The 55,731-nt window shown below is 63.4% G+C and carries 54 protein-coding genes and 1 riboswitch (1 of these 55 only partly in view); of the genes, 31 read left to right on the top strand and 23 right to left on the bottom strand.

Going from position 1 to position 55,731, the window contains the following annotated elements; all coding sequences use genetic code 11:
* Positions 1 to 53: 53 nt before the first annotated feature.
* Positions 54 to 155: riboswitch (ZMP/ZTP riboswitch) on the top strand.
* A 168-nt stretch (positions 156 to 323) separates the two neighbouring features.
* The 7 genes from glyA (at position 324) to BWP39_RS13550 (ending at position 4,994) form a co-directional block, all read left to right on the top strand.
* Positions 324 to 1,571 carry a serine hydroxymethyltransferase gene (gene glyA, locus BWP39_RS13580; protein WP_096720927.1) on the top strand — a complete coding sequence of 416 codons (1,248 nt, stop codon included), beginning with the start codon at positions 324 to 326 and terminating at the stop codon, positions 1,569 to 1,571.
* A 6-nt stretch (positions 1,572 to 1,577) separates the two neighbouring features.
* On the top strand, positions 1,578 to 2,069 hold the full coding sequence (gene nrdR, locus BWP39_RS13575) for a transcriptional regulator NrdR (RefSeq protein ID WP_091010103.1): 492 nt from the start codon (positions 1,578 to 1,580) through the stop codon (positions 2,067 to 2,069).
* 170 nt (positions 2,070 to 2,239) lie between these two features.
* Positions 2,240 to 2,806, top strand: a complete 567-nt coding sequence (locus BWP39_RS13570; RefSeq protein ID WP_096720925.1) for a GspH/FimT family pseudopilin — start codon at positions 2,240 to 2,242, stop codon at positions 2,804 to 2,806.
* On the top strand, positions 2,803 to 3,225 hold the full coding sequence (locus BWP39_RS13565; protein WP_096720923.1) for a type IV pilus modification PilV family protein: 423 nt from the start codon (positions 2,803 to 2,805) through the stop codon (positions 3,223 to 3,225). The genes BWP39_RS13570 and BWP39_RS13565 overlap by 4 nt, the downstream gene beginning before the upstream one ends.
* Positions 3,222 to 4,028, top strand: coding sequence for a PilW family protein (locus BWP39_RS13560; RefSeq protein WP_096720921.1), 807 nt, complete (start codon positions 3,222 to 3,224; stop codon positions 4,026 to 4,028). The genes BWP39_RS13565 and BWP39_RS13560 overlap by 4 nt, the downstream gene beginning before the upstream one ends.
* On the top strand, positions 4,025 to 4,549 hold the full coding sequence (locus tag BWP39_RS13555; protein ID WP_207556802.1) for a hypothetical protein: 525 nt from the start codon (positions 4,025 to 4,027) through the stop codon (positions 4,547 to 4,549). Before BWP39_RS13560 ends, BWP39_RS13555 begins: the two co-directional genes overlap by 4 nt.
* A 19-nt stretch (positions 4,550 to 4,568) precedes the next feature.
* On the top strand, positions 4,569 to 4,994 hold the full coding sequence (locus BWP39_RS13550; RefSeq protein ID WP_096720919.1) for a type IV pilin protein: 426 nt from the start codon (positions 4,569 to 4,571) through the stop codon (positions 4,992 to 4,994).
* 19 nt (positions 4,995 to 5,013) lie between these two features.
* Here BWP39_RS13550 and BWP39_RS13545 read toward each other — a convergent pair whose 3' ends face one another.
* The 4 genes from BWP39_RS13545 to BWP39_RS31490 all read right to left on the bottom strand — a co-directional run bounded on the left by BWP39_RS13545 (position 5,014) and on the right by BWP39_RS31490 (position 6,651).
* Entirely contained in the window at positions 5,014 to 5,466 is a 453-nt protein-coding gene (locus tag BWP39_RS13545) for a DUF3318 domain-containing protein (RefSeq protein WP_096720917.1), read from the bottom strand.
* 66 nt (positions 5,467 to 5,532) lie between these two features.
* Positions 5,533 to 5,916: a phage holin family protein gene (locus BWP39_RS13540; protein ID WP_096720915.1), complete on the bottom strand. Its 384-nt coding sequence runs from the start codon at positions 5,914 to 5,916 to the stop codon at positions 5,533 to 5,535.
* Positions 5,917 to 6,043: 127 nt separating this feature from the next.
* Complete coding sequence (locus BWP39_RS13535) at positions 6,044 to 6,346, bottom strand: DUF883 family protein (protein ID WP_091010118.1); 303 nt, start codon at positions 6,344 to 6,346, stop codon at positions 6,044 to 6,046.
* 17 nt (positions 6,347 to 6,363) lie between these two features.
* Complete coding sequence (locus BWP39_RS31490) at positions 6,364 to 6,651, bottom strand: hypothetical protein (protein ID WP_133116871.1); 288 nt, start codon at positions 6,649 to 6,651, stop codon at positions 6,364 to 6,366.
* Between the two features lie 62 nt (positions 6,652 to 6,713).
* Here BWP39_RS31490 and BWP39_RS13530 point away from each other — a divergent pair, with 62 nt between their 5' ends.
* Positions 6,714 to 7,352, top strand: a complete 639-nt coding sequence (locus BWP39_RS13530; protein ID WP_096720913.1) for a peroxiredoxin — start codon at positions 6,714 to 6,716, stop codon at positions 7,350 to 7,352.
* Between the two features lie 106 nt (positions 7,353 to 7,458).
* Here the strand turns inward: BWP39_RS13530 and BWP39_RS13525 are convergent, their stop codons facing one another.
* Positions 7,459 to 8,649, bottom strand: a complete 1,191-nt coding sequence (locus BWP39_RS13525) for an acyl-CoA dehydrogenase (RefSeq protein ID WP_091010121.1) — start codon at positions 8,647 to 8,649, stop codon at positions 7,459 to 7,461.
* Between the two features lie 80 nt (positions 8,650 to 8,729).
* Here BWP39_RS13525 and BWP39_RS13520 point away from each other — a divergent pair, with 80 nt between their 5' ends.
* Positions 8,730 to 9,515, top strand: a complete 786-nt coding sequence (locus BWP39_RS13520) for an IclR family transcriptional regulator (RefSeq protein WP_096720911.1) — start codon at positions 8,730 to 8,732, stop codon at positions 9,513 to 9,515.
* Positions 9,516 to 9,528: 13 nt separating this feature from the next.
* Here the strand turns inward: BWP39_RS13520 and BWP39_RS13515 are convergent, their stop codons facing one another.
* The gene (locus BWP39_RS13515) at positions 9,529 to 10,362 is read right to left on the bottom strand and encodes an EAL domain-containing protein (protein WP_096720909.1); all 834 of its coding nucleotides are present in this window, start codon (positions 10,360 to 10,362) and stop codon (positions 9,529 to 9,531) included.
* 296 nt (positions 10,363 to 10,658) lie between these two features.
* Between BWP39_RS13515 and BWP39_RS13510 the strand changes: the two genes are divergently transcribed.
* The 3 genes from BWP39_RS13510 to fahA are packed head-to-tail and all read left to right on the top strand — an operon-like array spanning position 10,659 to position 14,720.
* Positions 10,659 to 12,014: an MFS transporter gene (locus BWP39_RS13510; RefSeq protein WP_096720907.1), complete on the top strand. Its 1,356-nt coding sequence runs from the start codon at positions 10,659 to 10,661 to the stop codon at positions 12,012 to 12,014.
* Positions 12,015 to 12,045: 31 nt separating this feature from the next.
* Entirely contained in the window at positions 12,046 to 13,401 is a 1,356-nt protein-coding gene (gene hmgA / locus BWP39_RS13505) for a homogentisate 1,2-dioxygenase (RefSeq protein WP_096720905.1), read from the top strand.
* Positions 13,398 to 14,720 carry a fumarylacetoacetase gene (fahA, locus tag BWP39_RS13500; RefSeq protein ID WP_096720903.1) on the top strand — a complete coding sequence of 441 codons (1,323 nt, stop codon included), beginning with the start codon at positions 13,398 to 13,400 and terminating at the stop codon, positions 14,718 to 14,720. Before hmgA ends, fahA begins: the two co-directional genes overlap by 4 nt.
* Positions 14,721 to 14,745: 25 nt before the next feature.
* Here the strand turns inward: fahA and BWP39_RS13495 are convergent, their stop codons facing one another.
* The 3 genes from BWP39_RS13495 to BWP39_RS13485 all read right to left on the bottom strand — a co-directional run bounded on the left by BWP39_RS13495 (position 14,746) and on the right by BWP39_RS13485 (position 18,204).
* Positions 14,746 to 15,903: an MFS transporter gene (locus BWP39_RS13495; RefSeq protein ID WP_096720901.1), complete on the bottom strand. Its 1,158-nt coding sequence runs from the start codon at positions 15,901 to 15,903 to the stop codon at positions 14,746 to 14,748.
* A 117-nt stretch (positions 15,904 to 16,020) separates the two neighbouring features.
* Positions 16,021 to 17,196 carry an MFS transporter gene (locus tag BWP39_RS13490; RefSeq protein WP_096720899.1) on the bottom strand — a complete coding sequence of 392 codons (1,176 nt, stop codon included), beginning with the start codon at positions 17,194 to 17,196 and terminating at the stop codon, positions 16,021 to 16,023.
* A gap of 159 nt (positions 17,197 to 17,355) precedes the next feature.
* Positions 17,356 to 18,204 carry a crotonase/enoyl-CoA hydratase family protein gene (locus BWP39_RS13485; protein WP_096722554.1) on the bottom strand — a complete coding sequence of 283 codons (849 nt, stop codon included), beginning with the start codon at positions 18,202 to 18,204 and terminating at the stop codon, positions 17,356 to 17,358.
* Between the two features lie 272 nt (positions 18,205 to 18,476).
* Here BWP39_RS13485 and BWP39_RS13480 point away from each other — a divergent pair, with 272 nt between their 5' ends.
* On the top strand, positions 18,477 to 19,013 hold the full coding sequence (locus BWP39_RS13480) for a plasmid fertility inhibition factor family protein (RefSeq protein ID WP_096720897.1): 537 nt from the start codon (positions 18,477 to 18,479) through the stop codon (positions 19,011 to 19,013).
* Positions 19,014 to 19,079: 66 nt separating this feature from the next.
* On the opposite strand, the gene BWP39_RS13475 is transcribed toward BWP39_RS13480, so the two are convergent.
* Complete coding sequence (locus BWP39_RS13475) at positions 19,080 to 20,051, bottom strand: LysR family transcriptional regulator (RefSeq protein ID WP_096720895.1); 972 nt, start codon at positions 20,049 to 20,051, stop codon at positions 19,080 to 19,082.
* 720 nt (positions 20,052 to 20,771) lie between these two features.
* Here BWP39_RS13475 and BWP39_RS13470 point away from each other — a divergent pair.
* The gene (locus BWP39_RS13470; RefSeq protein WP_096720893.1) at positions 20,772 to 21,998 is read left to right on the top strand and encodes a pyridoxal-phosphate-dependent aminotransferase family protein; all 1,227 of its coding nucleotides are present in this window, start codon (positions 20,772 to 20,774) and stop codon (positions 21,996 to 21,998) included.
* Here BWP39_RS13470 and BWP39_RS13465 read toward each other — a convergent pair.
* Entirely contained in the window at positions 21,987 to 22,310 is a 324-nt protein-coding gene (locus BWP39_RS13465; RefSeq protein ID WP_096722552.1) for a DUF4148 domain-containing protein, read from the bottom strand. The genes BWP39_RS13470 and BWP39_RS13465 overlap by 12 nt on opposite strands.
* Positions 22,311 to 22,618: 308 nt before the next feature.
* On the opposite strand from BWP39_RS13465, the gene BWP39_RS31485 reads away from it, so the two are divergent.
* The 5 genes from BWP39_RS31485 to BWP39_RS13440 all read left to right on the top strand — a co-directional run bounded on the left by BWP39_RS31485 (position 22,619) and on the right by BWP39_RS13440 (position 27,266).
* The gene (locus tag BWP39_RS31485; RefSeq protein ID WP_133116870.1) at positions 22,619 to 22,825 is read left to right on the top strand and encodes a hypothetical protein; all 207 of its coding nucleotides are present in this window, start codon (positions 22,619 to 22,621) and stop codon (positions 22,823 to 22,825) included.
* Positions 22,826 to 23,093: 268 nt separating this feature from the next.
* Positions 23,094 to 23,771, top strand: a complete 678-nt coding sequence (locus BWP39_RS13455) for a response regulator transcription factor (RefSeq protein ID WP_096722550.1) — start codon at positions 23,094 to 23,096, stop codon at positions 23,769 to 23,771.
* 10 nt (positions 23,772 to 23,781) lie between these two features.
* A complete protein-coding gene (locus BWP39_RS13450) occupies positions 23,782 to 25,185 on the top strand; it encodes a sensor histidine kinase (protein ID WP_207556800.1) in 1,404 nt (467 codons plus the stop codon).
* Between the two features lie 38 nt (positions 25,186 to 25,223).
* Positions 25,224 to 25,916 carry a winged helix-turn-helix transcriptional regulator gene (locus BWP39_RS13445; protein ID WP_096720889.1) on the top strand — a complete coding sequence of 231 codons (693 nt, stop codon included), beginning with the start codon at positions 25,224 to 25,226 and terminating at the stop codon, positions 25,914 to 25,916.
* A 252-nt stretch (positions 25,917 to 26,168) separates the two neighbouring features.
* The gene (locus BWP39_RS13440) at positions 26,169 to 27,266 is read left to right on the top strand and encodes a porin (RefSeq protein ID WP_096720887.1); all 1,098 of its coding nucleotides are present in this window, start codon (positions 26,169 to 26,171) and stop codon (positions 27,264 to 27,266) included.
* A 280-nt stretch (positions 27,267 to 27,546) separates the two neighbouring features.
* On the opposite strand, the gene BWP39_RS13430 is transcribed toward BWP39_RS13440, so the two are convergent.
* Positions 27,547 to 27,822, bottom strand: coding sequence for a DUF4148 domain-containing protein (locus tag BWP39_RS13430; RefSeq protein ID WP_096720883.1), 276 nt, complete (start codon positions 27,820 to 27,822; stop codon positions 27,547 to 27,549).
* A gap of 354 nt (positions 27,823 to 28,176) precedes the next feature.
* On the opposite strand from BWP39_RS13430, the gene BWP39_RS13425 reads away from it, so the two are divergent.
* The 5 genes from BWP39_RS13425 (at position 28,177) to BWP39_RS13405 (ending at position 36,543) form a co-directional block, all read left to right on the top strand.
* Entirely contained in the window at positions 28,177 to 29,361 is a 1,185-nt protein-coding gene (locus BWP39_RS13425) for a porin (protein ID WP_096720881.1), read from the top strand.
* A gap of 334 nt (positions 29,362 to 29,695) precedes the next feature.
* Positions 29,696 to 32,857, top strand: a complete 3,162-nt coding sequence (locus BWP39_RS13420; protein ID WP_096720879.1) for an efflux RND transporter permease subunit — start codon at positions 29,696 to 29,698, stop codon at positions 32,855 to 32,857.
* Positions 32,854 to 34,134 carry an efflux RND transporter periplasmic adaptor subunit gene (locus tag BWP39_RS13415; protein ID WP_207556798.1) on the top strand — a complete coding sequence of 427 codons (1,281 nt, stop codon included), beginning with the start codon at positions 32,854 to 32,856 and terminating at the stop codon, positions 34,132 to 34,134. The genes BWP39_RS13420 and BWP39_RS13415 overlap by 4 nt, the downstream gene beginning before the upstream one ends.
* Positions 34,131 to 35,648 (top strand): efflux transporter outer membrane subunit, encoded by a 1,518-nt coding sequence (locus BWP39_RS13410; RefSeq protein WP_096720875.1) that lies wholly within the window; start codon positions 34,131 to 34,133, stop codon positions 35,646 to 35,648. The genes BWP39_RS13415 and BWP39_RS13410 overlap by 4 nt, the downstream gene beginning before the upstream one ends.
* 22 nt (positions 35,649 to 35,670) lie before the next feature.
* Positions 35,671 to 36,543: a universal stress protein gene (locus BWP39_RS13405; RefSeq protein ID WP_096720873.1), complete on the top strand. Its 873-nt coding sequence runs from the start codon at positions 35,671 to 35,673 to the stop codon at positions 36,541 to 36,543.
* A 131-nt stretch (positions 36,544 to 36,674) separates the two neighbouring features.
* On the opposite strand, the gene BWP39_RS13400 is transcribed toward BWP39_RS13405, so the two are convergent.
* The 4 genes from BWP39_RS13400 to BWP39_RS13385 all read right to left on the bottom strand — a co-directional run bounded on the left by BWP39_RS13400 (position 36,675) and on the right by BWP39_RS13385 (position 40,485).
* Entirely contained in the window at positions 36,675 to 37,349 is a 675-nt protein-coding gene (locus BWP39_RS13400) for a response regulator transcription factor (protein WP_096720871.1), read from the bottom strand.
* A 26-nt stretch (positions 37,350 to 37,375) separates the two neighbouring features.
* Positions 37,376 to 38,299: a LysR family transcriptional regulator gene (locus tag BWP39_RS13395; protein ID WP_096720869.1), complete on the bottom strand. Its 924-nt coding sequence runs from the start codon at positions 38,297 to 38,299 to the stop codon at positions 37,376 to 37,378.
* Positions 38,300 to 38,666: 367 nt separating this feature from the next.
* A complete protein-coding gene (locus BWP39_RS13390) occupies positions 38,667 to 39,041 on the bottom strand; it encodes a hypothetical protein (RefSeq protein WP_096720867.1) in 375 nt (124 codons plus the stop codon).
* A gap of 223 nt (positions 39,042 to 39,264) precedes the next feature.
* Positions 39,265 to 40,485 (bottom strand): MFS transporter, encoded by a 1,221-nt coding sequence (locus BWP39_RS13385; protein WP_096720865.1) that lies wholly within the window; start codon positions 40,483 to 40,485, stop codon positions 39,265 to 39,267.
* A gap of 383 nt (positions 40,486 to 40,868) precedes the next feature.
* On the opposite strand from BWP39_RS13385, the gene xdhA reads away from it, so the two are divergent.
* From xdhA to xdhC, 3 genes are read left to right on the top strand one after another with little or no spacing between them, the layout of a single operon-like run.
* Positions 40,869 to 42,386, top strand: coding sequence for a xanthine dehydrogenase small subunit (gene xdhA / locus BWP39_RS13380; protein WP_096720863.1), 1,518 nt, complete (start codon positions 40,869 to 40,871; stop codon positions 42,384 to 42,386).
* Positions 42,387 to 42,436: 50 nt separating this feature from the next.
* The gene (gene xdhB / locus BWP39_RS13375) at positions 42,437 to 44,815 is read left to right on the top strand and encodes a xanthine dehydrogenase molybdopterin binding subunit (protein ID WP_096720861.1); all 2,379 of its coding nucleotides are present in this window, start codon (positions 42,437 to 42,439) and stop codon (positions 44,813 to 44,815) included.
* A complete protein-coding gene (gene xdhC, locus BWP39_RS13370; protein ID WP_096720859.1) occupies positions 44,812 to 45,441 on the top strand; it encodes a xanthine dehydrogenase accessory protein XdhC in 630 nt (209 codons plus the stop codon). The genes xdhB and xdhC overlap by 4 nt, the downstream gene beginning before the upstream one ends.
* 11 nt (positions 45,442 to 45,452) lie before the next feature.
* Here xdhC and BWP39_RS13365 read toward each other — a convergent pair whose 3' ends face one another.
* From BWP39_RS13365 to BWP39_RS13355, 3 genes are all read right to left on the bottom strand, one after another.
* Complete coding sequence (locus BWP39_RS13365; RefSeq protein ID WP_096720857.1) at positions 45,453 to 46,412, bottom strand: LysR substrate-binding domain-containing protein; 960 nt, start codon at positions 46,410 to 46,412, stop codon at positions 45,453 to 45,455.
* Positions 46,413 to 46,586: 174 nt separating this feature from the next.
* Entirely contained in the window at positions 46,587 to 47,249 is a 663-nt protein-coding gene (locus BWP39_RS13360; protein ID WP_096720855.1) for a 2-hydroxychromene-2-carboxylate isomerase, read from the bottom strand.
* Positions 47,250 to 47,499: 250 nt separating this feature from the next.
* Complete coding sequence (locus tag BWP39_RS13355) at positions 47,500 to 48,972, bottom strand: TAXI family TRAP transporter solute-binding subunit (RefSeq protein ID WP_096720853.1); 1,473 nt, start codon at positions 48,970 to 48,972, stop codon at positions 47,500 to 47,502.
* A 583-nt stretch (positions 48,973 to 49,555) separates the two neighbouring features.
* Here BWP39_RS13355 and BWP39_RS13350 point away from each other — a divergent pair.
* Positions 49,556 to 49,909, top strand: coding sequence for a BON domain-containing protein (locus BWP39_RS13350; protein WP_096720851.1), 354 nt, complete (start codon positions 49,556 to 49,558; stop codon positions 49,907 to 49,909).
* Between the two features lie 230 nt (positions 49,910 to 50,139).
* The gene (locus BWP39_RS13345) at positions 50,140 to 50,391 is read left to right on the top strand and encodes a hypothetical protein (protein ID WP_096722546.1); all 252 of its coding nucleotides are present in this window, start codon (positions 50,140 to 50,142) and stop codon (positions 50,389 to 50,391) included.
* A gap of 25 nt (positions 50,392 to 50,416) precedes the next feature.
* On the opposite strand, the gene BWP39_RS13340 is transcribed toward BWP39_RS13345, so the two are convergent.
* From BWP39_RS13340 to BWP39_RS13325, 4 genes are all read right to left on the bottom strand, one after another.
* Positions 50,417 to 51,205, bottom strand: coding sequence for a sulfite exporter TauE/SafE family protein (locus BWP39_RS13340; RefSeq protein ID WP_096720849.1), 789 nt, complete (start codon positions 51,203 to 51,205; stop codon positions 50,417 to 50,419).
* A 207-nt stretch (positions 51,206 to 51,412) separates the two neighbouring features.
* Positions 51,413 to 52,057 (bottom strand): LysE family translocator, encoded by a 645-nt coding sequence (locus BWP39_RS13335; RefSeq protein WP_096722544.1) that lies wholly within the window; start codon positions 52,055 to 52,057, stop codon positions 51,413 to 51,415.
* A 158-nt stretch (positions 52,058 to 52,215) separates the two neighbouring features.
* Positions 52,216 to 53,109 (bottom strand): SDR family NAD(P)-dependent oxidoreductase, encoded by an 894-nt coding sequence (locus BWP39_RS13330; RefSeq protein WP_096720847.1) that lies wholly within the window; start codon positions 53,107 to 53,109, stop codon positions 52,216 to 52,218.
* 69 nt (positions 53,110 to 53,178) lie between these two features.
* Positions 53,179 to 53,922, bottom strand: a complete 744-nt coding sequence (locus BWP39_RS13325) for an SDR family oxidoreductase (protein WP_096720845.1) — start codon at positions 53,920 to 53,922, stop codon at positions 53,179 to 53,181.
* Positions 53,923 to 54,045: 123 nt separating this feature from the next.
* Here BWP39_RS13325 and BWP39_RS13320 point away from each other — a divergent pair, with 123 nt between their 5' ends.
* Both BWP39_RS13320 and BWP39_RS13315 read left to right on the top strand, forming a co-directional pair.
* Positions 54,046 to 54,948 carry a LysR family transcriptional regulator gene (locus BWP39_RS13320; protein WP_096720843.1) on the top strand — a complete coding sequence of 301 codons (903 nt, stop codon included), beginning with the start codon at positions 54,046 to 54,048 and terminating at the stop codon, positions 54,946 to 54,948.
* A gap of 206 nt (positions 54,949 to 55,154) precedes the next feature.
* Positions 55,155 to 55,731: the beginning of an HAL/PAL/TAL family ammonia-lyase gene (locus BWP39_RS13315; RefSeq protein WP_096720841.1), read on the top strand. The gene runs 1,085 nt beyond the window's last position; the window shows 577 of its 1,662 coding nt (coding positions 1–577); its start codon is at positions 55,155 to 55,157; its stop codon lies beyond the right edge, outside the window.

Here is a 55,731-nt window from a genome sequence, read left to right as displayed (position 1 = left end):
CTGGCGGTCGCCCGCTGTTGCCTATTGGTGCAGGTTCCAATAAACTAACGCGCTCAATCCTGCGTGACTGGCGATAGAACCCTTCTGGGTTCAAAGGTGGAACAACCCACCGTGAAGCGCAGGGTGCCGTTTTGCCGTTCGCCTGGGCAGCCGTGATCCGCGCGTCGTAGTCTGGCGCCGCCGGTGGCTGTCCTGCCTCGCGTGTGCGGCGCTCCTTCTCCGCCATGTCAAGGCTGGCCCAGCCGCCAGCAGCGCTGCGTATCCGCTACGCTTATCCCGCGCAATCCGGTCAACCTGAACTGAACTCACTCAACGGAACCCGTATGTTTGACAGAGCCGAAAGCACTATCGCCAGCGTCGATCCCGAAATCTGGAAGGCGATCGAACAGGAAAACCGCCGTCAGGAAGACCACATCGAACTGATCGCGTCGGAAAACTACACGAGCCCGGCCGTCATGGCCGCCCAGGGCTCGCAGCTCACCAACAAGTACGCCGAAGGCTATCCCGGCAAGCGCTACTACGGCGGCTGCGAATACGTGGACATCGTCGAGCAGCTCGCCATCGATCGCGTGAAGCAGATCTTCGGCGCCGAAGCTGCGAACGTGCAGCCGAACTCGGGCTCGCAGGCCAATCAGGGCGTGTTCTTCGCGATGCTGAAGCCGGGCGACACGATCATGGGCATGAGCCTCGCGCACGGCGGCCATCTGACGCACGGCTCGCCGGTCAACATGTCGGGCAAGTGGTTCAACGTGGTCAGCTACGGTCTGAACGAAGCCGAAGACATCGACTACGACGCCGCGGAAAAACTCGCTCAGGAACACAAGCCGAAGCTGATCGTCGCGGGCGCCTCGGCGTTCTCGCTGCGCATCGACTTCGAACGTCTTGCGAAGATCGCGAAGTCGGTTGGCGCGTACCTGATGGTTGACATGGCGCACTACGCCGGTCTGATCGCTGCGGGCGTCTACCCGAACCCGGTGCCGCACGCCGACTTCGTCACGACCACCACGCACAAGAGCCTGCGCGGTCCGCGCGGCGGCGTGATCCTGATGAAGTCCGAATACGAGAAGCCGATCAACTCGGCGATCTTCCCGGGCATTCAGGGTGGTCCGCTGATGCACGTCATTGCCGCCAAGGCCGTGGCATTCAAGGAAGCACTGTCGCCGGAATTCAAGACGTATCAGCAGGCGGTGCTCGACAACGCACGCGTGCTCGCCGAAACGCTGGTGAAGCGCGGCCTGCGTATCGTGTCCGGTCGCACCGAGAGCCACGTCATGCTGGTCGACCTGCGGGCGAAGCAGATCACCGGTAAAGCGGCGGAAGCGGCGCTCGGCGCGGCGCACATCACGGTCAACAAGAACGCGATCCCGAACGATCCGGAAAAACCGTTCGTCACGAGCGGTGTTCGTCTCGGCTCGCCGGCCATGACGACGCGTGGTTTCGGTGTCGCGGAAGCCGAACAGGTCGGCAACCTGATCGCCGATGTGCTCGACAATCCGGAAGATGCCGCAACGATCGAACGCGTGCGTACCCAGGTCGCCGCCCTCACGAAGCGCTTTCCGGTTTACCGCTAGGCGATCATGCGCTGCCCCTTCTGTCGGCACGACGATACGCAGGTCGTGGATTCCCGCGTGTCGGAAGACGGCGCGGCGATCCGCCGGCGGCGTCGTTGTTCGGCCTGCGACAAGCGTTTTACAACGTACGAGCGGACCGAACTGGCGTTGCCGGCGGTCGTCAAGAAGGATGGCAGCCGCAGGGAGTTCGACCGCCGCAAGATCGTCGCGAGCATGCAGCTCGCGCTGAGAAAGCGGCCGGTCGCCGCCGAGGCAATCGATACGGCCGTCGCCCGCATCGAATATCAACTGCTCGGCAGCGGCGAGCGTGAAGTGCGCAGCGAACGGCTCGGCGAACTCGTGATGAACGAGCTGCGCGCACTCGATACGATTGCGTACGTGCGCTTCGCTTCCGTGTACCGGCGCTTCGAAGACGTGTCCGAGTTCGAGGATGTGATCGAGGAATTCCGTCGCGCTTCGTCGCCGCCCGCGCCCGTCAAGTCTTCGCGCAAGCGCTGAGATTACCTTCTGAGTTGCGTGTTGTGCGTGCGTTGTATCGCACGCGCTTTCACCTGCCTGTTCTGTTTGTTCTGTTCACTTCCCCTCGCGACCTGGCCGTTCGGTCGATTGTCACGTTTCGCATGGGTCGCTAGATTGACTGTGTTCTTCGGACCAGTCAGGAGTGACCCATGGCACCTCATGTTTTGCCGCCGCAAGCGTACGGCGGTTTCACGCTTGCTGAAATGCTCGTCGTGGTCGCGCTGCTTGCCTCGCTTGCGGTTCTGGCCACGCCGTCGTTTGTCGCGTGGCAGGTGCGCGATCAGGTCGACGCCCGGGCGCGCGCGATGCTCTCCACGCTCAGCTACGCACGCAGCGAAGCGCTGCGCCGCGGTGTGCGTGTCACGGTGTGTCGCATCGATAGTGCGCATCGCTGCCTGCCGGCCGGTGAAGCGTGTCGCAGCGGCGTGCAGGACTGGTCGTGCGGCTGGGCCGTGATGGCCGAGCAACCCGGTTCGACGGCGCTGTCTGCGTTGCGTGTGCAGCCGGGTCTCGCTGCAGTGAGTGTGAACGGCACGCTCAGCAATCTCACGTTCACGCCGCCGGCAGGGCAGGTGATCGGCGGCTTTCGCAACTTTGACGTCGCGCCGCGCTCGATGTCGCGCGCCACTCAGGGGAATAACTGGCGGCGTTGTATCAGGATTGCTGCCGGCGGCCGACCGCGCATTTCCGACGGCGCTTGCGGAGCGGCATCATGAGCCGGCGCAAACACGCTGCATGTCGTGGCAACTCACTACTCGAAGTGATGCTGGCGGTTGCCTTGATGGCCGTCACGGTGCTTGGTTTGACGGCCGCGCAATGGTGGACAGCAGGTGAGGCGAAAGCGGTCACGCTGCGCGAGCATGCGGCGATGATCTCGGACGCGGTGGCTGAAACCGCGCGCGCCAACGCGAATGAAGACGCGGCGTTGTCGCAATGGAAGGTGCTCGCCGCGCGTTTGCTCCCACAGGACGAGGTGTCGATTCGCGATCAACGCGCCGGAGCCGCGGTCGCACATGTCACGTGGCTGGCGCCTGCGCCGTCGGTGCGTGGCGAAGTAATCGATATGCCCGAGTCTTGCGGCGGCATGGCGGTACCGCCGCGGACGGCCTGCGTTGCGATCGCGTTCGCCCGATGACCGTAGCCAGGTTCCGCTCGCGCGGTCACACGCTGCTGGAGCTGATGATCGCCGTCGCGCTCGGACTAGTCGTGGTGGCCGGTGCTGTCTCGATGTACCGCTCACAGCGTGCCGCGTTCGTGCGCGCAACCGATGCGCTGCGGATACACGACGCCGGTATGACGGCGCTCGCGCTGATCGCCGCGCAGGTGCGCATGGCCGGCTTCGTGCCCGCCGATATGGCGCCGGCCGATTCGTCCGCGGGGTTGTTCGGTTGCTCGGGCGCACGCACGGTTGGCAGCTTCGAAAATCGTAGTTGCGAGACGGTGAGCACGCATTCGGACGGCATTGCGGTGCGCTATATAGGCGACACGATATCGACGTGGCCATCGTCGACCGGTCGGCCCACCGACTGTCTCGGCCAGAGCGTGACCACCGACGCAGCCGGAAGCGATTCGCAGCGCATACCGATCGTCAACCGCTTCCATGCGAGAACCGGCAGCGCCGGCGAACCCGAACTGTATTGCGACGGCAGCGGCCGGCCGGGCGTGGCGCAACCGCTGGTGGAAGGTGTCGAAGGATTGCGGGTTCGCTACTGGCTGAAGGACGCGCACACCGCGCTCGATGCTTCTGCTGTGGCGCGTGATCAATGGCAACAGATTGTCGCGGTGGATCTGTGCGTGCTGGTGCGTGGCGCACCGCTTGGGCGCCGTACGCGTTATGTCGATTGCGACGGCGTGTCGCTGCTTGCGACCGACACGCGTGTACGGCAGGCGTTCTGGCGGCGCGTCGCCGTTCGCAACCAGCAGCGGAGCGCGTCATGACACGCGCTATTCGAACGCGAGGAGGGCGCCGGGCGCGTAGCCAGGTGCGCGGCGTTGCGCTCCCGGTCGTGCTGATGCTGTCGTCGATGATGCTCGTTACATCGGCGGCGTGGTTCGAGGCTTCTCTTGCGAGCGCACGCGGTACCGCGAATACGCAGGGCCATCTGCAGGCTTTTCATGCTGCCGATGCAGCGCTGGCCTCATGTGCGCAGATGGCACTGGCGAACACCACCACTGCGTTGCCAGACGTCGCGGGAGAACCCGAAGGCTGGCGTCGCGCAGCAACCTTCGAGGCGCGCGCACAGACTCCGGCAACTCAATGGCCCGGGTCGTTGCGACCGCCGCAATGTCTGATCGAAGGATGGCAGCTTGCAACGCGTCCCGATGCACGCGCATGGCTGATCACTGCGCGTGGTTTTGGCACGACGCTGGCATCGCAGGCATGGCTGCAACTGACACTCGTCGTCGAAGACGGGCGCACGGAGCGCCACTGGCGGCAGATCGTCGCGCGTCCCTTTTGAACGGCGAGATAACCTTCGTATGAATTCACGGACCGATGCTTTCACGCTGCTCGAACTGGTCATCGCGCTGGCGATTGCCGCGACGCTCGCGGTCTTCGCAGTGCCGGCGTATCGCAGCCAGATCGCGCGGACGCATCGAACCGATGCCGCAGCCGCGCTGTATCGCGCTGCCCAGTTCGTGGAAACCGATGCGAGCGGTGAACGGAATGTGCTGCCTGTCGGGCTTGATCGCGCACCGCAGTTCGGCACGGTGCTGTATCGGCTTAGCGTGCTGCCGGGCAATGCGACGAACGGTGGCTATACGCTGGAGGCGGTACCTGTGGAGGATGGCCCGATGCAGGGTGATGCATGCGGCACGTTCGTGCTCGACGCGACGGGTGTGCGGGTGAATCGCAGCAGCAACCCGACAGGGCTCGCCGCAGACGAGTGCTGGAATACGCGTTGAACGAGCGTTGCGTGAACGTTCAGCGGCGAGATTTCGCCGCTGGCGCGGTATCGTCGTCGCGCTTCATCTGTTGCCAGATGCGGTACGCCTCCCACGCGGCAAATCCGAGGCCACCCCATTTGAGCAGCGGTTTCGCGCTAGCGAGGAGCGTAGAGCGCAGTGGTTTGGCAAGCAGGATCGATGCAAGCGAACTGATCAGCGGATACTGTTTGAGCAGTGCGCCGATGCCCGCATTCGCACTCTTGCCTGTGCCCCAGCTCATTCCGCGAAAACCTGGCAACAGAAACTTGAGCCAGCTGAAATGCGTGACCGATTGACGCAGCTCAACCGTAGCCTGCGCGAATTCCATCCGTTCGACATCCGCGCGCACGATCAGCAGTTCCTTGCGCAGTGCGCGCAGATGCGGTGCGCTCAGATCTCGCGCACTCGAATGCTGGTTGCGAAAGGCGGTATCGGGACGGGGCTGGCTCATGAGATCTCGGTAACGATAGCGGTAGCGATGGAGAAACTGCGGTAGCGGGTAACGTACCCGCCGGCTTTATTGCTTGCGGAAGATGTCGCGGTCCTTTTCGAATTCCTTCAGCGTGGCTTCGAATACCATCGGCGCGTTGCGCAAGCTGCTGCGCGCGCGCAATGCACAGAACAATGCGGCGAGCGCATAGACCAGCGTGATGCCGGCGAGCGCCTGCCAGCGCCAGGTGTCCCAGAAAGCGATGGCCACCAGTGCAGTCAGTGCGATCAGCGCCATGGTGGCAAGCATCATGGCCGCGAGCCCGAGGAAGAGCACCATCAGCAGACGGTCTTTCTCCTCGCTCAACTCGATGCCGATCAGTTCGAGGCGCGTCTGGATGATGGCGAATACGGAGCCGAGGATGCGGCGCAAGGGCCCATGCTCTGCGCGCGTGTGGGAATCGATCGTCATGGCCTAAGCGCGTTGCGCGTGCAGATGCACCAGAAGGAGTCGACCGGCGCGGGCCGGCCGACCTGTATGTGAGCGGAGCGGCCGCCGGCCGATGAACCCGGCGCGGCCGCTGCACGGTGTCGCGGCCTTATTTGCGGTTGATCAGCAAGCCGACCAGAACGCCGACGCCGGCTGCGATGCCGATCGACGCCCACGGATGTTCGTGTACGTAGTCGTCGGTTGCGCGCGCGGCTTTCTTGCCTTTTTCGACAACGACGACCTGCACGTCGGCGGCTTTTTCCTTTGCCTGCTTCAGACGCGACAGCGCCGTTTCGCGCAGTTCCGACGCGCGCTCGCCCGTTGCGCTTGCGGCCTGCTTCAACAGGTCTTCAGCGTCCGCGAGGACGGCTTTGATATCCGACATCAATCTCTCCTTGTTGACTTCCGACATTGACTGCTCCCTTCGTATCACGCCACGCGTGAATCGTAACCAAAGAAACGTCCGCTGGCGAGTGCGCTGGTCAACGCACTGTCTGGTGGGGTATGCACGAACTGTTCCCGTTGCTGTTTTCTGCGAACGACGGCTGCTAAAAAGCGCCCCGACAGCGTCGTTGCATTGATACGGCGGTTGATCCGCAGCTTGATGGAGTTGATCTGCCCCGTAAAGTTTCCCCCGCGCCGGCGAAAATTACAAAAACTCATAAAGTTCTGACGCGATGTTTGTTCAACAGAACGGTGGCTTCCCGTATGCTTCAACTCTTTGCGAAGCTTGCGGGTACTATCTGCAAATTCGTCCGTTCACTTCAAGGAGCTGCACCATGAGTCTGCGTCTCGGCGACATCGCACCAGATTTCGAACAGGATTCGAGCATCGGCCGCATCAGTTTCCATGAATGGCTCGGCGACAGCTGGGGCGTTTTGTTTTCGCATCCCGCCGACTTCACACCGGTCTGCACGACCGAACTCGGTCTGACGGCGAAGCTCGCGGGCGAATTCGACAAGCGCAATGTGAAGACGATTGCGTTGTCGGTGGACAGCGCGGAATCGCATAAGGAATGGATCAAGGACATCAACGAGACGCAGGCGGCAAGCGTCGGCTTCCCGATTCTCGCGGACGGCGATCGCAAGGTTTCGGAACTCTACGACATGATTCACCCGAATGCGAACGAAACGCTCACGGTGCGCTCGCTGTTCGTGATCGATCCGAAGAAGAAAGTGCGCCTGATCATCACGTATCCGGCCAGCACCGGACGTAACTTCGACGAAGTGTTGCGCGTGATCGATTCGCTGCAGCTCACCGACAACCATAAGGTCGCGACGCCGGGCAACTGGAAGCAGGGCGACGACGTGGTGATCGTTCCGTCGCTGAAGGACGAAGAGGAAATCAAACAGCGGTTTCCGAAGGGCTACAAGGCAATACGCCCGTATCTGCGTCTTACGCCGCAGCCGAACAAGTAACGCGGTTCGCGCGACCTGGCCTGGCCTGGCCGCGCGGCAACCGGTACGAAACAAAAACCCCGCGCATGCGGGGTTTTTGTTTGATGCACTAGCGTGACTGCGCCGCTCAGAAGAACGCCTGAATACCCGTCTGCGCGCGCCCCAGTATCAGCGCGTGAATATCGTGCGTGCCTTCATACGTGTTGACGACCTCGAGGTTCACGAGGTGCCGCGCAATGCCGAACTCGTCCGAGATGCCGTTGCCGCCGAGCATGTCGCGTGCAAGCCGCGCGATGTCGAGCGCCTTGCCGCAGGAATTGCGCTTCATGATCGACGTGATCTCGACGGCGGCAGTGCCTTCGTCTTTCATCCGGCCGAGGCGTAGCACGCCTTGCAGGCCGAGCGTGATCTCGGTTTGCATATCGGCAAGCTTCTTCTGGATCAGCTGGTTTGCAGCGAGCGGGCGACCGAACTGCTTGCGATCGAGCACATACTGCCGCGCGGTATGCCAGCAGGCTTCCGCGGCGCCGAGCGCGCCCCACGCAATGCCGTAGCGCGCCGAATTCAGGCACGTGAACGGACCACGCAGGCCACTCACGTTCGGCATCAGGTTTTCGGCGGGGACGAACACTTCATCGAGCACGATCTCGCCGGTGATCGACGAGCGCAGACCGACCTTGCCGTGGATCGCCGGTGCCGACAGACCTTTCCAGCCCTTCTCGAGGATGAAGCCGCGAATCGCATCCTTGCCGTCCTCCTGGAGCTTGGCCCAGACGACGAACACATCGGCGATCGGTGAGTTGGTGATCCACATCTTCGAGCCCGACAGCGAATAGCCGCCGTCGACCTTCTTCGCGCGCGTCACCATGCTGCCCGGATCCGAGCCGTGGTTCGGCTCGGTCAGGCCGAAGCAGCCGATCCATTCGCCGGTGGCAAGTTTCGGCAGATATTTTTCCTTTTGCGCGTCGGAGCCGAATTCGAAGATCGGCACCATCACGAGCGACGACTGGACCGACATCATCGAGCGATAGCCGGAGTCGATGCGTTCCACTTCACGTGCGATCAGCCCGTAGCTCACGTAGCTCAGACCGGGGCCGCCGTACTGTTCAGGAATGGTCGGGCCGAGCAGGCCGAGTTCGCCCATCTCGCGGAAGATGCTGGCATCGGTCTTCTCGTGACGGAACGCTTCGAGCACACGCGGCGCCAGCTTGTCTTGCGAATACGCTTGTGCGGCGTCGCGCACCATGCGTTCTTCCCCGGTCAACTGCTGATCGAGCAACAGCGGATCTTCCCAATGAAACTGCGCGGCGTCGGCCATGATGCGACTCTCCTGTTCCTTGACTTTAGTTCCGCTATGCGGAACAATGTTTTGCAAATCAGACCCGAGTGTACCATCCGATGACGCCCGCATCCACCCCCGCCATTTCCATCGACGAGCGCAAATTCGTCACCGCCCTGGCTCGTGGGCTGGACCTGCTGCGTGCGTTCCGCCCCGGCGAAACGATGCTCGGCAATCGCGATTTCGTCGAACGGACCGGCCTGCCCAAGGCAACCGTGAACCGGCTCGCGTACACGCTGACGGTGCTCGGTTATCTGCGCTTCGACGAAACGCTCGGCAAGTACGCACTCGATGCCGGTGTGCTGTCGCTTGGGTTCGCACTGCTGTCGGGAACCGACACGCTCGAACTCGCGCGGCCGCACATGCGTACGTTCGCACGCGAAGTGGGCGCGGCTGTGTCACTCGGCTGTCGGGATGGGCTCGACATGATCTATCTCGAGACGATTCGCAGCGAGACCGCACTGACGCTCGGTCTTGCGTCGGGTTCGCGGCTGTCGATGCTCACCAGTTCGATGGGCCGTGCCTACCTCGCGGTGCTGCCCGCCGATGCGCGCGCAGCCTTGCTCGCCGAGCTGAAGAAGGCGGCCGGCGCGGACGGCGCTGCGCTCGTGGCCGATGCGCAGTTCGAGATCGACGCGTTTGCCGAAGCACGCTGCTGCTTCTCGTTTCGCGCGTGGAATGACGATGTCAACGCCGTCGCGGTGCCGTTTCGCGAGACGCGCGATGGACGCTGGCTCGTGCTCAGTTGCAGCGGGCCGGCATCGTCGATGGGGGAGGAGGTGTTTCGCGAGAGCGTCGCGCCGCGGTTGAAGGCGCTTGCTTGCAGGCTTGGTGATACTGCGTAGTTTTGCGGGCCCTTTACGCCGTCCGGTCGTGATCGTGCGCGGCGAAAAGCGGGCCTTGCACGAAGCGCACATCGTATTGCTGCAGCAGATCGAATTGCGCTTCATCGGCGACGCGGTTGAAGATCAACGGAATGCGCAACCGGTTCGCATAACCGACCAGCGGCTTCACCATCGAGTCGCGCAGCGCCGAGCCCGCATCCATCTTGATGAAATCGAGCCGCGCCATGTCCGACACCGAGAGGATCTGTCCGGCATTCGGCAGATTGCCCGCCACCTTGAAACCGTACCGCTGATAACTCCGCGTCAGATAGCCGAGGAAGTTGCGATGTGCAACTGCCGCCGCCGGTAGTTCGATCACGATGCGTGACGGGTTCAATCCAAACGATACGAGCACCGCCGAGAAATGCCGGCCATGGTCGTACTTCACGCTCTTCAGCAACCGTTCGTGAACCCGCAGAAACAGCAGCCCATGCTGCTGCGCGCCGAAGAAATTGATTGCGTGCAGTGCGCGAGACATGCGGTCCAGGGCGACCAGTTCCTGGTCGTCGGCGATGCGCTCGAAGGTGTCTTGCGCATCGAACGGCACGCCGTCGATGCGTTGCGTCACCGCCTGAAAACCGAGCTCGTCGCCGAACCGGTCGGCCCGCTCCGGCGCCGAACCGAGCGACTGCCCATACGCATGCACGCTGATATCGAAGATCGGCTCATACGAGCTGCCGAGTTGAAAACCGTTGAAGCGGGCGATCGCACTGTCGCTGTGCTCGCCCGTTCCGCGTGCCAGATGCTCGCCGAGAAACGGGTGGCTGGCGGCACGCGCGACGAGGTCGGGGATGGTCGGGGGAATCATGAACGGGGCAGGTCGCGCGCAAGCACGCGTCTCTTGTCGGTTGCGGCGCCATGCCGCACTCATTTAACGATGTTAGCAGTCCGCGTAGCGCGCGCATGAACTAAATGGTCATAACGATATCGGTGGGCGCGCGTCAGGTCAGGGTTTACGATATTTTCACTATACGTAATTCGTTTTACTATTCGTAAATTACGCATGTGGCGAGAGCGGAGCCGTGTGTGCCCGGAAAAGTCGTTTCGCGTTCCGAGCCGGTACTGCCGGCAACCCGTTTTGCGCCATAACGATGAGGAGATCCCATGAGCGTCCAGCCGGAGTCGTCGAATGTGATTGAAGTCGAGCGCGTGCTCGGCGAAACGCATCACCCTGCGTTCCAGCTCATGCTGCTCGTGTTGTGCGGACTGTGCCTTGTGATCGACGGCTTCGATGCGCAGGCGATGGGCTATGTCGCACCCAGCGTGATCGCTGAATGGAGCGTATCGAAGGCGGCGCTCGGGCCGGTGTTCAGCGCGAGTCTGTTCGGCATGCTGCTCGGCGCGCTGGGGCTGTCGGTGCTTGCCGACCGGATCGGCCGGCGTCCGGTGCTGATCGGTGCGACGTTTTTCTTCGCTGCTGCGATGATCGCGACGCCGCTTGCGTCGACGGTGCCTGCGCTGATCGCGTTGCGCTTCATAACGGGTCTTGGGCTCGGCTGCATCATGCCGAATGCGATGGCGCTGGTCGGTGAGTTTTCGACGCCCGTGCATCGCGTGAAACGGATGATGCTGGTGTCGTGCGGCTTTACGCTTGGCGCGGCGCTGGGCGGTTTTGTCAGCGCTGCGTTGATCCCGGCGTTCGGCTGGCGTGCGGTGTTTTGGGTCGGTGGTGCGGTGCCGTTGCTGCTCGCGTTTGCGATGCTCGTCGCGCTGCCCGAATCGCTGCAATTCCTTGTACTCAAAGGCCGCATGGAACGCGCCCGGCGCTGGCTCGCAACATTCGATCCAAACCTGCACATCGACGCGCAGACGCGCATCGTCGTGCGCGAAAAAGCCGATGGCGGCGCGCCGGTCGCGGAGCTGTTCCGCGCGGGCCGCACGCCGGTCACGCTGATCCTGTGGGCGATCAGCTTCATGAACCTGATCGATCTGTACTTCCTGTCCAACTGGCTACCGACGGTGATGCGCGATGCGGGCTACACACCGGCGACAGCCGTGATTGTCGGCACCGTGCTGCAAACCGGCGGAGTGGTCGGTACGTTATCGCTCGGCTGGTTTATCGAACGGTTTGGCTTCGTGCGGGTGCTGTTCGTCTGCTTTGCGTGCGCGGCCGGGTTCGTCGGGGCGATCGGCAGTGTCGCGCATGCGCTGCCGTGGCTGCTGGTGGCGGTGTTCGCGGGCGGCTTCTGTGTAGTCGGCGGGCAGCCGGCGGTCAATGCGCTTGCAGGACACTATTACCCGACCAGTCTGCGCTCGACCGGCATCGGCTGGAGCCTCGGTATTGGTCGCATCGGCTCGGTGATCGGGCCGCTCGTCGGTGGGCAGCTGATCGCACTGAACTGGTCGAATGCGGCGCTGTTTCACGCGGCCGCGGTGCCGGTATTGTGCTCGGCGTTGTTCGTGATCGTGCTCGCCGGCGCGACGCGGCATCAGCGGGCTGCGCTGGCGCAAGCCGCCTAGGTACTCATGCCAGGCATTTATGGAGAAACGCATGACTCACGAAACGAACTCCCACTCCGCCCACTCAGGCGATCGCTCTGCGTATCAATCGGGTTTCGCCAACGAGTTCGCCACCGAGGCGCTGCCAGGCGCACTGCCGCAAGGCCGCAACTCACCGCAGCGCGCCGCCTACGGACTCTACGCAGAGCAACTGTCGGGCACGGCATTCACCGCGCCGCGCAGCCATAACCGCCGCTCGTGGCTGTACCGCATTCGCCCGGCGGCGATGCACCGGCCATTCACGCAACTGCCGCCGTTGCCATCGCATCCCGCCGACCGGCTGGTAGCGAACTTCCATGAAGTGCCGCCGACCCCGCCGAACCAGCTCCGCTGGAACCCGCTGCCGATGCCCACCGCGCCGACCGATTTCATCGACGGCTGGGTGACGATGGCGGGCAATGGTTCCGCCGAATCGATGAACGGTTGCGCGATCCATCTCTATGCAGCGAACCGCTCGATGCAGGACCGCTACTTCTACAGCGGCGACGGCGAGCTGCTGATCGTGCCGCAACAGGGCCGTCTCGCGATAGCGACCGAACTCGGCCGGCTCGATATCGAACCGTTCGAGATCGCGGTGATTCCGCGCGGCGTGCGCTTCACGGTGACGCTGCCCGATGGCGAGGCGCGCGGCTATATCTGCGAGAACTTCGGTGCGTTGCTGCGTCTGCCGGATCTCGGGCCGATCGGTTCGAACGGACTTGCCAATCCGCGCGATTTCCTCACACCGCATGCCGCCTACGAAGACCGAGAAGGCGACTTCGAACTCGTCGCGAAGCTGAACGGCCACTTGTGGCGCGCGGACATTGGCCATTCACCGCTCGACGTCGTCGCGTGGCACGGCAACTACGCGCCGTACAAATACGATCTGCGGCACTTCAACACGATCGGCTCGATCAGCTACGACCATCCCGATCCGTCGATCTTCCTCGTCCTGCATTCGCCAAGCGATACACCCGGTGTCGATACGATCGACTTCGTGATCTTCCCGCCGCGCTGGCTTGCAGCCGTTGATACGTTCCGGCCGCCCTGGTTTCACCGCAACGTCGCGAGTGAGTTCATGGGCCTCGTGCACGGCGCTTACGACGCGAAGGCGGAGGGTTTCGTGCCTGGTGGCGCGAGCCTGCACAACTGCATGTCGGGCCATGGCCCCGATGCGGATACCTTCGAGAAGGCATCGCACAGCGATACCTCGAAGCCGCATAAGGTCAGCGACACGATGGCGTTCATGTTCGAAACCCGCACGCTGATCCGCCCGACACGTTTTGCGCTTGAAACGTCGCAGCTGCAGGCCGATTACTTCGAGTGCTGGCAAGGCATCCAGAAACACTTCAACCCGGAGCAGCGATGAGTGTATTGAACGATCTACAGGTGACGCTCGATCCGTCGCGCCGAAGCTGGGTTGAAACGGCGAACGATCCGGCCTGTGACTTTTCGATCCAGAACCTGCCGTTCGGCATCTTTAGCGACTCGCGCGATGCGGTGTGGCGTGCAGGTGTTGCGATCGGCGATCGCATCGTCGATCTGGCTGTGCTGGCGGAAGCAGGCTTGCTTGTTTTGCCGCTGACGTCGGCGGGCGAATTCAGCGCTTCCAGCGTGTTCCGCTCCGATTCGCTTAACCCATTCATCTCGCTGGGTCGCGATGCGTGGCGCAGCGTGCGGATCCAGTTATCCAGCCTGCTCGCGCGCGACACGGCCACGCTGCGCGACGACGCGGCACTGTGCGAACGCGCGCTCGTGTCCGCTGCCGATGCAACGCTGCACTTGCCCGTGCAGATTCCCGGCTACACCGATTTCTATTCGTCGAAAGAACACGCGACGAACGTCGGCTCGATGTTCCGCGATCCGAAGAACGCGCTGCTGCCGAACTGGTCGGAGATGCCGATCGGCTACAACGGACGTGCTTCATCGGTGGTGGTGAGCGGCACGCCGGTGCGGCGGCCCAACGGTCAACTGAAGTTGCCCGATGCGGAGCGCCCGGTGTTCGGCGCGTGCCGCAAGCTCGACATTGAACTGGAAACCGGCTTTATCGTTGGACGCGGCAATGCGCTCGGCGAACCGGTGGCTTGTGCTGAAGCCGAAGCGCATATTTTCGGCATGGTGCTGCTGAACGACTGGAGTGCGCGCGATATCCAGCAGTGGGAGTACGTGCCGCTCGGGCCGTTCAACGCGAAGACCTTCGCGACGACGATCTCACCATGGATCGTCACGCTCGATGCGCTCGAACCGTTTCGCGTCGCGCAGCCGGCGCAGGTGCCGCAGCCGCTCGACTATCTGCGGCACGACGGTGCGCATGCGTTCGATATCGCGCTCGAAGTGCAGTTGCGTCCGCAACGCGCCCGCGAAGCGACGACGATCTCGCGCACGAATTTCCGCCACATGTACTGGACAATGGCGCAACAGTTTGCGCATCACACGGTGTCGGGCTGCAATACGCGGGTGGGCGATCTGATGGGTTCGGGCACGATCAGCGGGCCGACCGCCGATTCATACGGCAGCCTGCTGGAGCTGACCTGGAACGGCAAGCAACCACTCGAACTGAAGGAGGGCGGTACGCGGACGTTTATCGAAGACGGCGATGAATTGACGCTCGCTGGGTGGTGCCAGGGCGAGGGTTATCGCGTGGGCTTTGGAACGTGCAGCGGTGTGATCGTGCCGGCGCACGATTGATTCGCGGTGATTGCGGGCGAGCGGTTTAACGCACCACCCGCACCCCCGCACGCCGCCGCTCCCACAACACCGCCCCACCAAACGCGAGCGCGCCAGCTAGCAGCAAGCCGACCAGCGCATCGTTACCGATACCCTTCATCAACGCACCAGCGATCAGCGGGCCGCCAAAACTCGCGGCACTCCACGACGCTCCGACGAGCGAACTCGCCGACACCAGCGCGGCCCCACGAAAGCGTTCACCGCACGCCACTAGCGAAAGTGTATAGATCGCGCCCGCCGCGGCACCGAGCACATAGAGCAGCGGCCAGCACAGCCACAGCGAGCCGATCGCCCACGGCAGCAGCGGCAACAGCAGCACAACGACGGCCGCACAGCAAAGATGCACACGCTCACGACCAAACCGGTCCGCGAACCAGCCAATCGGAAACTGCATCGTCGTATCGCCGAGCAGCAGCGCCGACGCAAACAGCACGGCGACTTCAACCGCGATGCCATGCGCCATCGCATACAACGGCAGCAACGACAACGCGATCGTATCGAACAGCGCAAAGAACGCGGTGCCGATCACGATGGCCGGCATGCGCGGCAGCACATGGCGCCAGCTGTCGTGCGCTTCGGGTTCGCCGGCGGTGTGCGGGGTGGCGCGGATCGTCGCGAGCGTCGGCAGCGCGAGCAGGAAGATCGCGCCGCACAGCAGAAAGCGTCCGCTATTGAATCCAGCGATCTGGCTCACGAGCACCGGCCCGGCCATCTGGAACAACGTAAAGGTCGTCGCATAGATGGCGATGACGCGGCCGCGTGTCGCGTCGTCGGCGAGCTGGTTGACCCATGCCTCGCCGATCGTGAAGAGCAGCATCAATGCCGCGCCGCAAGCGATGCGCAACACAGCCCAGACGTACAGGTTCGTCGTGAGCTGCATGCCCGCGGTCGCGATGGCGACGACCAGTACCGAGCCCGCAATCACCTGACGGCCGCCGAAGCGCGCAGCGACCCAGCCGGCGAGTGGCACGACGACGAGGCCGCCGCCCGCCTGCGCAGCGGTTAGTAGACCGACGACATCGGTGCCGTAGCCAGCCTGGGTCAACGCGAGCGCCGTGAGCGGCAGCGTGGCGCCACTGCCCAGGCCGACTACGGCGACGCTCAGAATGAGGGCGAGGAAATCGCGGGTGAAGATGACTTTCATCGGCGGGAATGCTACACCGGCGCGTTGTCGCGCATCGGCGTCGACCCGTGTTGCAGTGGGGGAATCGGGGGCTGCGGTTCAGGCTCACGAGGCACGCGAGCCGGGATGTCACGTGGCTCAGCCAGGTGAGCCGGCCGCCGGCAATCGCTGCGCACGCCGTTCCAGCGATACCGAGAACACCGTCAGCAGCAGCGCAGCGAGCGCCATCGTCACACCGACCCACGGCAGCGACGTGAGCGGAATGCCCGCACCGATCGCCATACCGCCGAGCCACGCGCCCGTCGCATTGCCGAGATTGAAGGCGCCTTGATTCAGCGTGGAGGCGAGGTTCGGCGCATGGCTCGCGCGATCGACGATCAGCATCTGCAGCGGCGGCACGATCGAAAACGCGAGCACGCCCCACACGAAGATCGTGACCATCGCAGCAACCGGCGAATGCATCGTCCCGGCGAACACCACGAGAATCACGCAGATCGCCATCAGGAACGCGAGCAGCGACGGCATCAACCGCCAGTCCGCGAGCTTGCCGCCGAGTGTGCTGCCCACCGTCAGTCCGAGACCGAACAGCAGCAGCACGAGCGTGACCGCATGCGGCGTGAAGCCGGTGACGTCTTCGAGAATCGGCGTGATGTAGGTGAAGGTCGAAAAGAGACTCGCCGATGCAAGCACGCTGATGCCGAGCACCATCAGCACCTGCGGGTTTTTCAGCACGCTGAATTCGCGTACGAGGCTTGCCTTCTGCATCTCGATACGCGCGGGCAGGCACACGGCGAGCGCCGCGGCCGCGAGTACGCCGATGCCGGTCACGGCCCAGAACGTCGCGCGCCAGCCCACGGCCTGGCCGAGCGCCGTGCCGAGCGGCACACCGAGCACGTTGGCGAGCGTAAGACCGGTGAACATCAGCGCGATAGCCTGCGCCCGGCGATTCGGTGCGACAAGTCCAGCCGCCACCACCGATCCAATGCCGAAGAACGCGCCATGACAGAACGCCGTGACGATGCGCGCGACCATCAGCACCGCATAGCCGGGCGCGATTGCGCACAGCAGGTTGCCGAGGATGAATACGCCGATCAGGCTCATCAGCGCTTTCTTGCGTGGCATGTTGGCGACCGCGATCGCGACGATCGGTGCGCCGATCGTGACACCGAGCGCGTAGGCCGACACCAGCATGCCGGCAGCCGGAATCGACACGGCGAGATCGCGTGCGACGTCGGGTAGCAGCCCCATGATGACGAATTCAGTGGTACCGATCCCAAAGGCGGCGATGGCAAGGGCGAGCAGGGGCAAAGGCATGATGGGACGATCGATACAGGAGCGCGGATGGTGATCGGCGCGTGTGGCGCGTGTTTTCGGGCCGAAAACGCGGGCGCCAGGGTAAAGCAGTAGGGGATTGTACCTAAGCCAAAACGGCCTTGCTGGCGTGTAAACGAAGTGTTGTTTTTTCCTGCAGATCTAGTCGGGACCGGGCTGGGCGGGATCGGCGGGGGCGGCAGACGGCGGGACGGCTGTGCCGTGCCGGCCCGCACCGGCCGCAAAGCGCGCGGCGCCAGCGGCGCCTTCGGCAAATACCGCGTCGTAGCCGCCGGCGCCTTCGCGGCGCAGCGCGTCGGCGAGATCGTCGAGCGTGCTGTTTTCGAATGCCGAGCGGCGGTCGGCCCGCAGCGCCGCCTGCGGGAACGCGGCTAACGTGGCGGCCAGCTGTTCGGCGGCGGCCCGGGCCGTACCCTTCGCGACGACCCGGTTGGCGAGGCCGAATGCGAGCGCTTCCTGTGCGTCGACCGGGCGGCCGGTCAGGATCAGATCGAGCGCACGCGACAGGCCGATTAGCCGAGGCAGGCGGATCGTCCCACCGTCGATCAGCGGAATCCCGACCCGCCGGCAGAACACACCGAGCACCGCATCGTCCTCGACGACACGCAGATCGCACATCGCCGCCAGTTCGAGCCCACCTGCGACCGCGTGACCGGCGATCGCGGCGATCACCGGTTTGCCGAACGTCATACGCGTCGGTCCCATCGGACCGGGGCCGCTGCCGTCCGCATGCAGTTCATTGCGGCGCGTATCGTCGGCGAGCGCGGTGAGATCCGCGCCAGCGCAGAACGTGCCGCCCGTGCCGAACAGCACCGCCGCGTGCCATGCGGGGTTGGTATCGAAGCGGCGAAACGCGGCGCTCAGTGCATCGGCGGTCGGGCGGTCTACCGCGTTGCGGCGCGCCGGACGCTCGAGCACGATCGTTACCACCGTATCGACCGCCTCGACTGCTTCGAGCCGGACATGCTCGCCGAATGTTTCCATGATCATCGGTTTCTCCATCGATCTCGCCGCGCCGCCACCGTGTCGATCCGCGCTCGCGAGATGCGATTGCAGTATCGCTGGAGCGGAAACGGGCATACCGTATGCGAAATGACTCGCGAGGCAGTCTGGCCGTCAGTACGAAGGGGTAAGCCTGAGCGCGAAACACCTGCAGTTTGCACGGCCGCTGTCACGTGGCTTTCATGATGCACTCGTAGCTTAGGCGCTTTTTAGACGTCGGTGCGCGTTGGCGCGCCGCGCCGGCAGATCGAACTCATTGCATGCCCGTATCCATGTCATCGCCCGCATCCAGCGTTGTGCCGTCCGGGGCCGAACCGGTCTGGACCGTTCTTCTGCCCGAGCACGGGTGGTACGACCACGTACGTCTAAAACGTGTGTTCGGCACGCCCGGCACACGTCATCAGGTCGTGCTGGTCGACATGCGCAAACTGCTGGTATGTGCGGATCGCGACAACACCGACTACGTGTTGAAGCCCGTCAACGAATGGCATTCGGGCAAGGTGCGCGGCATCCGCGAGTTTCTCGATCCGGAGAACGAACGCATTCCTGAGATGCCGTATGTGACGGTGACGAAGCGGCGCGCGCCGGGGCTCTTTGGCTGGCTGGGGCTGGACCACGAAGGCGTCGTGGCGTTTCGCAACGGGCAGCATCGCACGCGCTATCTTGCCGAGGCAGGTGCGCGCTGGATGCCGGTCGAAGTGCACGAGCGCGAGGCTGCGCTGTTGCACGAAGTGTGCGGCGCCCCCGACGATGCACACACCGCGCTGCGGCCGGATCCGGGCGCGAGTGGAACCTGAACGGCGGCACGTGCCGCATGTGCGGCATGTGCTGTTAGCGATCCCACTAGTCGTGCAGGCGCATCGTTAAGCGTGCGGTGCGACGCGCCACGCGTTCGCCTGATGCGGCATGCGCTCGATCAACGTCGGGAGCGGCGCTACGTCGCGACTGAAGTACTCGATGGTGTGGTCGATGAACGACTGGGTTTTTGCCGCGAGGAATCGACGCCCCGGATAGACGATCGAGAGATTCGCTTCGGGATCGTCAACGGTGTAATCGCTCATGATGCGCGTCAGCGTACCCGCCGCAAAGTCGCTTGCGACGAGCTGCGCCGGCAGGATCGCGATGCCCATCCCCGAGAGCGCGGCGAGCCGGACCATCAGCGTGCTGTTGACCGTGTAGACCTGGTGCAGCGTAACGGGTAGCGGGCGTCCGTCCGGCCCGGCAAAGTGCCACGTCGGGCTGCGTTGCCCCGGCGGCAGCCCGACGCACGCATGCTGCGCGAGTTCCAGCGGCGAGCGCGGTTCGCCGCGTTCGGCGAGATAGCCCGGCGCGGCGCAGGGCACCAGCGCGTTGGTGCCGATGGGCTGTTCGATCAGATCCTTGCCCGAGATCGAGAACGCCGTGACGATACCGACGTCGTAGCCGTCTTCAAGCAGATCGACCGGGCGATCGGCGAGCGTGAGCCGCAGCCGGACCTGCGGATGCGTGCGCCGGTAGCCGTCGAGTAGCGGTGTGAGCGCAGCCGGCGACAGCGTGCCGGACACGACGACGCGCAGCGTGCCGCCGGGTTCGCGCTCGGTATGGGCGACCGTGCCTTCCAGATGATCGAGTTCTTCGAGCAGCCCGCGGCAGCCTTCCAGGTAGCGCACGCCGGCTTCGGTCAACGACAGGTTGCGCGTCGTGCGATTGATGAGACGGGTACACAGATGCGCTTCGAGCATCGCGATCGAACGCGTGACGAGCGCATTCGACACATCGAGTTGCTGCGCAGCGCGGCGAAAGCTCTCGGTTTCGGCCACTCTGACGAAAACACGCATGGCGTGAATCTGGTTCATGAAATTTCGCCTCGTAGATGGGTATCACGTCCGCGCGAAGTTAAACCGTGCGGCAGCATGTCAGCCGATGTCGAGAAGCATTCAGTCAGACAACTGCGATTCCGGATTAAAATAATATTGGCAGTCGTCTGGAATTTCAATATTTATTGAAAAAAGACTGTGCCGTTTTACCCGGTATAAAGACGGTCGAGGTCGCGCGGAATTGAATCTACCGATCTGGCATAAATACCAGTGCAATTAATGGAGTGCCGGTGTGGATCGCCGCACGCCCGCCGATTCAATCAACGGACGCAGCGCTCGTCGCTATCGATCGTGCGGGAAGCCGCATGGTGCCTTGCGATGCTGCTGCCGCGCCCGGTTCGCCGCGAGGCCCCGCTTATTTGTGTGCGATAAATCCGGTTTGAATGACGTCGGGCAAATCCCGCTGAACCTCTACCTACGCAATCCGCTTAAAAAACTCCATAGCAGGATTGCATCTTTCATTATTTCCACCGCTCCGGGTAAATCGCTTTGGCAGCCGGTACACATTTATCCCCACGGCATCGGGTTTTGTCACAATGGCGAACGCGGAATGCCAGATTCCGTGCAGGAAAGACGAAAATGCATTGCACATTTCAAGTTGGCGAGCGGCTGGTAGTTTGCCAAAGGTCAAAGGCAGACTTGCGCTATTCTCTGAATTCCCTGAATTTTCCGACCTTGTCGATTTCATCCGTACTGACCATGCCCATCACTTCGTCTTTCTCCGTGCCGTGCCCGGACGTCGAGTCGCTCGACGCAATCCTTCCCGAAGAACCGCTGCTGATGATGGGCGCCGGCCCCGTGCCGATCCCCGCCGCCGTTGCGAAGGCGAACACGATCGTCATCAATCACCTGGGCGGCACGATGGCGAAGGTGGTCGGGCAGGTGAAGACGATGGCGCGCTACGTGTTCCAGACGAATTCGAAGTGGGTGCTCGGCGTGGCCGGTCCCGGTTCCGCAGCGATGGAAATGGCGATCTCCAATCTGGCGTGGAACGGTACGCGCGTCTTGAGCATCAAGAACGGTTTTTTCAGCGAACGGATGGCGGAAATGGGTCGCCGCGTCGGTGCCGACGTCTCGATGCTCGACGTCGAGGATCGCGCGGTGGCGAGCCTCGAAGCAGTCGAGGCCGCGCTGCGCCGCGTGCGTCCCGAGATCGTGACGATCGTGCAGGGCGAGACATCGAACACGGTGTGGAATCACCATCTGAAAGACATCGCCGCGCTGGCGAAGGCGGCAGGTGCGCTCGTTATCGTCGATGCCGTGTGCACACTCAGCACGATTCCGCTCGAGATGGACGTGTGGGGCATCGATGCGGTGATTACCGGCGGTCAGAAGGGCTTGTCGTCGATCCCGGGCGTGTCGCTGGTCGCGTTTTCGGAAGCGGCCTGGGAGCGCGTCAAGCATCGCGAGCAACCGAACGCGCACTGGTGCCTCGATGCCTCGCTGGCCGAAAATTTCTGGCACAACGCGGGCTATCACTACACGGCGCCGGTGTCGGGCGTGCTTGCGCTGCATGAAGCGCTACGTCTGGTTTGCGCAGAGACGCTCGAGAAGCGTTTTGCGCGTCACCAGAAGTGCTCGGTGGCGCTGCAGGAAGGGATCACCGCACTCGGTCTCACGCTCTATACGCCGCAGGCTTGCCGGCTCAATTCGGTGGTCGGCATCGAGGCGCCGCAGGGACTGAGCCCCGGCGATATCTGCGGTCATATTTCGCGGCAGCATCAGGTGGAAATATCCGGCTCGTTCGGCTTGCCGATCGTGCGGATCGGTCAGATGGGCGAGCAGTGCCGCGAACACAATCTGTTCAGGACACTGCACGCGCTTGGTCGCACGATGGTGGATCTCGGTGTCGCAGTGGATCTGCCGGCCGGTGTGGCGGCGCTCGAGAAGTCGCTCTCGGGCGGTGGGCGCGGTTCACTCCGCTGAGCCCTGCGGCGCCGACTGCGCCGTCGAAAGCGGTGCGACGGCGCCACAATCCTCGTGGTATTTAACCTGCAGCTTTTGTTCGGCCTGCTGGATGTCGTTGGGATAGTTATCGTCGTCCCCGGCCGACGGGTCATAACCGACCGATTCGAGTTCGGCCAGTTCGTTCATCAGTTGCGCGTGGGTGGCCGGCGCACTCAAAGGCTTGAACGGGTAGTCGTTGCATTGCTGCGGCGTGAGCCGCGACGATGCGAAGGCGGAGGCGCTCACGAGCATCAACAGCGTGCAGGCGGCCGTGCGGCAGGTCAGTTTCATGATTTCCCTCTCGATGGTGTGAACGGCGGGGCGATGCGCCGCGCCGGTCACCGGTTTCTCTGCGTTCGCAAACGTGCGGCGCACAACCGGTTGAGGGGAAGCATAGGCAGGCGTATCTATCGGAACGGCCGACCGCGGATGAAGATTGTTTTATCGAACCGGGCGCGTAGATCGATGGCCGAATCTTCATGTTGCCGCCACCGAACAGTCAGGTAGTCAGGCGTATCGTTATCAGTGGGCGGAACACGCGTGCCTGCTACGCGCATCGTGTGAATCCGCCGGCGATGCACCGGAACGCGGGGGCTACGATGAAACGACTGACAGGATGGTTGCTATTAGTGGCACTGTTCGGCACACCGCTCGCGGCGCTGGCGAAAGTGCAGGGCACGGGCGGCGCGCTTGCCGATACGACGCTCGAACAGGCCCGGATCGAGCGAGCCCATCGCGCGGACAACGACGCGCGCTACCTACGCCGGCACGGCAACGAGCGTGCTGGTGGCGCGGCAGCGCCATAAGGCCGGCGGGATCGATGACCGATCCCGGACTGACTCCTGGCCCCTGGCCACTCTCCGCAGCAAACTTAAATATTTTTTCATGAAGCCGATGCGCGGCCGTTAGGGCTGTGCGCGTAGCCTGCAAGCTCGTTTCCCCGCCCTGCGACAGGCCTGACCGCCTGTCGCGCACTGTGCCCGCAGGCCGAATATGGCATCATGTCTATCCCCTGACAACCTGTCGCACCCGTCAGCTGCGCCAGCTAAAATCGCTGCGGCGTGTGGAATGATCATGTCAAGAGTACTGACGATCGAAGACGATGAAATCACCGCGAATGAAATTGTCGGGCAACTGAAAAACCGCGGCTTCACTGTCGACTGGGCTGCGAACGGCCGTGACGGCATGGTTCGCGCGATCAGCGACGAGTACGACGTGATCACGCTCGACCGGATGTTGCCGGGCGTCGACGGTCTGACCATTCTCACTACTATGCGCAGCATCGGCGTGCAGACGCCGGTGCTGATGTTGAGTGCGCTCGGCGACGTCGACGAACGCGTGCGCGGCCTGCGCGCCGGCGGCGACGACTATCTGACCAAGCCATTCGATCCCGACGAGCTCACTGCACGCCTCGAAGTCCTGCTGCGTCGCAGCCAGATGCCCACCGCGCAATCGGCCATGACGTTGAGTGTCGGTCCGCTCGAACTCGACCTGATTTCGCGCAAGGTGCAATACAACGGCGAGGAAATCGCGCTGCTGCCCACCGAATACCGGGTGCTCGAATTCATGATGCGGCACGCGGGGCAAACCATCACGCGCACGATGCTGTTCGAAGCGGTCTGGGGTTATCACTTCGATCCGGGCACTAACCTGATCGACGTGCATATGGGCCGCCTGCGCAAAAAAATCAATCTTCCCGACGCGAAGCCGATGATTCAGACCGTGCGCGGTTCGGGATACATCCTCGCGTGAGCCGCCTACCTTGACGGACACTTCCTTGCCGGCGCAATCCGCCCTCGAGCATCGTTGGCATTCGACGACCTTTCGCCTGATCACGGTCTACGCCGTGATCTTTTCGCTCTCGGTGATGTTGCTGCTTGGCTTCATCGGCTGGGCGGTTACCGGCGACATGGAGCGCGAAACCGATGTGCCGATGGACTGGCAACTCATCTACCTCGACTCGATGCCGCACGAGCAACTCGCCGACGCGATTCATCGGCGGCTCGAGCATGAGCGGATGCACACCAACTTCTACGGGCTGTTCTCCGCGGATGGCCAGCATATCGCCGGCGACATTCTGAAATTGCCGCCGGAGCTGGCGGTGCACCGACGCGGCAGGACGCTCGAACATACGCTCGTGATCGAAGGCGATCAGCATGCGCCGGTCGTACGCGCGATGGCCGAGCGGATGAAGAGCGGCGACACGCTCGTGGTGGCGCGCGACCTCACGCACATTCTGAATATTCGCGAAACCATCATCAATGCACTGGTCGGCGGCGGGATCTTCTGTCTTGCCGCGGGCATCGCCGGTGGTCTCGGTTTGAGCGTGCGGCAGATGCGCCGGCTGAAGGCGATTCGCCGCGTCACGCAGCGGATCGCCCAGGGCGACCTCGGGCAGCGTCTGCCGATTGGCGGGCGCGACGAAATCGACATGCTGTCGCATCTCGTGAACCACATGCTCGCCGAAGTCGAGCGCCTGATGAACGAGGTGAAGAGCGTCTGCGACGGCATCGCACACGATCTGCGCACGCCGCTTGCGCATGTGCGTACGCTGCTCGCACATATCGCGGAGCACACCGACAAGCTCGACGACGCGGCGTTGCTGGGGCTCGTCGATCGCGCTCGCGGCGAAACCGATGGACTGCTCAACCGTTTCCGCGCGATGCTGCGCATCTCCGAGATCGGCACGCTGCAGCGGCGCGGCGGTTTTGGCGAAGTGCAGCTCGAAACGCTGGTGCGCGAAGTCGGCGAACTGTACGAACCGCTCGCCGAGAGCCGCACCATCGAACTGCTCGTGCAGGTGTCTCCTGTCGCGCCGATCCACGGCGATCATGCGCTGTTGTTCGAGGCGCTCAGCAATCTCATCGACAACGCGCTCAAGTTCACCGAGCCGGGCAGCGGAACGGTGCGCGTTGTGCTCGCGCAGACACCGCTCGGGCCGCAGGTGGAGATCATCGACAACGGTCCAGGCATCGCAGCAAACGAACGCGATGCTGTGCTGCAGCGTTTCTATCGCGGCGAGAGCACACGGCATATCGCCGGTTCCGGGCTCGGATTGAGCATCGTGTCGGCGATCGTGCATGTGCACGATTTCACGCTGCGGATTGGTAGTGCCGATCCGGGTACGCGGGTCACGATCGAATGCTGGATGAAAACGCTCGAATGACTGGCCTAACTCTCTTTCACGTTCCGATGGCTCGCTGAATGCGCATTCTGTTCGTTTCCGCACCCCATCCCGAATCCGCATGGCTCTTCAAGGCGCTGCAGGAAAGCGCGCATAGCCTGCAGCGCGCGGACGATCTGCGAGACGGTGCGTTTCTCGCAGCGCAAGAACCGTTCGACACGATCGTCATGATGTCGCTCGATCCCGCATCGTACGCGGCGCTGCTCGACATGCTGCCGCAGTTCGCGGCCGCGGCGGCCGGAGCCGCGATCGTCGTCGTGCTCGGTGTGGCAGGCGCGCAGCAGCGAGCCCAGGCACTGCGTGCCGGCGCCGACGCGTGTTTTGCTCAACCGTACTCGTTTATCGAAATGCACGAGCGCATGCAGGCGTTGCAGCGCACGGCAGGTGTCAATGCTGGCACTGTGTCCGGGCCGCCCGCTCCGGGTACGCTCGCGCTCGACGCGCTCACGCGCGAGCTGACCGACGGCACGCACCGGTTGATCGTCACGCGGCGCGAGTATCTGCTACTCGAATGCCTGATGCGTCAGGTCAACGCGCCGGTACCACGCGATCAGTTGATCCGCTACGCGTGGCCCGAGAAAGACGACGTCGATCCATCGAGTGTCAACCTGGTGGTCTCGCGGCTGCGTCGTAAACTCGTGAACGAGTTACCGGACGTATTGATCGAAACCGTCAGCCGTTACGGCTATCAGATCACGACCCGGCCGCGCTGAACGCTAGCGGCGCACCTTCCTCGCGCAAGTTTTCCCACTTCTCTTCTCACACCGCACGACTCCAGCGACGCATGCGTCTGCGCGAACGTCAACGCTGCGCTATGCATTTCCCCACATAAAAACTGAAAGACTGACTTCCAGGTTCACAACATTGTGAAGTCGATATATTGGCAGCGCAGATCCGGATGACAAGCAGTTCATCAGATTGATCCGGCATCCTCAATTATTAAACTGGAGGTGGTTTCGATGAAAATGAAGTGCATCGTGGGAGCACTTGTCTGCGCCGGCGCGTTCAGCACCGCGCATGCGCAAAGCAGCGTGACGCTATACGGCATTCTGGATACCGGTATCGATTTTGCGAGCAACGTGAACGGTTCGCACCTGTGGCAGATGGCGAGCGGCGTGAGCGCCGGCAGTCGCTGGGGCGTGCGCGGCCATGAAGACCTTGGCGGTGGGCTGTCTGCGGTGTTCGACCTCGAGAGCGGGTTCAATTCGACGAATGGCAGCCTCGGTAGCGGGCTCGCGTTTTCGCGTAATGCGTACGTCGGGCTTGCCAGCACGACGAGCGGTACCGTGACGTTCGGGCGCCAGTGGGACCCGGTCGTCGATCTGCTGGAACCGTATTCGCTCAACAGCACGTACGGTGGATGGTATTTCTCGCATCCGAACGACATGGATAACCTCGACAACGGCTTTGCGATCAGCAACGCGGTGAAGTACACGAGCCCGACCATCGGTGGGTTTACCGGCGAGGCGCTGTATTCGTTTGGTGGCCAGGCCGGGCAGTTCTCGAACGATTCTGCGTATAGCGCTGCCGGTTCCTATACGAATGGGCCGTTCTCGATCGGCGTCGGTTACCTGCGTGTGAACGATCCGGAAGAGGCGGTGCAGAGCTACCAGAACAGCCCCGGCTTTACCAACGCGGTGTACGGCACGTATCTGCAGAACGCGCGTAGCCAGAACATCTTCGTGGCGGGTGCGTCGTACACGTTCGGTTCGTTCAAGGCGATGGGCAACTTCTCCGATGTCGACTTCCAGCAGGGCGATGCGGGCCAGGACGTGAAGTTCCAGAACTATGAAATCGCCGGCACGTATGCGGCGACCAGCCAGTTGAATCTCGCGGCGGGTTTCACGTATACCGATGGCCGCGATCATGCGACCGGGCAGGAACCGAAGTATGAGCAGCTCAACCTGAGCGTCGAGTACGAACTGTCGAAGCGCACCGCGGTCTATGCGCTCGCCGCACTGCAACGGGCGACTGGTGGAGCGGTTGCGCAGATCGCTGGTTTCGATCCGTCGTCGGATGGCAAGCAGGTGGTCGGCCGCATCGGGATGCGACATAGCTTCTAAAGGATCGACGCCACCGGCGTCGAGCGTTAGAGCTGCAAAGCAAAAAGAGCACATTACCCGTTAGCGGGTAATGTGCTCTCTCTATTTGCGCTCCTACGATCCGAAATACGGTGTACAGAAATCCGGCGGCCCGACGCATTCGTTGGAGCTATGCGTCGTGCCTGTTGCACAGCCGGACAGCAGCAGCCCGACTGCGCACGCGGCGATGGCGTAGCGGACCGACTGTCCGATCGCGCTGCGCAACGTCGTGTGCCGGGCGGTTTTCTCCTGCGATGCCACTTCAGTGCGAGTACAGCGTCGAGTTCAGATACGCGAGCTGGCCGTCTTTCTCTGCCTGCACGAGTTCCTGATAAACCTGCGCGCGCGTCTTGCCGACGATAGGCTGGCCGTAAGGCGGCACCCACTGGCCCGCTTGTGCGGCGGCCTGCGTGTTGTCCGATGCAACCTGAGTAGCGGCGGCAGCCGGTTGCTGGGTGACGGGAGCGCTCGTCTGTGCGAATGCGGACGTGGCACTGGCAGCACCGACAAGGGCGATAGCGATCATCAACGATTTCATAATAGGGATCCTCATATAGTCAGGGTAACTAACCTAGCCGGCAAGCTGTCAGGCTTTCGTAGACCGGTTGATTAAGAGAATAGTCGTCGGGGTATAGCGGATCGATGGTGCGCGGATGAAAAGAAATTTATCTATTTCATCGCGCGGAAGGTCCCGTATTCAGGACCTTAAACGAGACGTGTCAGAAGATTAAAAACCGTTTCATCAAACGGCCTGTTTCGATCATGGGTACGTCACCGGGCGCGCATACATTGCGGCTACCTGCGCGACGCGCGGGATGACTGCGCATCGGCATCGGCGATGGGGATGACGAGCGGTGCGCGGCTCAATCGCTTCTCTCACCCGGAAACGCATATGAACAAGGTATTGGCAATCACACTCTTCGCGCTCGTGGGGACCGTCAGCACAGCCGCTAACGCACAAAGCAGCGTGACGTTGTACGGCACGCTCGACACCGGCATCGACTACATCAGCAACCAGAAGGCAGCGGGCGGCTCGGGGCACAGCAACTGGATGATGGAAAGCGGCAACGTCAGCACCGACCGCTGGGGTCTGCGCGGTCAGGAGGACCTGGGCGGTGGGTTGAGCGCAATCTTCGATCTCGAGAACGGCTTCAACATCGACAACGGCAAGCTCGGCAACGGTGGCGATCTGTTCGGCCGGCAGGCGTGGGTCGGTCTGTCGAGCAACCAGTGGGGCACGCTGACCATGGGCCGTCAATACGACTTCCTCGTCGACTTTGTCGCGCCGCTGTCGGCGACCGGCTCGGGCTTCGGCGGCAACATCGCCGATCATCCGTTCGACAACGACAACCTGAACAACGACTTCCGCATGAACAATGCGGTGAAGTTTCATAGCGCGACCTACAACGGGTTTTCAGTGGGCGGTGCCTATGCGTTCAGCAATGCCGCAGGTGGTTTCGCCGACAACAATGCGTACAGCTTCGGCGCGAAGTGGTCGGGCGGTCCCGTCGATCTCGCGCTGGCGTACTTTCAGGGCAACCAGCCGGGCGGTGTGAACGCGCCCGACAACACGGGCGGCGCACTGAGCAGCAGCGACAACGATGCGGTGATGACCGGTGTACGCCAACGCATTCTCGGTGCGGCAGGGCGCTATGTGTTCGGTCCCGCGACGGTCGGCCTCGTGTTCACGCGCACGACACTCGACGATCCGCATCAACTGGCGCAGGGCGGCTCGTACGCGACGATCAACGGCGACTATCTGACGTTCAACAACTACGAGTTGAACGCGCGCTATGCGGTAACGCCCGCGTTCAACGTGGGCGGCTCGTATACGTTTACCGATGGTCATCTCGGCGGTGGCAGCGGCGGCAGCATTTCGCCGAAGTGGAATCAGTTCATGCTGCAGGCGGACTACGCGCTGTCGCGTCGCACCGATGTCTATCTGGAAGGGGTCTATCAGCGCGTGACCGGCGCGGACGGTGTCGCTGTACTGGGTAATGCGTCGATCTACTCGCTCGCGTCGGCATCCGGTAATCATCAAGCGGTGATCACGGTGGGTATGCGGCACAAGTTCTGAGCGTAACGGGGCACAAGAAGAAACATGCGCCGTGAGAACCGACCCTGCAGAATGGGACGGTTATTGAAGTTGAAGTGATCGAGGCCTGAGTCCCGTACACATGGGACTCAGGCCTTTCAGTTTGCGTTAGACGCGTCCATGACGCGCTTCTTTGACTACACCGCCCCCAAGGTCCGCACAGGACCGCAAGGCTTAAAAGTTGTTTCATGTTTCTGGTGATCGACTGTTAGTGCGGGCTCTGCAGAATGCCGCCATGGATCACGATGCAGATTTTCCCTGGACATGTTTGTCCCGCTCGCCCAGCCGGGTTTCCGTATTTCCTTGACGGCACCACATGAATGCAATCGTTCAGGTCGCGCTTCGCCGGCCGTTGACCTTCGTCGTAATGAGCATCCTGATCGTGCTGTTCGGCGGCATGGCGGTGTTCAAGACTCCGACTGACATCTTTCCAGCCATCCGTATACCGGTCGTCGCGGTTGTCTGGACCTATAACGGTCTGTCGCCGCAGGATATGTCGGGTCGCGTGATCTACTACTACGAACGCTCGCTCACGTCGACGGTGGCCAACATCGAGCACATCGAGAGCCAGTCGCTTTACGGTCGCGGCATCGTCAAGGTATTTCTGCAACCGGGTACCAATGTCGCCGAAGCTCAGGCGCAGATCACTGCCGCATCGCAGACCGTCCTGAAGCAGATGCCGGCGGGTATCACACCGCCGCAGATCATGTCGTACAACGCATCGTCGGTACCGGTGCTGAACCTTCAGGTGTCGGCCCACGGCATGACGGCGGCGCAGGTCTACGACATGGCGTCGAACCTGATCCGCCCGCAACTCGTCGCGGTGCCCGGCGCGGCGATTCCGACACCTTATGGCGGTGCTTCGCTGAACGTCGAGATCGATCTCGATCAGGCGAAGCTGCTTGCGCACGGCCTGTCGGCGACCGATGTGGCTCATGCGCTCAGCTCACAGAACGTCGTGCTCCCGGCCGGCGACCAGAAGATCGGCGCACTCGATTTCATGGTCGAGACCAACGCGAGTCCGGTGGAGGTCGCCACCTTCAACAACCTGCCGATCAAGACGGTCGACGGTGCGACCGTCTATCTGCGCGATGTCGCCTACGTCCACCGCGGTTCTCCGCCGCAGATCAATGCCGTGCTCGTCAAGGGCAAGCAGGCCGTGCTGATCCAGGTGCTGAAGAGCGGCGATGCATCGACGCTCGCGGTGGTCGACGGCATCAAGAAGGCGCTGCCGGGCATCATCCGCACGCTGCCACCCGGTGTGAAGATCACCACGCTGAACGACGCATCCGGCTTCGTACGCGATTCCGTTCGCGAAGTCGTGCAGGAGATGGTCACCGCCGCGATCCTGACCGGGCTCACCGTGCTGCTGTTCCTCGGCAGCTGGCGCTCGACACTGATCGTCGCGACATCGATACCGCTCGCCATCCTGTGCTCGATCCTGGCGCTATCGTGGCTCGGACAGACCATCAACGTCATGACGCTGGGGGGACTAGCGCTCGCGGTGGGCATTCTGGTCGACGATGCGACCGTGATGATCGAGAACATCGATTCGCATCTGGAATCCGGCGCGGAACTCGAGCCTGGCATCATCGAGGCAGCCAACCAGATCGTCGTGCCGACGTTCGTCGCGACGCTGTGTATCTGCATCGTGTGGCTACCGTTGTTCCAGCTCTCGGGTGTGGCGGGCTATCTGTTCCTGCCGCTCGCCGAAGCAATCATTTTCGCCATGATCGCTTCGTTCATCCTGTCGCGTACGCTCGTTCCGACGATGGCGGCGTACCTGCTGCGCAGCCAGGTCGAACAGCACAAGCGCGGCCACGCCGGTATTCCAGGACCGTTCACGCGTTTCCAGCGAGGCTTCGAGCAGCGCTTCAACCGCTTCCGCCACGGCTACAGGGAGGTGCTGACCGGAGTCGTTGCGCATCGCGGTCGCTTCATCGCCGTGTTCCTCGCCATCGCGGTGTGTTCGCTCGGTCTGATCGGCTTTCTCGGGCGAGACTTCTTCCCGTCCATCAAGTCCGGCGAGATCGACATGCACATGCGTGCGCCGGTCGGCACGCGGCTCGAGGAAGCGTCGAGGCTTGCGGTGCTCGTCAATGCGGAAATCCGCGAGATCCTGCCAGGCCAGGTGACGAACGTGCTCGACAATTGCGGCTTGCCTTCGAGCGGCATCAACGAAGCCTACAGTTCGACTGGCACGATCGGACCGCAAGACTGCGACATCACGATCAGCCTGAAGAGCGAACGCTCGCCGGTGGACGACTATCGCTTCAAGTTGCGCCGTCAGCTACCCGCTCTTTTTCCGGGTACGACCTTCACGTTTCTGCCGGGCGACATCACGGCGAAAATCCTGAACTTCGGTCTACCCGCACCGATTGACGTGCAGGTAGCGGGACGCGGTCAGGCAGAAAATTACGCGTTCGCGCAGAAACTCGCCGCGCGCATCCGGCGCATTCCCGGCGCCGCCGACGTGCATATCCAGCAGGCCTTCAACGAACCGACGCTCAAGATCGACGCATCACGCTCGTTTGCGTCGGGGATCGGTCTCACCGAAGCCGACATCGCCAACAACGCGCTTGCCACGCTGTCGGGCAGCGGGCAGACCGCACCGACCTACTGGCTCGATACGTCGAGCGGCGTGTCGCACCTCGTGAACATGCAGACACCGCAAGATCAGCTCACGTCGATGAACGATCTGGAGACCATCCCGATCGATAAAGGAAATGGCGATCCGGGCGGCGACGGCGTGCAACTGCTCGGTGCGCTCAGCCGCATCACGCAAACCGGCACGCCGTTGCTCGCATCGCACTACAGCATCCTGCCGGCCATCGACATCTTCGTGAGCAATCAGCGCCGGGATCTGGGTGCCGTACACGATGCGGTCCAGAAGGTCGTCGACGAGATGAAGGATCAGGTTCCGCACGGTGCCAGCGTGCATCTGCGCGGTCAGGCGCAGACCATGAGCAGCGCCTATGCGCAATTGCTCACAGGGCTCGCGCTGTCGGTCCTGCTGGTGTACCTGGTGATCGTCGTCAACTTCCAGTCATGGCTCGACCCGTTCATCATCATTACGGCGTTGCCCGGTGCGCTCGCCGGCATCGTCTGGAGTCTGTTCCTCACGCACACCACACTGTCGGTGCCCGCACTGACGGGCGCCATCATGTGCATGGGGACGGCGACCGCCAATTCGATTCTCGTCGTGTCGTTTGCACGGGATCATCTGGCCCAGTACGGCGACCCCATCGCCGCCGCGATCGAAGCCGGGTACGCACGCATCCGGCCCGTGCTGATGACCGCGCTCGCGATGATCATCGGCATGCTGCCCATGTCCTTTAGCAACACCCAGAACGCACCGCTTGGACGCGCCGTGATCGGCGGCTTGCTGGTCGCGACATTCGCCACCCTGCTGTTCGTGCCCTGCGTCTTTGCATTCATGCATCGCGACCACAGGGCAAACCGGGATTTGCACGTATGACGACTCTTCGAGAAACACCTGTTACGCGATATCCGAAAGCACGGATGCTTGGGATCGCCACGGCCATCGGTCTCGCCGCGCTCGTTGCGCTAGGGATCGTGCAGCGACACGCGAACGTCGTTGAATTGCAGGACGTCGCCAGCGAAAGCTCGGTTCCCCCCGTGCAGGTGATCCTGCCGATGCCTGGCCCACCGACGCGCTCGATGACGCTACCAGGCAACATCCGCGCATGGTATTCGGCACCGATCTATGCGCAGGTGTCCGGCTACGTGAAGAAGTGGTACAGGGATTACGGCGCGGAGGTGAAGGCCGGTGAGCTGCTGGCCACCATCGATGCGCCGACCGTCGACGAGCAGTACGAAGGTGCGCAGGCGGATCTCGATGTCGCGCGCACCAACTACAATCTCGCCGACGTCACCGCGAAGCGCTGGACTGCGCTTGAGGGAACGCAAGCAGTCTCCCAGCAGGAAGTCGACGTGCAGGTGGCCAATGCGGCGGCACAGAAGGCGAAGGTGCGCGCGGCGCAACATCAGGTTGCGCGCTTCAAGGTACTGGAGGGCTTCAAGAACATCGTCGCGCCGTTCGACGGCATCGTGACGTCGCGCAATACCGACCAGGGTAACTATGTGAACGCGGCGGGGGGCGACGTCGGTGCGCGCGGTGCCGCCGATGAACTGTTCAGCGTGTCGGATATTCACGAGATGCGCGTGTTCGTGTCGGTGCCGCAGGATTATTCGCAGATTCTGAAACCTGGCCTGACCGCGACGTTGTCGCTGCCCCAGTATCCGGGCCGCACATTCCAGGCGACCTTCGATACCACCGCAAATGCGTTCAATCCGCAAACCCGAACGGCGGTGACGGAACTGCTGGTGCCGAATCCGGACCATCTGATCTGGCCGGGCACCTATGCGGATGTGCACTTCGTGATTCCGTCGGATCCACACATCCTGATCGTCCCTGAACAGGCGCTGCTGTTCCGCGCCCAGGGCATGCAGGTTGCACTCGTCGGGCCGGACGGCAAGGTTCATCTGCAGAACGTCAAGCTCGGGCTCAATCTCGGTCAGACCGTGCAGGTGATCAGCGGTCTGAAACCGACGGACCGTCTCATCGTCAATCCGTCGGCGGGGATACTCGAGGGGGAGAAAGTGCGTGTCGTGCCAGGCTCGCCGGGCGTCGCGCTGTCCTCTCAACAGCTCACGCCGCCGCCGCTTCCCGCCAACTTGAGCGATGAGCAGCGCGCGAAGATGGAAGCCGCACACGACGATCCGAACAAATGATGCATCGACTCTCACGTATCCGATACTTCATCGGACTGGCACTCGTCGTGGCGCTGTCGGGTTGCGACCTGGCGCCGGTTTATCACGCACCGAAGATGCTGCTGCCCGCGGACTATCGCGGCGCCGGCCCGTTTGTCGAGGCGGCGCCGCAGGACCAGATTCCGCGCGGCCCCTGGTGGCAGATGTTTGCGGATTCCGAACTCGATCGGCTCGAGCGCGAACTTGAGGCGGCCAATCCTGATCTGAAAGCCGCACAGGAAACCTACACGCAGGCGCGCGACGTGGTCGCCGAAGCCCGATCCGGGCTGTTCCCGCAGATCAATGCAGACGCGTTCACCAGTGAGAACAAGGAGTCGCTGCACACGCTGTTTCACACGGGGACGGGGCCGCTGCAGCAGCCTTCAAACGGGTACGGCGCATCGCTATCCTGGGAGCCCGATTTCTGGGGCGAAGTGGGCAATAGCGAGAAACGCGCAGCGCAGTATGCGCAAGGCCAGGCGGCGCTCGTGGCGTCCGCGCGGCTGAGCCTCGAAATGGAACTCGCGAACGACTATATGGCGGCACACGGGCTCGATACCGAGCACGCGGCCTATGTGCGCGCTATCGATCTGTATCGCAACGCCGTACGGATTACCCAGATGCGTTACGCGGGCAAGATTTCGTCCGGCCTCGACGTCGCCCGTGCCGAAAACCAGCTGTCGGCTGCGCAGGCGCAGGACACCGACGTACAGGCGCAGCGCGCGGTACTCGAACATGCGATCGCGGTCCTGGCAGGCCAGAATCCGACCACGTTCAGGCTACCGGTTCGCACCGACTCCCACATCAAGCTGCCCGACATCCCCGCCGGCGTACCGTCGGAGTTGCTGCAGCGCCGTCCCGACATCGCCGGAGCGGAGCGTGCGATGGCCGGAGCCAATTCGGCGATTGGCATTGCGCGGGCCGCGTTCTATCCGAACATTCGCATCAACGCGATGGCCGGCTTCGAGGATACCGGCGGCGCGCTCGCCGCGCTGCCCAACGCGCTGTGGGCGGTCGGAGCATCGGCCATGCTGCCGCTGTTCGAGGGTGGTCTGAGAAAGGCCGAGCTACAGGCGAGCTGGTCGCAGTTTGCGCAAACCGGCGATGAATACAAGGCTGTCGTACTCGCCGGGTTCCAGCAGGTCGAGGACGATCTGGTACTCACCAGCAAGCTGTCGACCGAAGCCGACCAGCAGGAGGCCGCGCTACAGGCTGCGCTCAAGGTGCAGAAAATATCGATGAGCCTCTATACCGACGGTCTGGACAATTATCTGAATGTCACGGTGGCCCAGATCGCGGCGCTGACTGCGCAGATTTCCGAAGTCCAGGTGGAAACACGCCGCCTGCAGACGGCAGTCGCACTGATCGGCGCACTCGGCGGCGGCTGGAGCGCGGCCGATCTACCCACCCGCGATCAGACCATTCCGTTCAGCCCCATCGGTCTGCGCTCACCGCGCGACAACGCAGCCGGAATTTCAACGAAGCAGCCGACGTAGCGACTGGAACGGAAAACGAAACATGGCACTCAGGGACATTCTCGTGCACGTCGACGCGAGCGATGCGGGCCAGAGAAGGCTGCGCCTCGCAGCCGATCTGGCGCACCGGCACGCCGCGCGACTCACTGCGCTGTTCGTGCGCGAATACAGCATCGAGCAGCAGCACCGGCTGCGTGCGGCCGAACTCGGGCTCGCCTCGGGGCAACGCACCGATGCGTTGACACGCGACATCGTCGGCGAACTGGACGGCAACGCGGACCTGTTACGTGCGTTGCTCTCGCGTTTGCAGCAGGACCTCGCCATCGATGTCGCGTGGCGTAGTGTCGACGGGATGGCGAGCAAGGTCGTGCCACAGCAATCGCGTTACGCGGATCTGACCGTGATCGGTCACAACCCTTTCGACAACGCGGCACTCCCCGACGACTATTCGTTTGCTGAAACGATGCTCTTCACGACGGGGCGCCCGCTAGTCATCGTTCCGGCTCAAGAACTGGCCGCAGCGGTACCCGATACGCTCGGGCGCAGTATCGCGATCGCGTGGAACGGTAGTCGCACATCGGCGCGCGCGCTGTCCGATGCATTGCCGCTCGTGCAGCTGGCAGCGAGCACGACCGTCTTCGTGGCCGAACCGAGCCGCCTCGCGCATCCCGATCGGGTCGACCCGGCGTCGATTCTCGATCATGTTGGGCGACATACCGCGCATGTCGAGTATCGGCCGCTGCAAGTATCAAACGGCGCACTCGGCGATCTGTTGCAGGACGCGGCGCTCGAAGTGGGCGCGGACCTGCTCGTCTGCGGCGCGCATGGCCGGCCCCGCCTGTGGGAAAAGATGCTGGGCCGCGTCACGCATGATCTGCTGACGCGTATACGCATGCCACTGCTCGTTTCCTGCTGACGCCTGTCGCGGTCCTCGCGTTGTGCAAGCCAGCGTGCGCCATTCAGGCAACATCGGTCCTGCCCTGGCCTGCTGCGCGCGGCATCGGAACGTGAACATTCCGGAAGCCGCCGGGAGAGGCGATGCCCGGATCAACCAAACAGGTAACCCGAGCCGCGTATCGTGCGGATCATCGGCCGTTCGCCAGGCACATCGACCTTCTTGCGCAGACGCCCCACATGCACATCGATCAGGTTCGTACCCGGATCGAAGCGGCAACCCCATACCGCCTCGAAGATCATCGTTCGGGTCAGCACCTGGCCCGCATGACGCATCATGAATTCGAGCACACGGAACTCGGTCGGTTGCAAGTCGAGTTCGCGTTCGCGATACGTGACCCGGCGACGCACGAGATCGAGTTCGAGCGAATCCTTGCGCAGCACGGTTTCGGTTTTCGTGCCGCGTGGGCGGCGCCGCAGCAGCACTTCGACGCGCGCGAACATCTCCTCGGGTGAGAACGGCTTGGTCAGGTAATCGTCGCCGCCCGCGCGCAGCCCCTTGATGCGTTGATCGACATCGGACATCGCGCTCATCACCAGCACCGGTGTTTCCATCCCGACGCCGCGCATCGTCGCGACGATCGTCAGGCCGTCGAGATCCGGCAACATGCGGTCGAGCGTCACGACGTCGTAGCTGCCGCCCATCACCTTGGCCATGCCTTCGCGGCCGGTACGCGCGAGATCGACGGAGAAACCGCCTGCGGTGAGTGTGCGCACGATGTCGTGCGCGATCAGTTCATCGTCTTCGATCGTGAGAATTTTCGGCATCGATAGCGCCTGTTCGTTGCGCGCGGTCAGGCTACGGCACGTAGCGTCACCGCCTTGTCCGGCGAGCGATACCGGTTGACCACGAAATCGATGAAGCTGCGTACCTTCATCGACAGATAGTTGCGGCCCGAGTAGAGGATCGACACCTGATGCGCACCGCCGTTGACCGCGAACGGTTCGAGCACCGGCACGAGGGCGCCGTGTGCGAGATCGTCGACGATCAGCGGTCGCGGCAGCAGCGCGATGCCCATGTGATTGAGTGCGGCGGCGCGTGCGGTGGCGTGACTCGTGGTGGTCAGTGCGTTGCCGGCGCTGACGCGCTGAATGCCGTCGACACCCGAGAATTCCCACGTGCGCGACAGGCCATCCGAGATCGCGAGCAGATCGTGCCGCGCCAGTGCGGACGGATCGCGCGGCGTGCCGCAGCGCATGAGATAGGCGGGCGATGCGACGACGACGTCGTCGACGGTTGCGAGCGTGCGACTGACTAGCGTCGAACTTGCCAGGCGCCGGTCGTCGGAGAAGCAGACATCGAAGCCGCCTTCGATCATGTCGACATGCGTGTCGAACGTCGTCACGTCGAAGTTAACGCGTGGATGCAGCGTGCGATAGGACGCAAGCAGGATGCCGAGACTGGTTGTCGAGAACGTCATCGTGCTGGCGATGCGCAGTGTGCCGCACGGGTCGCGCGTGGTCTGCACGAGATTCGATTCAACCTCGTCGAGCTTCTCGACGATCGCGCGGCAGCCGTCGAGATACTCCTTGCCCATGTCGGTGAGCGACAGGCTGCGCGTCGTGCGATTGAGCAGACGCACATTCAGATGAGCTTCGAGCGTGCCGATGCTGCGCGTCACCGCGGCCGCCGACATACCCAGCTGTCGCGCCGCGAGATTGAAGCTGGCGAGATCGACTACGCGGATGAAGGCACGCATTGCCTGGAGTTGGTTCATGTTTCGTTTTCGCGCGAGTGAGGGCAACGCGTGCATGATCGGCGATGGCGTGTAAAACAAAGTCGCTACGCGAATTAAGCCTTTTTTAACTTGCTGCTATGTTCATGAAGATTGCAAAGGAGAGCTTTCATTTGACGATTCGCAAGCCTTCATCGTAAGAATGAAAGAGAGTGAGTGATGGGGTATGCGACGGACATGCGCGGCGATTCGCAGCCTTGAAAGACGGTGGCGAACGATGCGTGTTGAAGCGGGGGAGCAAGCACGGAGACGCGCATGCGAATGCACGCGCGTGAGAGAGAAAATGGATCGCGCATTGCGATGAATGCGTGTGCCGCCCGTGTGTTGCGCGGCGACGCGATTGCCCTGGCTAGTTGGGCAGGCTATGCGTTTCCGCGAGCGTGTCGAGATGCTTTGCTAACGCATCGTGGAGTTTCTCGAGGCTGTGCGTCGGGAGTGCAAAGCCCGCCCAGCCTAGCCCGGAATGACGCAGGAACACCACTGCGCCGTCATACATCGGATGCATCTCGGAGTGCCAGCACGGGTCCATCTCGATCACATATTGATGCGAACGCGAAGGCTCTTTAGGCAGCTCAGGTTTCATCGAGGCACGTATCAGACTGAGATGCTCGATGACCGCATCGACGTCGCTCGCTTCGAGCAACACGGAAGCCTGCTCGATGGCAATGCGAACCGTGCTCGTGCCGTACTGGTTGATTACTTCGATGCTCATGGGGCGCGTCATTGTTCGACTCCTCGTGCCTGTCCCGATGTGGAAATTATGGAGTGGGGACGTGGGGCGGAGTCTGAAATAGCGCGATCGTTGGATTAAAGTTTTTTTAAGCTGGGCGGCTCGGCCCACGTGCGATTGTTGCGATCGGCAGCGGCAAGCGCCTGTGTCCTTGCGTGAATAGCAAAAGCGAACGTCGGCTCGCAGTGCATTGACTGCAAGCCGACAAAAAAACGTCCTACAGCGCCGCAGGCGCGTTCGGCACTTTCGTATTGCGCGTATAAAGCATCGCCGACAGCACGACCCCGCCCGCGGCAGCCAGCGCAGCAAAGAGGAACACCGAGCCATAGCCGAATTCACCTGCAACATAACCCGCGAGCGGCCCGGTAATCCCCAGCGACAGATCGAGGAACACCGAGTAAGCGGACAGCGCCGCACCGCGGCTTGCCGGCGGCACCAGCGCGACGGCCTCGACGCCGAGCGCCGGAAAGATCAGCGCGAAGCCGAATCCCGTCAACGCCGCGCCGAGCAGCGCGATGTGCGGCTCGGGCGCGAGCCACAGCATCAGCAAGCCGGCGCACTCGAATGCAAACGATGCAATCGCCACGCGGAAACCGCCATACGTCTTGATCGTGTTGGCGAACAGCAGACGCGAACCGACGAACAGCGTGCCGAACACCGTCAGCGACAGCGCCGCATTCGGCCACTGCCGAGCCGCATAAAACAGCGTGATGAACGTCGCAATCGAACCGAAGCCCGCCGACCCCAACGCCAGCCCGATGCCATGCGGCAATACGCGGCTGAACACGCTGCGATACGACATCCGTTCGCCATGCACGAGCGGGACCGGAGCGATCAGCCGCGCGAGGTAGTAGCCGAGCGCCGCGAGCGCGATCACGACGACGCCGAGCGCCCAGTAACCGATGCCGTGCGAAATGCCGACGCCGAGCGGCGCGCCGATCGCGAGCGCGCCGTAGGTCGCGATGCCGTTCCATGAGATCACGCGCGCGTTGTTCGTCGTGCCGACCCGGCCGATGCCCCACAGAATCGCGCCGGTCCCGCACAGACTTTCGCCGAAGCCGAGCACGAGCCGGCTCAGCACGAGCAGCGTGAGACTGACGCCGGTCCACTTGCCGCATAGCACCGCGAGCAGCAGCAAGATGCCGCTCGCGCCGCAACCGAGCAGACCGATCGACACCGTCTTCTTCGGCCCAAGCGTATCGGCCGAACGACCCGCCAGTGGGCGCGACGCTAGGGTCGCGAGGTACTGCACGCTGATCGCCGCCCCGGCGAGCACGGCGCTGAAGCCGAGGTCGTTGTGCACATAACCGGGCAGCACCGCGAGCGGAAGCCCGATGGTCAGGTAGCAGATGAACGTGAAAGAGACGACCGGAATGATCTGCAGGGTCGTAGCGAACTGGCTGCCTGATGTGGCGGGGGAGGTTGAGTCGGCGGACATGGGGAAAACGAGACTTGAAATCGGCAGGAAGGCGTGATTTTCCCATGGAACCGGTTCTGTTGCAGGGGACGCTTAATAATTTTGGCCTGCAAAAAACGGTGTCGGATGTGTGTGAAGCGGTGAAAACCATATATCGGGCCGCACGGCGGGCGTTTCCGCGAGCGGTAGCTGACCGGGAAATGTCGTTTTATGAGTATAAATTTGTAAAACAGTCCAAAAACACACCACTTCTATAAGTCACCAGGCCGCCGAACATCGAGATTTATCGCTCCAGCGATATATCCCGCATGCGGATGCGCCTATGGGTTGCCAATATTGAAGGTGATAGCGTTCGAACCGTCCCCGCAGCACGGCCCAGCAGGCCAGAACAATCGAGACGAAACATGAGCCAGCCGATCCGCTTCTATCACCGCAATGCGATCCGCGAGATCCGCAATACGCCCGTCACCCGCACCGTCCTGCAATACCTGCGCGAAGACGCGCGCTGCACCGGCACCAAGGAGGGCTGCGCCGAAGGCGACTGCGGCGCCTGCACCGTTGTTATCGGCGAGCGCAACGCCACGGGCGGCGTGAGCTTCAAGGCCGTCAACGCGTGCATCCAGTTCCTGCCGACGCTCGATGGCCGCGCGCTGTTCACCGTCGAGGACCTGCGCCAGCCCGACGGCTCGCTGCATCCGGTCCAGCAGGCGATGGTCGAATGCCACGGCTCGCAATGCGGCTTCTGCACACCGGGTTTCGTGATGTCGATGTGGTCGCTGTACGAAAAGCACGGTCACGAGCAAAGCTGCGCCAACCGCACGGTGCCGTCGCGCACTGAAATCAGCAATGCGCTGACCGGCAACCTGTGCCGCTGCACCGGCTACCGGCCGATCGTCGATGCCGCCGTGCAGATGTTCGACGCCCCCGCGCCGAAAGCACCAGTCGATCTCGAAGCACTGTCGAACACGCTCGCCACGCTCGAGCGTCACGACACGTTCCACTACGCGCACGCCGGCCAGCAGTTCGATGCACCACGTACCGTCGAAGCACTCGCGCAGATCAAGATCGTGCAACCGGCTACGCGGATACTCGCGGGCAGTACCGACATCGGCTTGTGGGTCACGAAGCAGATGCGCGAACTGGGCGACATCGTGTACGTCGGGCAGATCGCCGAACTGCAACGCATCGCGGTGACCGACGGCTGGATCGAGATCGGCGCCGGTGTCAGCGTCGAAAAGGCGTACGCGGAACTCGCGCGGCATTACCCCGAACTGACCGAGATGTGGCAACGCTTCGCGTCGCTGCCGATCCGCAATGCGGGCACGCTCGGCGGCAACATTGCGAATGGCTCGCCGATCGGCGATTCGATGCCGGGGCTGATCGCACTCGGCGCGCGGGTCGTCGTGCGAGGCGGCGAGATCGAGCGCGAGATGGCGCTTGAAGACCTGTACCTCGCGTATCAGAAGAAGGATATGGAAGCACACGAGTTCGTCGTCGGCTTGCGTGTGCCGACCCGCACCGGTGTGCGCGCGAATCTGCAGTTCCGTACCTACAAGCTGTCGAAGCGCTTCGATTCCGATATTTCGGCGGTGTGCGCGGCGTTCTCGTTCATCGCGGATGGCGACACGGTCCGCGAGCCGCGTATCGCATTCGGCGGCATGGCCGCGACGCCGAAGCGCGCCACGCACGCCGAAGCGGTACTCAACGACGCCGAGTGGCACGAAGCCACCGCGCAGGCCGCGATGCATGCGCTCGCGAAAGACTACGCGCCGCTTAGCGACATGCGCGCGACCAGCGACTACCGCGTCGAAGCCGCGAAGAACACGCTGTACCGCTTCTGGCTCGAAACGCGTCCGCACAATCCGCTGCCGAAGGCCGCGCTCGATGTGCGCGCCGTCGAAGCCGCCGGCGCAAGTGCGTAAGAGAGCCACAGCCGGGCTACAGCAATACCGAGGTACGGAGAACCATTCGAATGAACCAGCAAGCTGAGCCGTTCCTGAAGGACGCGCAGAATCTCGACGACCTGATCAACGACTTCACGCAAGTCCACGTCTCACGTCCGCATGAATCCGCGCACCTGCACGTCAGCGGCCGTGCGACCTACACCGACGATATTCCCGTCGTCGCCGGCACGCTGCACGCGGCACTCGGTCTGTCGACGAAAGCGCACGCGCGGATCGTCTCGATGTCGTTCGATGCCGTGCGCGCGACACCGGGCGTGATCGCGGTGCTCACCGCCGAAGACATTCCCGGCGCCAACGACGTCGGCCCGATCATCCACGGCGACGATCCGATTCTTGCCGACGGGATCGTGCAGTACGTCGGTCAGCCGTTCTTTATCGTCGTGGCGACGTCGCACGACACGGCGCGCCTCGGCGCACGGCGCGCCGAGATCGTCTACGAAGAACTGCCCGCGATCATGACCGCGCAGCAAGCCCGCGCTGCCGATTCGCGCGTGCTGCCGCCGATGAAGCTCGCACGCGGCGACGCCGGTACGAAGATCGCGCGCGCGGCACACCGTGACGCCGGCGAGATGTTGCTCGGCGGTCAGGAGCAGTTCTATCTGGAAGGACAGATTTCGTATGCGGTGCCGAAGGACGACGACGGCATGCACATCTGGTGCTCGACCCAGCACCCGACCGAAATGCAGCACCTCGTCGCGCACGCACTCGGCATCGCATCGCATAACGTGCTGGTCGAATGCCGGCGCATGGGCGGTGGCTTCGGCGGCAAGGAATCGCAGTCGGGGCTGTTCGCGTGTTGCGCGGCGCTCGCTGCATGGAAGCTGCTGTGTCCGGTCAAGCTGCGCCCCGATCGCGACGACGACATGATGGTCACCGGCAAGCGCCACGATTTCCACTACACGTATGAAGTCGGTTACGCCGACGACGGCACGATCGAAGGCGTTGGGGTCGACATGACGTCGCGCTGCGGTTTCTCGGCGGATCTGTCGGGACCGGTGATGACGCGTGCCGTCTGTCACTTCGACAATGCGTACTGGTTGCCCGATGTATCGATTGCGGGGTTTTGCGGCAAGACGAATACGCAGTCGAACACGGCGTTTCGCGGCTTCGGCGGTCCGCAGGGTGCGTTCGCGATCGAATACATCATGGACGACGTTGCGCGTTCGCTCGGACTCGATCCACTCGATGTGCGCCGTCGCAATCTGTACGGCAAGACCGAACAGAACCAGACGCCGTACGGCCAGGTCATCGACGATAACGTCATCCACGAACTGCTCGACGAGATCGAAGCGACCAGCGATTACCGCGCGCGTCGTGCCGCGGTTCGCGAGTTCAACGCGAACAACGAGATCCTGAAGAAGGGCCTCGCGATCACGCCCGTGAAGTTCGGCATTGCGTTCAACGTGACGCACTTCAATCAGGCGGGTGCGCTCGTTCACATTTATACCGATGGCTCGGTGCTCGTGAATCACGGCGGCACCGAGATGGGCCAGGGGCTCAACACGAAGGTCGCGCAGGTCGTGGCGCACGAACTCGGCATTCCGTTTGCCCGTGTGCGCGTCACCGCAACCGATACGAGCAAGGTCGCGAATACGTCGGCGACGGCGGCATCGACGGGTTCGGATCTGAACGGCAAGGCCGCGCAGGACGCGGCGCGCCAGTTGCGCGAACGCCTCGCCGCATTGGCCGCCGAGCGCTATGGTGACGGCAAGATCAGCGCCGCCGACGTGCGCTTCGGCAACGGCGCGGTCAGTGTCGGCGGGACGATCGTGCCGTTCGACGAACTGGTCGCGAAGGCGTATCTCGCGCGGGTGCAGTTGTGGTCCGACGGCTTCTACGCGACGCCGAAACTCTACTGGGATCAGGCGAAGCTGCAGGGCCGGCCGTTCCATTACTACTCGTACGGGGCGGCAGTGTCGGAGGTCGTGATCGATACGCTCACGGGCGAGATGCGTGTGCTGCGCGCGGATGCATTGCACGACGTCGGCGCGTCGCTGAATCCGGCGCTCGACGTGGGTCAGGTCGAGGGTGGTTTTATCCAGGGCATGGGCTGGCTCACCACCGAGGAACTATGGTGGAACGCGGGCGGCAAGCTGATGACACACGCGCCGTCCACCTACAAGATTCCAACCGTCAACGACACACCGCCCGATTTTCGCGTGCGGCTCTTCAAGAACCGCAACGCGGAGGACAGCATTCACCGCTCGAAGGCGGTCGGCGAACCGCCGCTGCTGTTGCCGTTTTCGGTGTTCTTCGCGGTGCGCGATGCGGTGGCGAGTGTCGCCGACTATGCGGTCAATCCACCGTTGAACGCACCGGCCACCGCGGCGGAAATTCTTCGCGCGGTCGGTGCGGTGCGTGAAGCGGCGCGGGCGAGGGCAGCATGATTGCCGGTCTGCGTTCATCGTCTGCAAGCGCGGCCGATGCGCCGGTGCGCATCGGTCGTCGTAGTAGTGCACCGCCGCAGCCGGGCAAACCGATGCACATCGTGCTGTTCGGCGCGGGCCACGTCGGGCACGCGCTCGTCACACTGCTCGGCATGTTGCCGTGTGTCGTGCAATGGGTCGACGAGCGCGACGAGCTGTTTCCCGATGAGGTCCCGGCGAACGTGCAGGTCGAAGCCACCGACACGCCCGATGCAATCGTCGATAGCGTGCCGGCAGGTGCCTATTTTCTGGTGATGACGCACAACCACGCACTCGATTTCACGCTCGCGACGCGCATCATGCGGCGGCGCGACTTCACCTACTTCGGCATGATCGGTTCGAAGACGAAGCGCGTGAAATTCGAGCGTCGTTTGATCGAGCGTGGTGTTGAACCCGAGCGGCTCGCGCAGATGACCTGTCCGATCGGCGTGGCGGGAATCATCGACAAGGCGCCGCATGCGATCGCGCTGGCTGTGTGTGCTGAGTTGCTGCAAATCCGTACGCGCGAGGCTGCGCCTGCCGCGTTCGACGCCAACGCTAACGCTAACCTAAGCGCGTCGTCACACGGCGTCACTGCAAACGTCTAACGTGTCCGGAATCAAACAACCCGCGCACGCCCGCGCCGCGTCCCCTTCGCAATCAACGTCTCCGACACCTGCGCCATCAACCCGCGCAACCAGCCGATATCGCTCGGCCGATCGGGCTGCGGATGCCACAGCTGATAACACTTGATCCGCGGAAACGGAATCGGCGCCTCGACCACCGCGAGCGGCAACAGGCTCGCGTAGTGCATCGCGAAGCGTCGCGTCGTCGTGAAGATCAGATCCGATTGCAGCAAGACCTGTGGCACGAGCCCGAAGTACGGCAACGTCGTCACGATATGCCGCTCGGCGTGCGCTCGCGCGAGGCCGATATCGATCGCACCGCCGCGACCGCCGCTGTATGGCGTCGGTGCGAGATGCGGGGCCGCGAGATACGCATCGCGAGTGAGCGGCGTCTGCGCGAGCGGATGATCGGCGCGCATCATGCAGACCACCGTATCGGAGAACAGGTCGCTGCGGGCGAAGCGCGCATCGGGTTTCGGCCAGTTGCCGATGACCAGGTCGAGTTCGCCGGCATCGAGCGCAGCGGTGTGATCGAGCATCGGATTCAGCGAATCGATCTCGAGATGCGCATGCGGCGCGGCCTCGCGGAACTGCGCGATGACCGTCGGCATGAAGAAGTCGTTCAGGTAGTCCGGTGCGGCGACGCGAAATGTGCGCCGCGAGCGCGCCGGATCGAAGTCGCCGTGCGGCGTCGCGACGAAGTCCACTTCACGCAACGCGCGCTGGGCCGCGGCGAGCAGCGACGCGCCGTATTCGGTGGGCACCATGCCCGATTTGCCGCGTACGAGGATCGGATCGTTGAGCGTTTCGCGCAGCTTGCGCAAGGCGGTGCTGATCGCGGGCTGCGTCTGGTTCAGGCGCAACGCCGTCTGCGTGACGCTGCGCTCGACCAGCAGCGTGCGCAGCACACGTACGAGCCAGATATCGAGGGAGGCGGCGGTGTCGTCGTCCATGATTAAACGGGGCAAGGCAGGTCCGGATGAAGCGGTGCGCGCAACCGGCTTGCCGGACAGTTCGCGCGCAGGGTCGCGAAGTCCATAACCTTAGGCTGTTTCAGGCGCGCCGGCATAGCGCGAGCGGTATGGCCGGCATCACGGGGCGCGTCGGTGCGTCGGTGCGTCGGTGAATCAGGACTTCTGGGGTGTCGAGGTCGTGGCGATGCCCAGTGGTAGCGAGCTGATCCGCTTCACTTCCTTCGATTCGAGCCAGTTCGGCGTACGCGCGCAGTACAACACCATCGGCAACGCATCTTCGCCCCAGAACAACTGGTCGTTCATGCGGAACGTCGGCACACCGAACACGCCGAGCTTGATCGCTTCGGCGGTATTGCGCTGCAACTGTGCTTTCGTTTCCTCGCGTGCGATCAGCTCTGCGCCGTCGGGCACACCGACGCGCTCGCAAAGCAGCGCGAAGCCTTCGTCAGTCGACGGATCGCGGCCCTCGCGCCAGATGAAGCGGAAGATTTCGCGCACGAAAGCGAGGTCGCCTTTTGCCGCGATTGCGAGCAGCAGCGGGCGGGTCGGATCGAATGGATGGGAGGGCGGCATGCGGAACGGAATGCCGAGCTGGTCCGCGCGAAACAGCGCGTGGCGGTACGTGTAGATGCGCTTGGCGGGTATTTCGGCCGCGACCCGTTGCCCCCAGTGGCGGTATAGATCGTGCAGCGAGACGGGCACCGGCACGAATGGCATGCCCGGCCATTTGTCCTGTTGTTCGAGCAGCAGGTACGTGAACGGCGAGACAAAATCGTAAAACCACAGCGGCTGTCTGGCGTCGATGCCATCGGTCATGGATGTCTCCCGGAATGCGTTCGTCCCGGCAGGCCGTCGCTGCTGGCTTGCCGGAACTGTGTCGATCTTACGCGGTGCAAGGCGCTGCTGCACTGGTTTTGGCAAGGCGGCGTCCGGTGCCGGGAGCTGGCGTGTGCGTTGGGCTCATGTGGCAGCTCGTGTGTTCGACGATGCGCGCGCCGGATCAGCGCGGAAGATCCATACGCCAGACCCGTACGGCAGATCCATACGCCAGATCCACGCGCCGGATTCAGGCGGATCGCGTCGGCGCCGCTGGGTTCGCGTTATCGGCCCCACGACCGGCATCGGACGGCCCCGACGGCCCGGCCGTATCGCTGACGTCACCGGTATCGCCGCTATCACGTGGTACACGCGAGAGCCGCGTCCGCACAAAGCCAATGTGTTCGCGCAGCACGTAAAACTGGTCGGCATAAGCGAGCGGCATCTTCAGCCCATTCACCGATTCCTCAATCGAGTCGAGTTTTTCGAGCAGCGCTTCGCGCTCGGCCGCCGAGGTCTCGCTGAGCGCGCCACGCTCGATGGCAATCAGCGCCCCATACCAGCGGTAGATACGCGATTTCACCCGCCATGCATACAGCGACGGCACGAGCCGCAAGCCCGGAATCAGCACGACGACGACCGGCACCAGCACGACGAGCAGACGATCCGCGAGGCTCGCGAGCCAGAACGGCAGCACGCGATAAAGGAAGCTCTTGCCCGACTTGTAATAGCGCGCGGCGTCGTCGCTGATCGGGAAATCGTGGGTGAGCGGCGCGGGAAATTCGCCCGCCCGCGACAGCACGCTCGCCTTGCCGTGGACCTCGCGTGCGGCTTCGATCAGCAGGTCCGACAGCGCGGGATGCAGCGAGTCGCGCGCGACCAGTTCGGCGGTGGGCGCGACCATATGGATCGTCGCGGACGGCAGGTTCTTGCCGAGATCGAACGCGCCCGGCGGCAGATCGACCGTGGTCAGGTAGGGAAAGCGCCGCGTGTACGCGTCGGCCTGCGTGAAGTTGTAGAACTGGATGCCGGGCGTGCGGTACAGCTTGCCCATCACCGGCGGCTGTGCCGAATCGCCGGTCAGGAACGCAGCGTCGATCTTGCCGGAGGTCAGCGCCTGGGCCGCTTCGTCGCCGGACAACGGCAGCAGCGTCGTGGGACCCGTATCCGGCGTGATGCCGTTTGCCTTCAGCAAGGCGAGCGCCAGTTCGCGCGTACCGCTGCCTTCGGCGCCGATGGCGAGGCGCTTGCCCTTGAACTCGGAGAGCCGCGCGACAGTCGGGCCGCGATAGAAAATGGCCAGCGGCACGTAGGCCACGCTACCGAGCGACACCAGCCCGCTGCGCGATGCGGCGGGCGAGATGCCGTCCTGGACGAAGCCGACGTCGGTGTCGACGTTGGGATCGGTTAGCCGCTTGAGGTTATCGAGTGAGCCTTCGGAGGTCAGCACGACGAGCGTCACGCGATTGCGCGCAAGGATCGTCTTGTACTTCTCGGCGGCAACCCAGAACGTGCTGCCGCGCGGGCCGGCGCTAATGGTCAGGGTATCGGGCGGCGCGGGCTGGATCAGCCGGAAGGCGAACCAGATTGCCACGAGGCTGATCAGCAGGATGGGACCAAACGAGACAGCCAGATCGCGCCAGGAAATCGCCACGAAGCGGGCGACGAGACGGGGCTTGCGCGAAGCCCTGGGAGCGGAGTCGGGACCTTTTGAAGGTTTCATTGGATAGGTAACGATGACGTCCTGGCAACGAGCAGCGGGCGCTTAAAAGGCGTGTGGCGCGGGCGCCCGGCGCTGCTGCGCATGTTCGCGCCGATGGTACATGAGATTACCTCGCGCAGCGGTTCGGCCGGGGCGCCCCGATGTCACAAACGAGTAACAAATGGTGAACGGGCGCGAGCGGACCATCGGTCAATAAGCGCATTTTCACCGCCCCACGACACCCACGATGCGGTGCACCAGATGGTGAGATCCACGGCTGTGGCGGGCAAACCCGGTCACTAAACCCTTTGCGCTTCTCGCGCGGCTAGATTAAATTGTGCATCGCTGCCGCGATTGAAGGTTCGCGGCGCGACCCGGCAAGGAACCAGCAGAACCGGGCGCGTCGCAGGTCCGCGCGGCATGTCGGCTGACGCATCCGTATCGGGTCTGCGCAGCCGCAGCCTCTCGCCTCTCGCACACCGTGTCGCAGCCATAGTCGGCCGTCGCCGCCGCGCCTTGCAGGCGCCGCGCGTCCGGGCCGCCGGTAGTCGTAACGAAGCCGCTGGGTAGATGCGGTCCAAACCGAAGTACAAAAGGAGAAATCATGAAATCGGTCGATTTTCTGAAGGCGTTGGGTGGTGTAGTAGCCGTTGTGGTGGCGTGCAACGTGTATGCGCAGGCAAGTGGTGCTGACGCATCGACGGCACCGGCCGCCGCAACGACGAGTGCCAAAACCGTCAAGAAGGCTGACCGCCAGCTGGGCCGCAAGGTGCGCGCTGCGATCAGCAAGGCGCAAGGCGTCGATGTGTCGAACATCTCCGTGCGTGCACGTGGCGGCGCTGTCACGCTGACCGGCTCGGTGCCCGATCAAGGCCAGATCGACAAGGCCGGCGCTGCGGCGCAAGGCGTGGCTGGCGTGACGTCGGTATCGAACAAGCTGTCGGTGGTGCAGCAGTAAGCGTGCAGCATTCGCCGGTGTCGGCCCGCGCAGCGCGCGGGCGATGCGGGCCAACAGGCTGAACCCATGACGGGCTCCGGTGCTTCACCGGGGCCCGTTTTCTATGGCGCGCACGCTCCCGTCGATGCGTCGCGGATGGTTAAACGTCCGCGATTTCCGCACGTGGCGAATGACACACAAATTACGCAGCTTCCGGCGTACTGTGTGAACGTGCAATGGGAGCGGACGTCATGGAAAGGGCACTTGAGCGCTACACCGACCTGCCGATCGGCGCACGGGCGGCATTTGAACTGGTCTGCGCGCGGCACGGATTTGCGCCCGCGCATTTCGAGGTGACCGCAGGCGCCGACCCGGACGATGCGGCGCATCGTCCGCTCGTGACGATCCGTCGCGGCGGCTGGGCGCAGTCGTATTTCGCCGACGAAGCGGGTCACTGGGTCAGGCAGTTCGAGACCGATCTGAACTGCCGGTTCTTCAAGTAGGTGGTGCGGCTTCAGATTTCAGGTATTACGCCAGCACGAGCCGCACCCCGACCAGCGTCAGCGTTGCTGCAAGAATATTGCGCAACAACGCATCCGGCGCCCGCGACGACAGCAGGCTGCCCACCGCGATCCCCGGCAGCGAGCCGACCAGCAGCGACAACAGCATCGACCAGTCGATTGAACCGAGCAGCCAGTGCCCGGCGCCCGCGAGCAACGTAAGCGGCACCGCATGCGCAATATCGGAGCCGACGATGCGCGTGGTCGGCAGTGTCGGATACAGCAGCAACAGCACCGTCACGCCGATCGCGCCGGCTCCCACCGAAGTCAGCGACACCAGCACGCCGAGCACCGCACCGGTCAGCACGGTCAGGCCCAGCGTGCGGCCCTGGCTCGGCGCACGGCCGCGCTTGGCGGCCAGCGCCGCGAGCTGCGGCCGGAACACCAGCGCCACCGAAGTGAGCAGCAGCGCCGCGCCGAGTACGACCTGGATCAGCCGGCTGGCGCCCGGCGTGTCCATGCCATAGCGATGCAGCACGATCAGCGTAATCGTCGTGGCGGGCACGCTGCCGGCCGCGAGGCGCGTCGTGATCTGCCAGTCCACGGTGCCTTTCAGTCCATGCACGAGCGTGCCCGTCGCTTTCGTCGCGGCGGCGTATAGCAGATCGGTGCCGACCGCGGTGGCCGGGTGGATGCCGAACAGCAGCACGAGGATCGGTGTCATCAGCGAGCCGCCGCCGACGCCCGTCAGCCCGACCAGGAATCCGACGCCCAGCCCGGAGAGGGAGTAGAGCAGTTCGATGTGGGGAAAGGCCATTGAGCAGACCGCGGACGGTCGTCGGATGCAGGTTGCGAAGTGCGATGTCCGGGGCGGCGCGTTCGTTCAGGCGAACGTGCGCCCGGTGGCGCGGCGAAAGTCCGCTATTGTCGCAAAACCGGGCGCTGCGTGCTTTGGGGTGCTTGGGCGTGCGTTTGCGTGCCGGTCACTGCGGTTCCGCGGCGGCTGCGCTGCTTCCTCAAGCAGTCACAGCGCGCGGCGAATCTCAATCGCACCGAACGCCGCGAGCCCGAGGCCGACGAGGCGATCGATCAACAACCGCACCCGGCTCCCGAGCGCATGTCGCGCAAGCGATACCGCCGTCACGAGCACGCACCACCACGCAATCGAACCGCAGAACACACCCGCGACAGTCGTCAACGCCGCGCCGGCCGAGAACGGACCGCGCGGCGCCAGCGTCGCGAACAGCGCGGCGAACATGATGATGGTCTGCGGGTTGGTCAGCGTCAGCAGGAGCGCGCCGCCATACGCGCGCAGCGTGCCGGCGTGGCCGATCTTCGTGTCGATGGCCTCTCCGTTGCCGCCGCCATCCGGTTCGCTGGATGCTTTCTGGAAGACCGCGCGCAAGCCGAGGTACAGCAGGAACAGCCCGGCGCCCAGATGCAGCATGCGGTCGTGCGTGAGAATGAAATGCGACACGCCGACGAGTCCCAGCGCCGCGATCAGCCCATAACACGCGTCGCCGCTCGCGATGCCGAAGCCGATTGCGAGCCCTGTGCGCGGCCCGTCGGTCAGCGTGCGCCGGATGCACAACATACCCATCGCACCGACCGGCGCGGCTATCGCGAGGCCCACGCCCGCGGCTGTCAGGAAAAGACCGGTGTTGAACATTGCCGAAAGCTCCTTGCACGACAAACGGACTGAATGAAAACGAAACCGGAAGCAGTCCGTGAACAGCGCGGGCGCTTCCGGCGGCGATTTCGTCAGCATAGCGAGGTCGAAACGCCCCGGCAATCTCCGTTATCGCAGCGGACCTGCTGGTTGCGTGTTTAGCGCTGCACGCGGGCTTCAAGCAGATCGCCCATACCGATGCGCTTCGCGAACTCGATCCGCACGCGCTCCGATACCTCGAACACCTCGGTGGCGCCGTCGCCGACGAAGTCGATCAGCGAACGCATCGGTCGCGTGCCCGCGGGCAGACCGACGATGCGTACGATCTCGTCGGCCACCGCGCGCGGGTCGGCGTGGGGCGGTGTGAGTGCGCTCAGGCGTTCGCCGATGCGGTCCATCACGCCGTCATAGCGCGAGTACGCCGCAACGGTGTCGGCATCGGCGGGTTTGCCGGCGCTTGGGAAATGGTCGGTGCCCTGTGTGAAGGCACCCGGCACGACGATCGACGTTTCGATCCCGAAGCGCACCAGTTCGTAGGCGAGCGTGACGGCCAGCGAATCCATCGCTGCTTTTGCCGCACCGTACGGTCCCATGAACGGCGGGAAGCCGCCCTTGGTCGTCGTGCTGCTGATCCACAACATCAGTCCGGCTTCCTGGGTGCGCAGGTACGGCAGCACTGCGCGGTTCACACGCTGCGCGCCGAGCACGTTGGTGTCGAACACCTTGACGATTTCTTCGGGCGTGAATGCCTCGGTCGGACCGGTGACGAGGTGGCCGGCGTTCTGCATCACGACGTCGATGCGTCCCTGGGCGTGCACGATTGCGGCGGCCGCGGCATCGGCGGAAGCTTGTGACAGCACGTCGAGTTCAAGGGGGTACAAAGCGATGTTGCGTTGTGCCGCGAGCGTGCGCAGTTCGTCGGCGCGTGCGCGGTTGCGGCCTTCGATGTCGCGCATCGTTGCATAGACGGTATGACCTGCTTCGGCGAGCGCCTGTGCGCTCAGTTTGCCGATGCCGGTGCCTGCACCGGTAACCAGAATGACGGATTGCATGGTGATGCTCCTTGTGCGTTTGATGAGTTCGGCGAGGTTCGCCGGTAGTCGGTGCTGTGCGGACCGCGCTCAGGCAATGCCGCCATTCGCGCGCAGGATCTGGCCATTCACCCAGCCCGCGTCGGGACCGGCGAGGAACGCGACCACCGACGCGATGTCGTCCGGCTGGCCGAGCCGTTGCAATGGCGGCATCTTCGCGAACGTTTCGATCTGCGCCTCGGTCTTGCCGTCGAGAAACAGCGACGTCGCGATCGGACCCGGCGCCACCGCATTCACGGTGATGTTGCGGCCGCGTAGTTCCTTCGCGAAGACGTGCGTGAACGCTTCGACGGCTGCTTTCGTCGCGTTGTAGACCGCGTAACCCGGCAGATTCAGCGCCAGCGTCGTGCTGGAAAAATTGATGATCCGGCCGCCGTCGGCGAGACGCGCCGCCGCTTCGCGCAGCGTGTTGAAAGTGCCGCGCACGTTGATGTCGAAAGTCTGGTCGTAGAGCGCGTCGCTGGTGTCGGCGAGCGGCAGCGTCTTCAGAACGCCCGCGTTGTTGACGAGCACATCGACCTTGCCGAGTTGAGCTTCGGCGGTGTCGAACAGGCGGCGCACGTCGTCGCTGCGCGAGACATCGGCCCGCACGGCGATCGCCTGGGCGCCCGAAGCGCGCAACTGTTCGACCAGCGCTTCGGCGCTCGCGGCACCGGCGGCGTAGTTGACGACGACGGCGAAACCGTCGGCGGCGAGACGCTGCGCCACGGCAGCGCCGATGCCGCGCGAGGCGCCGGTCACGATGGCAACGCGGGGTTGGGTGGACGTGTTCATGATTCGTTTCCTCTCAAGTGGGTGGTGAGTGAACGAATCATCGTGCTTATCGATGATTAGATAATCGGGTAAATTTTGTTATTATCATTCCATTCGCTTTAACAATACGCGTGAGTCACCCCGATGGACCGTTTCCAGGAAATGCAGGCATTCGTGCGGATCGCCGACCGCCAGAGCTTCACCCAGGCCGCCGACGACCTGCAGATCCCCCGCGCCACCGTGACCAACCTGCTCAAGCGCATGGAGCAGCGGCTCGGCACGCGGCTGCTCGAACGCACGACGCGCACGGTGCGCCTCACGCCCGATGGTGAGGCGTATTACCGCCGCTGTATCCGGCTGATCGCCGACCTCGAGGAAGCCGAAGGATCGTTTCGCAATGTCGAGCCGAAAGGGCTGCTGCGGGTGAACCTGCAGGGCACGCTCGCGCGGCATTTCGTCGTGCCGGCACTGCCGGCGTTTCTCGAGCGCTTTCCGCAGATCGAGCTGCAGGTCGGCGAGGACGACCGGCTGGTCGACCTGGTGCGTGAGGGCGTCGATTGCGTGTTGCGGGCGGGGTATCTGCAGGATTCGTCGATGGTCGCGGTACGTGTCGCGCAGATGGAGCAGGTGACGGTGGCGAGCCCCGCGTATCTCGCGCGCTTTGGCGAGCCGATGGAGCTGGCGGCGCTGACTGCGCACCGCGCGGTGAACTATGTGTCGAGCGGTACGGGCAAGAACGTACCGCTCGAATTCGTGGTCGACGGGCGTGTCGTGGACGTCGTGATGAACGGCGTGATCGCGGTGACGGGCGCGGACCTTTATACCGGGTCGGCGGTAGCGGGGCTCGGGCTCGTGCAGGTTCCGCGCTACCGGATTGCGGACGAACTGCGCGATGGCCGGCTCGTTGTCGTGCTCGCCGATTGTCCGCCGCCGCCGATGCCGGTCTCCGTGCTGTATCCGCACAACCGGCAGCTATCGTCGCGGGTGCGGGCGTTCGTGCAGTGGTTGCGCGATGTGTTTCAGACTGCTGGTGGCGAGTCGCAATAGCTCGATGTCTTCGACGAGATCACGCGTTGATTTCGTGCGCGAACGAATCTGTATCGGCGGATCGCGTGCATCACCGTACCGGTACCGCGCAGCCACGCTGCGATAAGCTGACGCCTCGCTGCATTCAGGCGCGATCGGTGCGGCAGAGTCCGACAAAAACCGACGCTCGCAGCGCACGTTGAGTCATTTATCGAAAGGGCGGTTCCATGACAGGCAATGCTTCGCAGCAAGTGGTACTGGATGGCGCGAATGTGCGCGCCGCGGACATCGTGGCGATCGCGCGGCACGGTGCCCATGTCGCGCTACACGACGATGCGCGTGCGCAGCTCGAAGCAACCCGTCACTACATCGACGAGCACTGGCTAACCGACGATGCGCCCCTGATGTACGGCTTCAACACGGGTGTCGGCGCATTGAAGAACAGGCGCATCGGCGTTGCATCGATAGCGGAGTTTCAACGGAACCTGATCTTCGCGCATTCGGCTGGCACAGGCGAGCCGATGCCGAACGAAGTGGTGCGCGCGATGATGGCGCTGCGCGTCAATGCGTTCGCGCGCAATTATTCGGGTGTCCGGATCGAGGTACTCGACCGCTTGATGGCGATGCTCAATCACGGCATCACACCGGTCGTGTCGGCGAAGGGCAGTGTCGGCGCGAGCGGCGATCTCGCACCGCTCGCACTGATGAGCGGCGCAATGATGGGCTTGCCGCAGAGTCGCGTGGAGTTTCGTTCGCAGATCATGTCCGCTGCGGATGCGTTCACGCTCGCGGGCCTGCCGCCCA

It is taken from the genome of Paraburkholderia acidicola (assembly GCF_002362315.1).
GTDB classification, from domain to species: domain Bacteria; phylum Pseudomonadota; class Gammaproteobacteria; order Burkholderiales; family Burkholderiaceae; genus Paraburkholderia; species Paraburkholderia acidicola.
The sequence above is the reverse complement of the archived record's forward strand: the minus strand, read 5'-3'. Positions and strand labels throughout refer to the sequence as shown.

Bases quoted from the DNA above. Each gene is read 5' to 3' on its own strand.
- BWP39_RS13335 (WP_096722544.1), bottom strand. From the start codon at position 52,057: ATGTTCAACACCGGTCTTTTCCTGACAGCCGCGGGCGTGGGCCTCGCG.
- xdhA (WP_096720863.1), top strand. From the start codon at position 40,869: ATGAGCCAGCCGATCCGCTTCTATCACCGCAATGCGATCCGCGAGATC.
- BWP39_RS13330 (WP_096720847.1), bottom strand. From the start codon at position 53,109: ATGCAATCCGTCATTCTGGTTACCGGTGCAGGCACCGGCATCGGCAAA.
- BWP39_RS13325 (WP_096720845.1), bottom strand. From the start codon at position 53,922: ATGAACACGTCCACCCAACCCCGCGTTGCCATCGTGACCGGCGCCTCG.
- xdhB (WP_096720861.1), top strand. From the start codon at position 42,437: ATGAACCAGCAAGCTGAGCCGTTCCTGAAGGACGCGCAGAATCTCGAC.
- BWP39_RS13415 (WP_207556798.1), top strand. From the start codon at position 32,854: ATGACGACTCTTCGAGAAACACCTGTTACGCGATATCCGAAAGCACGG.
- BWP39_RS13565 (WP_096720923.1), top strand. From the start codon at position 2,803: ATGAGCCGGCGCAAACACGCTGCATGTCGTGGCAACTCACTACTCGAA.
- BWP39_RS31485 (WP_133116870.1), top strand. From the start codon at position 22,619: ATGAAACGACTGACAGGATGGTTGCTATTAGTGGCACTGTTCGGCACA.
- BWP39_RS13470 (WP_096720893.1), top strand. From the start codon at position 20,772: ATGCCCATCACTTCGTCTTTCTCCGTGCCGTGCCCGGACGTCGAGTCG.
- BWP39_RS13425 (WP_096720881.1), top strand. From the start codon at position 28,177: ATGAACAAGGTATTGGCAATCACACTCTTCGCGCTCGTGGGGACCGTC.
- BWP39_RS13515 (WP_096720909.1), bottom strand. From the start codon at position 10,362: ATGATTCCCCCGACCATCCCCGACCTCGTCGCGCGTGCCGCCAGCCAC.
- fahA (WP_096720903.1), top strand. From the start codon at position 13,398: ATGAGTGTATTGAACGATCTACAGGTGACGCTCGATCCGTCGCGCCGA.
- BWP39_RS13485 (WP_096722554.1), bottom strand. From the start codon at position 18,204: ATGATCATGGAAACATTCGGCGAGCATGTCCGGCTCGAAGCAGTCGAG.
- BWP39_RS13420 (WP_096720879.1), top strand. From the start codon at position 29,696: ATGAATGCAATCGTTCAGGTCGCGCTTCGCCGGCCGTTGACCTTCGTC.
- BWP39_RS13395 (WP_096720869.1), bottom strand. From the start codon at position 38,299: ATGAACCAACTCCAGGCAATGCGTGCCTTCATCCGCGTAGTCGATCTC.
- BWP39_RS13445 (WP_096720889.1), top strand. From the start codon at position 25,224: ATGCGCATTCTGTTCGTTTCCGCACCCCATCCCGAATCCGCATGGCTC.
- BWP39_RS13355 (WP_096720853.1), bottom strand. From the start codon at position 48,972: ATGAAACCTTCAAAAGGTCCCGACTCCGCTCCCAGGGCTTCGCGCAAG.
- BWP39_RS13530 (WP_096720913.1), top strand. From the start codon at position 6,714: ATGAGTCTGCGTCTCGGCGACATCGCACCAGATTTCGAACAGGATTCG.
- hmgA (WP_096720905.1), top strand. From the start codon at position 12,046: ATGACTCACGAAACGAACTCCCACTCCGCCCACTCAGGCGATCGCTCT.
- BWP39_RS13490 (WP_096720899.1), bottom strand. From the start codon at position 17,196: ATGCCTTTGCCCCTGCTCGCCCTTGCCATCGCCGCCTTTGGGATCGGT.
- BWP39_RS13430 (WP_096720883.1), bottom strand. From the start codon at position 27,822: ATGAAATCGTTGATGATCGCTATCGCCCTTGTCGGTGCTGCCAGTGCC.
- BWP39_RS13465 (WP_096722552.1), bottom strand. From the start codon at position 22,310: ATGAAACTGACCTGCCGCACGGCCGCCTGCACGCTGTTGATGCTCGTG.
- BWP39_RS13535 (WP_091010118.1), bottom strand. From the start codon at position 6,346: ATGTCGGAAGTCAACAAGGAGAGATTGATGTCGGATATCAAAGCCGTC.
- BWP39_RS13510 (WP_096720907.1), top strand. From the start codon at position 10,659: ATGAGCGTCCAGCCGGAGTCGTCGAATGTGATTGAAGTCGAGCGCGTG.
- BWP39_RS13555 (WP_207556802.1), top strand. From the start codon at position 4,025: ATGACACGCGCTATTCGAACGCGAGGAGGGCGCCGGGCGCGTAGCCAG.
- BWP39_RS13400 (WP_096720871.1), bottom strand. From the start codon at position 37,349: ATGCCGAAAATTCTCACGATCGAAGACGATGAACTGATCGCGCACGAC.
- BWP39_RS13360 (WP_096720855.1), bottom strand. From the start codon at position 47,249: ATGACCGATGGCATCGACGCCAGACAGCCGCTGTGGTTTTACGATTTT.
- BWP39_RS13345 (WP_096722546.1), top strand. From the start codon at position 50,140: ATGGAAAGGGCACTTGAGCGCTACACCGACCTGCCGATCGGCGCACGG.
- BWP39_RS13320 (WP_096720843.1), top strand. From the start codon at position 54,046: ATGGACCGTTTCCAGGAAATGCAGGCATTCGTGCGGATCGCCGACCGC.
- BWP39_RS13365 (WP_096720857.1), bottom strand. From the start codon at position 46,412: ATGGACGACGACACCGCCGCCTCCCTCGATATCTGGCTCGTACGTGTG.
- BWP39_RS13525 (WP_091010121.1), bottom strand. From the start codon at position 8,649: ATGGCCGACGCCGCGCAGTTTCATTGGGAAGATCCGCTGTTGCTCGAT.
- BWP39_RS13410 (WP_096720875.1), top strand. From the start codon at position 34,131: ATGATGCATCGACTCTCACGTATCCGATACTTCATCGGACTGGCACTC.
- BWP39_RS13440 (WP_096720887.1), top strand. From the start codon at position 26,169: ATGAAGTGCATCGTGGGAGCACTTGTCTGCGCCGGCGCGTTCAGCACC.
- BWP39_RS13550 (WP_096720919.1), top strand. From the start codon at position 4,569: ATGAATTCACGGACCGATGCTTTCACGCTGCTCGAACTGGTCATCGCG.
- BWP39_RS13455 (WP_096722550.1), top strand. From the start codon at position 23,094: ATGTCAAGAGTACTGACGATCGAAGACGATGAAATCACCGCGAATGAA.
- BWP39_RS13540 (WP_096720915.1), bottom strand. From the start codon at position 5,916: ATGACGATCGATTCCCACACGCGCGCAGAGCATGGGCCCTTGCGCCGC.
- BWP39_RS13385 (WP_096720865.1), bottom strand. From the start codon at position 40,485: ATGTCCGCCGACTCAACCTCCCCCGCCACATCAGGCAGCCAGTTCGCT.
- BWP39_RS13350 (WP_096720851.1), top strand. From the start codon at position 49,556: ATGAAATCGGTCGATTTTCTGAAGGCGTTGGGTGGTGTAGTAGCCGTT.
- xdhC (WP_096720859.1), top strand. From the start codon at position 44,812: ATGATTGCCGGTCTGCGTTCATCGTCTGCAAGCGCGGCCGATGCGCCG.
- BWP39_RS13405 (WP_096720873.1), top strand. From the start codon at position 35,671: ATGGCACTCAGGGACATTCTCGTGCACGTCGACGCGAGCGATGCGGGC.
- nrdR (WP_091010103.1), top strand. From the start codon at position 1,578: ATGCGCTGCCCCTTCTGTCGGCACGACGATACGCAGGTCGTGGATTCC.
- BWP39_RS13475 (WP_096720895.1), bottom strand. From the start codon at position 20,051: ATGAACCAGATTCACGCCATGCGTGTTTTCGTCAGAGTGGCCGAAACC.
- glyA (WP_096720927.1), top strand. From the start codon at position 324: ATGTTTGACAGAGCCGAAAGCACTATCGCCAGCGTCGATCCCGAAATC.
- BWP39_RS13545 (WP_096720917.1), bottom strand. From the start codon at position 5,466: ATGAGCCAGCCCCGTCCCGATACCGCCTTTCGCAACCAGCATTCGAGT.
- BWP39_RS13340 (WP_096720849.1), bottom strand. From the start codon at position 51,205: ATGGCCTTTCCCCACATCGAACTGCTCTACTCCCTCTCCGGGCTGGGC.
- BWP39_RS13560 (WP_096720921.1), top strand. From the start codon at position 3,222: ATGACCGTAGCCAGGTTCCGCTCGCGCGGTCACACGCTGCTGGAGCTG.
- BWP39_RS13495 (WP_096720901.1), bottom strand. From the start codon at position 15,903: ATGAAAGTCATCTTCACCCGCGATTTCCTCGCCCTCATTCTGAGCGTC.
- BWP39_RS13480 (WP_096720897.1), top strand. From the start codon at position 18,477: ATGCCCGTATCCATGTCATCGCCCGCATCCAGCGTTGTGCCGTCCGGG.
- BWP39_RS13570 (WP_096720925.1), top strand. From the start codon at position 2,240: ATGGCACCTCATGTTTTGCCGCCGCAAGCGTACGGCGGTTTCACGCTT.
- BWP39_RS13390 (WP_096720867.1), bottom strand. From the start codon at position 39,041: ATGACGCGCCCCATGAGCATCGAAGTAATCAACCAGTACGGCACGAGC.
- BWP39_RS13520 (WP_096720911.1), top strand. From the start codon at position 8,730: ATGACGCCCGCATCCACCCCCGCCATTTCCATCGACGAGCGCAAATTC.